General features: G+C 73.3%; 42 protein-coding genes (1 of these 42 running past the window's edge). 17 read left to right on the plus strand and 25 right to left on the minus strand.

The window, feature by feature from the left end:
• The 8 genes from SM452_RS05325 to SM452_RS05360 all read left to right on the plus strand — a co-directional run.
• The coding region (locus tag SM452_RS05325; protein ID WP_463839394.1) for a non-ribosomal peptide synthetase at positions 1 to 1369 on the plus strand (1369 nt) is incomplete at its 5' end.
• Positions 1366 to 9252, plus strand: a complete 7887-nt coding sequence (locus SM452_RS05330; RefSeq protein ID WP_463839395.1) for an amino acid adenylation domain-containing protein — start codon at positions 1366 to 1368, stop codon at positions 9250 to 9252. The genes SM452_RS05325 and SM452_RS05330, both read left to right, overlap by 4 nt.
• Positions 9249 to 16427: an amino acid adenylation domain-containing protein gene (locus SM452_RS05335; RefSeq protein WP_463839396.1), complete on the plus strand. Its 7179-nt coding sequence runs from the start codon at positions 9249 to 9251 to the stop codon at positions 16425 to 16427. The genes SM452_RS05330 and SM452_RS05335 overlap by 4 nt, the downstream gene beginning before the upstream one ends.
• On the plus strand, positions 16424 to 17647 hold the full coding sequence (locus SM452_RS05340; protein ID WP_355509906.1) for a cytochrome P450: 1224 nt from the start codon (positions 16424 to 16426) through the stop codon (positions 17645 to 17647). The genes SM452_RS05335 and SM452_RS05340 overlap by 4 nt, the downstream gene beginning before the upstream one ends.
• A gap of 93 nt (positions 17648 to 17740) precedes the next feature.
• Entirely contained in the window at positions 17741 to 17953 is a 213-nt protein-coding gene (locus tag SM452_RS05345) for an MbtH family protein (RefSeq protein ID WP_135240728.1), read from the plus strand.
• A 100-nt stretch (positions 17954 to 18053) separates the two neighbouring features.
• Entirely contained in the window at positions 18054 to 19319 is a 1266-nt protein-coding gene (locus SM452_RS05350; RefSeq protein WP_366625994.1) for a KamA family radical SAM protein, read from the plus strand.
• Positions 19316 to 20617 carry an MFS transporter gene (locus SM452_RS05355; protein WP_262011984.1) on the plus strand — a complete coding sequence of 434 codons (1302 nt, stop codon included), beginning with the start codon at positions 19316 to 19318 and terminating at the stop codon, positions 20615 to 20617. Before SM452_RS05350 ends, SM452_RS05355 begins: the two co-directional genes overlap by 4 nt.
• Positions 20618 to 20701: 84 nt before the next feature.
• Positions 20702 to 21280 carry a VanZ family protein gene (locus tag SM452_RS05360; RefSeq protein WP_355509901.1) on the plus strand — a complete coding sequence of 193 codons (579 nt, stop codon included), beginning with the start codon at positions 20702 to 20704 and terminating at the stop codon, positions 21278 to 21280.
• A 92-nt stretch (positions 21281 to 21372) separates the two neighbouring features.
• Here SM452_RS05360 and SM452_RS05365 read toward each other — a convergent pair whose 3' ends face one another.
• The gene (locus SM452_RS05365; protein ID WP_463839397.1) at positions 21373 to 24090 is read right to left on the minus strand and encodes a sugar-binding protein; all 2718 of its coding nucleotides are present in this window, start codon (positions 24088 to 24090) and stop codon (positions 21373 to 21375) included.
• Between the two features lie 524 nt (positions 24091 to 24614).
• On the opposite strand from SM452_RS05365, the gene SM452_RS05370 reads away from it, so the two are divergent.
• From SM452_RS05370 to SM452_RS05400, 7 genes are all read left to right on the plus strand, one after another.
• Positions 24615 to 25763, plus strand: coding sequence for an ROK family transcriptional regulator (locus SM452_RS05370; RefSeq protein WP_262011981.1), 1149 nt, complete (start codon positions 24615 to 24617; stop codon positions 25761 to 25763).
• Between the two features lie 206 nt (positions 25764 to 25969).
• A complete protein-coding gene (locus SM452_RS05375) occupies positions 25970 to 27022 on the plus strand; it encodes an extracellular solute-binding protein (RefSeq protein ID WP_262011980.1) in 1053 nt (350 codons plus the stop codon).
• A 61-nt stretch (positions 27023 to 27083) separates the two neighbouring features.
• A complete protein-coding gene (locus SM452_RS05380) occupies positions 27084 to 28157 on the plus strand; it encodes an ABC transporter ATP-binding protein (protein ID WP_135240724.1) in 1074 nt (357 codons plus the stop codon).
• A complete protein-coding gene (locus SM452_RS05385; RefSeq protein ID WP_318334551.1) occupies positions 28154 to 29902 on the plus strand; it encodes an ABC transporter permease in 1749 nt (582 codons plus the stop codon). Before SM452_RS05380 ends, SM452_RS05385 begins: the two co-directional genes overlap by 4 nt.
• Entirely contained in the window at positions 29890 to 30711 is an 822-nt protein-coding gene (locus tag SM452_RS05390; protein ID WP_262011977.1) for a creatininase family protein, read from the plus strand. The genes SM452_RS05385 and SM452_RS05390 overlap by 13 nt, the downstream gene beginning before the upstream one ends.
• Positions 30712 to 30752: 41 nt before the next feature.
• Positions 30753 to 32207 carry an argininosuccinate lyase gene (locus SM452_RS05395; RefSeq protein WP_262011976.1) on the plus strand — a complete coding sequence of 485 codons (1455 nt, stop codon included), beginning with the start codon at positions 30753 to 30755 and terminating at the stop codon, positions 32205 to 32207.
• Positions 32208 to 32302: 95 nt separating this feature from the next.
• Entirely contained in the window at positions 32303 to 33202 is a 900-nt protein-coding gene (locus SM452_RS05400) for an ROK family protein (protein ID WP_463839398.1), read from the plus strand.
• A 165-nt stretch (positions 33203 to 33367) separates the two neighbouring features.
• Here SM452_RS05400 and SM452_RS05405 read toward each other — a convergent pair whose 3' ends face one another.
• The 24 genes from SM452_RS05405 to SM452_RS05520 all read right to left on the minus strand — a co-directional run bounded on the left by SM452_RS05405 (position 33368) and on the right by SM452_RS05520 (position 55733).
• Positions 33368 to 34228 carry an HpcH/HpaI aldolase/citrate lyase family protein gene (locus SM452_RS05405; RefSeq protein ID WP_463839399.1) on the minus strand — a complete coding sequence of 287 codons (861 nt, stop codon included), beginning with the start codon at positions 34226 to 34228 and terminating at the stop codon, positions 33368 to 33370.
• 12 nt (positions 34229 to 34240) lie between these two features.
• The gene (locus tag SM452_RS05410; RefSeq protein ID WP_355509883.1) at positions 34241 to 35704 is read right to left on the minus strand and encodes a dihydroorotase; all 1464 of its coding nucleotides are present in this window, start codon (positions 35702 to 35704) and stop codon (positions 34241 to 34243) included.
• Between the two features lie 22 nt (positions 35705 to 35726).
• On the minus strand, positions 35727 to 37133 hold the full coding sequence (locus SM452_RS05415) for an MmgE/PrpD family protein (protein WP_262011970.1): 1407 nt from the start codon (positions 37131 to 37133) through the stop codon (positions 35727 to 35729).
• Positions 37126 to 37965: a cyclase family protein gene (locus SM452_RS05420; RefSeq protein ID WP_262011969.1), complete on the minus strand. Its 840-nt coding sequence runs from the start codon at positions 37963 to 37965 to the stop codon at positions 37126 to 37128. Before SM452_RS05420 ends, SM452_RS05415 begins: the two co-directional genes overlap by 8 nt.
• 31 nt (positions 37966 to 37996) lie before the next feature.
• Entirely contained in the window at positions 37997 to 39196 is a 1200-nt protein-coding gene (locus SM452_RS05425; RefSeq protein ID WP_463839400.1) for a CaiB/BaiF CoA transferase family protein, read from the minus strand.
• Positions 39189 to 40049, minus strand: coding sequence for an IclR family transcriptional regulator (locus tag SM452_RS05430; protein ID WP_043323194.1), 861 nt, complete (start codon positions 40047 to 40049; stop codon positions 39189 to 39191). The genes SM452_RS05425 and SM452_RS05430 overlap by 8 nt, the downstream gene beginning before the upstream one ends.
• Before the next feature lie 42 nt (positions 40050 to 40091).
• Positions 40092 to 41081, minus strand: a complete 990-nt coding sequence (locus SM452_RS05435) for an EamA family transporter (RefSeq protein ID WP_463839401.1) — start codon at positions 41079 to 41081, stop codon at positions 40092 to 40094.
• The gene (locus SM452_RS05440) at positions 41068 to 41532 is read right to left on the minus strand and encodes an Ohr family peroxiredoxin (protein WP_043323200.1); all 465 of its coding nucleotides are present in this window, start codon (positions 41530 to 41532) and stop codon (positions 41068 to 41070) included. Before SM452_RS05440 ends, SM452_RS05435 begins: the two co-directional genes overlap by 14 nt.
• Positions 41529 to 42356: an alpha/beta fold hydrolase gene (locus SM452_RS05445; protein WP_463839402.1), complete on the minus strand. Its 828-nt coding sequence runs from the start codon at positions 42354 to 42356 to the stop codon at positions 41529 to 41531. The genes SM452_RS05440 and SM452_RS05445 overlap by 4 nt, the downstream gene beginning before the upstream one ends.
• On the minus strand, positions 42353 to 43717 hold the full coding sequence (locus SM452_RS05450; RefSeq protein ID WP_013476397.1) for a M20/M25/M40 family metallo-hydrolase: 1365 nt from the start codon (positions 43715 to 43717) through the stop codon (positions 42353 to 42355). Before SM452_RS05450 ends, SM452_RS05445 begins: the two co-directional genes overlap by 4 nt.
• Before the next feature lie 35 nt (positions 43718 to 43752).
• A complete protein-coding gene (locus SM452_RS05455; protein ID WP_262011966.1) occupies positions 43753 to 44499 on the minus strand; it encodes an SDR family NAD(P)-dependent oxidoreductase in 747 nt (248 codons plus the stop codon).
• Between the two features lie 100 nt (positions 44500 to 44599).
• Complete coding sequence (locus SM452_RS05460) at positions 44600 to 45460, minus strand: ABC transporter permease (protein ID WP_262011965.1); 861 nt, start codon at positions 45458 to 45460, stop codon at positions 44600 to 44602.
• Between the two features lie 12 nt (positions 45461 to 45472).
• The gene (locus SM452_RS05465) at positions 45473 to 46252 is read right to left on the minus strand and encodes an ABC transporter ATP-binding protein (RefSeq protein ID WP_355509869.1); all 780 of its coding nucleotides are present in this window, start codon (positions 46250 to 46252) and stop codon (positions 45473 to 45475) included.
• A gap of 76 nt (positions 46253 to 46328) precedes the next feature.
• Positions 46329 to 47438 carry an ABC transporter substrate-binding protein gene (locus tag SM452_RS05470; RefSeq protein WP_463839403.1) on the minus strand — a complete coding sequence of 370 codons (1110 nt, stop codon included), beginning with the start codon at positions 47436 to 47438 and terminating at the stop codon, positions 46329 to 46331.
• A 99-nt stretch (positions 47439 to 47537) separates the two neighbouring features.
• Positions 47538 to 47924: a nuclear transport factor 2 family protein gene (locus SM452_RS05475; RefSeq protein WP_013286889.1), complete on the minus strand. Its 387-nt coding sequence runs from the start codon at positions 47922 to 47924 to the stop codon at positions 47538 to 47540.
• On the minus strand, positions 47924 to 48235 hold the full coding sequence (locus SM452_RS05480; protein ID WP_194799033.1) for a hypothetical protein: 312 nt from the start codon (positions 48233 to 48235) through the stop codon (positions 47924 to 47926). Before SM452_RS05480 ends, SM452_RS05475 begins: the two co-directional genes overlap by 1 nt.
• Positions 48235 to 49311 (minus strand): class I SAM-dependent methyltransferase, encoded by a 1077-nt coding sequence (locus tag SM452_RS05485; RefSeq protein ID WP_463839404.1) that lies wholly within the window; start codon positions 49309 to 49311, stop codon positions 48235 to 48237. Before SM452_RS05485 ends, SM452_RS05480 begins: the two co-directional genes overlap by 1 nt.
• 63 nt (positions 49312 to 49374) lie before the next feature.
• Positions 49375 to 51402, minus strand: coding sequence for an oxidoreductase (locus SM452_RS05490; RefSeq protein WP_463839405.1), 2028 nt, complete (start codon positions 51400 to 51402; stop codon positions 49375 to 49377).
• A 475-nt stretch (positions 51403 to 51877) separates the two neighbouring features.
• Complete coding sequence (locus SM452_RS05495; RefSeq protein WP_262011960.1) at positions 51878 to 52462, minus strand: TetR/AcrR family transcriptional regulator; 585 nt, start codon at positions 52460 to 52462, stop codon at positions 51878 to 51880.
• A gap of 62 nt (positions 52463 to 52524) precedes the next feature.
• The gene (locus SM452_RS05500; protein WP_262011959.1) at positions 52525 to 53250 is read right to left on the minus strand and encodes an ABC transporter ATP-binding protein; all 726 of its coding nucleotides are present in this window, start codon (positions 53248 to 53250) and stop codon (positions 52525 to 52527) included.
• Positions 53247 to 54377, minus strand: coding sequence for an ABC transporter permease (locus tag SM452_RS05505; RefSeq protein ID WP_262011958.1), 1131 nt, complete (start codon positions 54375 to 54377; stop codon positions 53247 to 53249). The genes SM452_RS05500 and SM452_RS05505 overlap by 4 nt, the downstream gene beginning before the upstream one ends.
• A 136-nt stretch (positions 54378 to 54513) precedes the next feature.
• Positions 54514 to 54939 carry a DUF6069 family protein gene (locus SM452_RS05510; protein ID WP_463839406.1) on the minus strand — a complete coding sequence of 142 codons (426 nt, stop codon included), beginning with the start codon at positions 54937 to 54939 and terminating at the stop codon, positions 54514 to 54516.
• Positions 54932 to 55399, minus strand: coding sequence for an SRPBCC family protein (locus SM452_RS05515; protein ID WP_262011956.1), 468 nt, complete (start codon positions 55397 to 55399; stop codon positions 54932 to 54934). Before SM452_RS05515 ends, SM452_RS05510 begins: the two co-directional genes overlap by 8 nt.
• Positions 55353 to 55733, minus strand: a complete 381-nt coding sequence (locus SM452_RS05520; protein ID WP_463839407.1) for an ArsR/SmtB family transcription factor — start codon at positions 55731 to 55733, stop codon at positions 55353 to 55355. Before SM452_RS05520 ends, SM452_RS05515 begins: the two co-directional genes overlap by 47 nt.
• A 368-nt stretch (positions 55734 to 56101) precedes the next feature.
• Here SM452_RS05520 and SM452_RS05525 point away from each other — a divergent pair, with 368 nt between their 5' ends.
• Positions 56102 to 57313, plus strand: coding sequence for a dipeptidase (locus tag SM452_RS05525; protein WP_463839408.1), 1212 nt, complete (start codon positions 56102 to 56104; stop codon positions 57311 to 57313).
• An 88-nt stretch (positions 57314 to 57401) separates the two neighbouring features.
• Positions 57402 to 57671, plus strand: partial view of a GntR family transcriptional regulator gene (locus SM452_RS05530; RefSeq protein WP_194799048.1) — the beginning only. Its footprint extends 486 nt past the window's final position; the window shows 270 of its 756 coding nt (coding positions 1–270); it begins with the start codon at positions 57402 to 57404; its stop codon lies off the right edge, out of view.

Genomic DNA, 57671 nt, shown 5'->3' on the forward strand with positions numbered 1-57671 from the left:
CTACACGTCGGGCTCGACCGGCCGGCCGAAGGGTGTCGGGGTGTCGCGGGCGGCGATGGCCGCGCACGTGTCCCGGATGCGACGCCGCTTCGGCCTCGGTCCGGCCGACCGGGTGCTCCAGTTCGCCGCGCTGGCCTTCGACGCCTCCGTCGAGCAGATCTTCCCGGCGCTGAGCTGCGGGGCGGCGCTGGTGCTGCCCGAGCACGGCCTGGTCGCCCCGGCCCAGCTCGTCGCCGACGTGGAACGGCACCGGGTGACGGTGATGGAGGTCGTCCCCGGCTACCTCACCGAGCTGATCGCCGAGGTCACCGCCGACGGCACCTCCGCGCCCACCTGGAGCCCGGCCGCGCTGCGGCTGCTGGTGCTCGGCGGGGACGAGGTACGCCCGGCCGACCTGGCCTGGTGGCGGCGGCACCACCCGGACGTCGCCGTGGTCAACACGTACGGCCCCACCGAGACCACGATCAGCGCCACCGTCTACGACGTGCCGTCCGCCGTGGACGGCGCGGTGCCGATCGGCCGGGCGGTGGGGGACCGGGCGTTGTACGTGCTGGACGGTTCGCTGGCCGAGGTGCCGGTGGGCGCGGTGGGTGAGCTGTTCGTCGGCGGTACGCAGTTGGCGCGGGGTTATCTGGGCCGGCCGGGTGCGACGGCGGAGCGCTTCGTGCCGGACCCGTTCGGTGGTGAGCCGGGTGGCCGGTTGTACCGGACCGGGGATCTGGTGCGGTGGCGGGCGGACGGGCAGCTGGAGTTCCGGGGTCGGGCCGACGGTCAGGTGAAGGTCCGTGGGTTCCGGGTCGAGGTGGGCGAGGTCGAGGCCCGCCTGCGGGAACACCCGGGCGTACGCGACGCCGTCGTCGTCGCCTGGCAGGACCGGCTCGTCGCCTACCTGGCCGCGGACGGCGTGACCGCCGACGAGGTACGGCGGTGGCTGGGCGAGCGGCTGCCCGAGTTCATGGTGCCGGCGGTGGTGATCGTCCTCGACGAGCTGCCGCGCACGGTCGGCGGCAAGGTCGACCGGGACCGGCTCCCGGACCCGGAGGGCCACCGTCCGGAGGTGAGCGTGGGCTTCGAGGGCCCGCGTAACCCGACCGAGGAGGCGATCGCGGACGTCTGGCGGCAGGTGCTGCGCGTCGACCGGATCGGCATCCACGACAACTTCTTCCACCTGGGCGGCCACTCCCTGCTCGCCACCCGGGTCGCCATCCGGCTGCGCGCGGTCTTCGGCTGCGAGGTGGCCGTCCGCACCCTCTTCGAACAGCCCACCGTGGCGCGACTCGCGGTGGCAGTCGAGGACCGGCTGATGGCCGAGATCGCCGCGATGAGCGACGAGGACGTCGAGCAGGCACTGAAGGAGCAGCAGGCATGAGCACCATCCACGGCTTGGTCGAGGCGCAGGTCCGGCGTACCCCGGACGCGGTCGCCCTGGAGTTCGAGGGCGCGGAGCTGACCTACCGCGAGCTGGACCGGCGGGCGAACCGGCTCGCCCACGCCCTGCGCCGCCGCGGCGCCGGGCCCGAGACGGTCGTCGCCGTCGGCGCCCAGCGGTCCCTGGACCTGCTGGTCGTCCTGCTCGGCGTCCTCAAGAGCGGCGCGGCGTACCTGCCGCTGGACCTGGAGCTGCCCACCGACCGGCTGACCTACATGGCCGGTCAGGCCGGCGCGGTGGCAGTGGTCCGCGGCCCCGGCATGGACGTCGACCTGGGCCTGCCCGGCCTGCCGGAACTGACTGTCGCCGACACGGCCGACGAGTCCGCCGAGCCGTGCGACGTCGCCGTGGACGAGCGCAACGCCTGCTACGTCATGTACACCTCCGGCTCGACCGGGCGGCCCAAGGGCGTCGTCGTCGAGCACCGGGGCGTGGTCAACCGGCTGCGCTGGGGCCAGCACGAGTACGGCATGACCTCCGACGAGCGGGTGCTCCAGAAGACCCCGTACGCCTTCGACGTGTCCGTGCACGAGCTGTTCTGGCCCCTGACCGTCGGCGCGCGGCTGATCCTCGCCCGGCCCGGCGGGCACCGGGACACCCGGTACCTGGTGGAGATCATCCGCAGCCGGGAGATCACCAGCGTGCACTTCATCCCCACCATGCTGGCGCTGTTCGCCGGCGAACCCGGCGTCGCCGGATGCCACAGCCTGCGTCGCATCCTCGCCAGCGGCGAGGCGCTCCCCACCGACCTGCAGAACCGGGTGCTGCGCGTCCTGCCCGACGTCGAACTGCACAACCTGTACGGCCCGACCGAGGCGTCCATCGAGGTCAGCGCCTGGGCCTGCCGGCCGGAGTGGACCGGGGCGAGCGTGCCGATCGGCGCGGCCGTCGACAACACCCAGCTGCACATCCTCGACCCCGAACTGCGTCCCGTGACCGGCGACGACCCGGGAGAGCTGTACCTGGCAGGTGTGCAGCTCGCACGCGGCTACGTCGGCCGGCCGGGCCTGACCGCCGAGCGTTTCCTGCCCGACCCGTACGGCGAGCCGGGCGGGCGGATGTACCGCAGCGGCGACCTGGCCGGCTGGCACCGCCCCGGCGTGGTCGACTACCTCGGCCGAGTCGACGAGCAGGTCAAGCTCGCCGGCAACCGGGTCGAACTGGGCGAGATCCAGGCGGTGCTCGACGACCAGCCCGGCGTACGCGCCTCAGTGGTGGTGGCCACCGGCGAGGCCGCCGAGAAGCGCCTCGTCGCCTACGTCGTCGGGGACCGTCTCGACGTCGGCGAGCTGCGGGACCGGCTGGCCGGACGGCTGCCCGGCTACATGGTGCCGTCGACGTTCGTGCCGCTGGCCGAGCTGCCGCTGACCCCGAGCGGCAAGCTGGACCGCAAGGCGCTGCCCGCACCGGACCGTCCGGAGATGGCCGTGGCGTACCGGGCCCCGGAGAACCCGGTCCAGGAACGCCTCGCCAAGGTCTGGACCGACGTGTTCGGCGTCGCCCGGGTCGGCGTCGACGACACGTTCTTCGCCCTCGGCGGGCACTCCCTGCTGGCCGTACGGCTGATCGCCCGCCTGCGCGAGGAACTGGGCGTGGAGGTGTCGCTGCGCGACCTGTTCGAAGGACTGACCGTGTCCGCCCTGGCCGAGACCGTCGCGGACGCGCCCGCCACCGACCCGGCGCCGGCACTGGTCGCCGGAGCCGACGACGCCCCGGCCGTGGCGTCGTTCGGCCAGGAGCGGCTGCTGTTCCTGCACCGCATCCACCCGGACAGCCCCAGCTACGTCATCCCGGTCGCCTGGCGGGTCGACGGGCACCTCGACGAGGACACGCTGCGCCGGGCCCTGCACCGGCTCGCCGCCCGGCACGACGCGCTGCGTACCCGCTTCGCCGGTGACACCCCGGTGGTGGACCCGGAGCCCACAGTCGCGCTGACCCGGCTCGACGCCGCCGCCTGGACCGACGAGGCGGCCGCCGCGCTGATCCGCGAGCCGTTCGACCTGGCGGCCGGGCCGCTGTGGCGCGCCACGCTGGTCCGCCTGCCCGGGCACGACGTGCTGCTGCTCGTGCTGCACCACCTGGTCGCCGACGGCTGGTCGCTCGGCGTCGTCGCGCGCGAGCTGGCCGAGTCGTACGCCGGCGCGACGCCGCCCGCGCCGCCGGTGCGCTACGCCGACTTCGCCCGCTGGCAGCGCGCCGACCTCCGCCCGGACCGCGTCGCCGCCGAACTGGACTGGTGGCGCGACACGCTCGACGGCGTACCCGCGCTGGAGCTGCCCACCGACCGGCCCCGGCCGGCGGTGCTCGGCGCGGACGGCGCCACCCACCGCTTCGCGCTGCCGCACGACGCGCTGCCCCGGCTCGCCGCGCTGGCCCGGGAGCAGCGGACCACAGTGCACACGGTCCTGCTGGCCGCGTTCCAGGCGCTGCTCGGACGGTGGAGCGGCCAGCACGACTTCGCCGTCGGCACCCCGGTCGCCGGCCGGACACGCGGCGAGCTGGAGAACGTCGTCGGCTTCTTCGTCAACACGCTCGCGGTCCGCGCCGACCTGACCGGCGACCCCACGCTGGCCGAGCTGGTCGGGCGGGTCCGCGCGGCCACCCTGGGCGCCTACGACCACCAGGACGTGCCGTTCGAGCAGGTGGTCGCGCAGCTGCGGCCCGAGCGGGACCTCAGCCGCACCCCGGTCTACCAGACCATGTTCGCGCTGCGGGACACCGCGGTGACCGCGCTGCGGCTGCCCGGGCGGACCGTGACCGAGCTGCCGCTGGGCTGGCGCACCGCCAAGTTCGACCTCACCCTCTTCGTCGACCAGGCACCCGACGGCACCCTCACCGGCCTGTTCGAGTACGCCACCGACCTGTTCACCCCGGCCACCGTGGAGCGTCTCGCCGGCGCGTACGCCCGGCTGCTCGACGCGCTGGCCGACGACCCCGGCGTCCGGCTCGGTGACTGGCCGGCCGTCGACCCCGCCGAGTGGGACGCGCTGCGCGCGGCGGGCACCGCCGCGACACCGGAGCTGCCCGCCCGGCCGCTGCACCACCTCGTCGCCGACCGGGTCGCCACCGGCGGCGACCGTCCCGCGGTGGTCGACGGCCCGGTCGTCTGGACGTACGCCGAACTGGACCGGCAGGCGAACCGGCTGGCCCACCACCTGATCGCCCTCGGCGTGGGCCCGGAGACCGTGGTGGCGGTCAGCCTGCCCCGCGGCGCCGGCCTGGTCCGCGCGCAGCTCGCCGTGCTCCGGGCCGGCGGCGCCTACCTGCCGCTGGACGCCGACCAGCCGGCCGGGCGCAGCCGGCACATGATCGCCGACACCGGCGCCACGGTGCTTGTCACCGCCGACGGGCACCACGACGGCGCGGGCCTGGGCTGCCGCGTCGTGGACCTGGTCCGCGACGCCGCCGAGGTGGACCGGCGGCCGGCGACCGACCCGGCGATCCCGGTCGACCCGGAGCAGCTCGGCTACGTCGTCTACACCTCCGGCTCCACCGGCCGCCCCAAGGGCATCGGGATCACCCACCGCGGTCTGGTCCGCACCGTCCACGACGGCGGGTACCTGACCCTCGGGCCGGACGACCGGGTGGCCTTCGCCGCCAACCCGGTCTTCGACGCGGCCACCTTCGAGGTGTGGGCCACCCTGGTCGCCGGTGCGACGCTCGTGGTCACCCCGCCCGACGTGGCGCTGTCCACAGCCGCCCTGGCCGCGCACCTGGCGCGGCACCGGGTCACCACGCTGTTCCTCACCACCGCGCTGTTCCACCAGGTCGCCCGGGAACGCCCGGACGTCCTGGGCGGCCTGCGGCACGTGCTGTTCGGCGGGGAGGCCGCCGACCCGGCCGCGGTGGACGGCCTGCTCGCCCACGGCGGCCCCGGCCGGCTGCTGCACATGTACGGCCCGGCCGAGTCCACCACCTTCGGCACCTGGCACCCGGTCACCGCGCCGGCCGGCGCGGGCAGCGTCCCGATCGGCCGGCCGATGCACCACACCACCGCGTACGTGGTGGACCCGGCGCTGCGGCCCGTCCCGGTCGGGGTGGTCGGTGAGCTGCTGCTCGGCGGCGCCGGGCTGGCCCGCGGGTACGTCGGCGCGCCCGCCCGCACCGCCGAGCGGTTCCTGCCGGACCCGTTCGGCGCGCCCGGTGGCCGGGTCTACCGCACCGGTGACCTGGTGCGCTGGACCGCCGACGGGGTGCTGGAGTTCGTCGGCCGGGCCGACGGCCAGGTGAAGGTCCGCGGATTCCGGGTCGAGCCCGGCGAGATCGAGACGGCGGTCCGCCGCCACCCGGCGGTCCACGACGCGGCGGTGCTCGCCCGCCCCGACCGGGCCGGCGTGCTCAGCCTGGTCGCGTACGTCGCCGCCGACCCGGCGGAACTGGGTGACCTGCGGGCCCACCTCGGACGGACGCTGCCGGCGTACCTGGTGCCGGCCGCCGTGGTGGTCCTCGACGAGCTGCCGCTGACCCGCAACGGCAAGGTCGACCGGGCCGCCCTGCCCGAACCGTCGTACGCCGCCGGCGCGGGCCGCCGCGAACCGGCCACGGAACTGGAGCGGCACCTCGCGGAGATCTTCACCGAGGTGCTGGGCGTCGCCGACCCGGGCATGGACGACGACTTCTTCGCCCTCGGCGGGCACTCGCTGCTGGCCATCAAGGTGGTCGGCGCGGTCGCCGCCCGCACCGGCCGGGAACTCACCTTCCGGGACCTGTTCACCGCCCGCAGCATCGCCGGGCTGGCCCGCCTGCTCGACGACGCCGAGCCGCTCGTCACCCCGATCGGCAGGGGCTCCGCCACCACCGGGCTGCCCGTCTCCTTCGGGCAGGAACGGCTGGTCTTCCTCGACCGGCTGGAGGGCGCCGGTCCGGCGTACACGATCCCGCTGGCCTGGCGGCTGACCGGACCGCTGGACGCCGGCCGGCTGGCCGCCGCGCTCGACGCGCTCGTCGACCGGCACGAGTCGCTGCGTACCCGGTTCACGCTCGCCGACGGCGTGGTCCGCCAGGACGTGGTGCCCGGCTGGGACGGCCTGGACCGGCGCGTCGCCGCCACCGAGGCCGAGGCGGCGGACGCGCTGGCCCGGGAGGCCCGGCGGCCGTTCACGCTGACCACCGGGCCGCTGTTCCGGGCCGTGCTGTGGCGCGCCGGTGACGTCCACCTGCTGCTGCTCGCCATGCACCACGCCGTCTCCGACGGCTGGTCGGCGGCGGTGCTGGTGCGAGAGCTGGAGGCCGGGTACGACGGGACCGCCGTGCCCCGGCCGCCGGTCCGCTACGCCGACTTCGCCGCCTGGCAGCGGCGGCGGCTCGCCGGTGACCGGCTGCGCGGGGAACTGTCCCACTGGCGGCAGCGGCTCGCCGGCCTGCCGACGCTGGAACTGCCCACCGACCGCCCTCGGCCTGCGGTGCGCGACGGCGCCGGCGCGAGCGTCGGCTTCCACGTCGCGCCGGACACCGTGGCCGCGCTGGAACGGCTCGGCGCCGCGCACGGCGCGACGCTGTTCATGACGCTGCTCGCCGCCTACCAGGTGCTGCTGGGCCGGTGGAGCGGCCAGACCGACTTCGCGGTCGGCACACCGGTGGCCGGGCGGGACCGGCCGGAGGTCCGCGACGTGGTCGGGTTCTTCCTCAACACGCTCGTGCTGCGGGCGGACCTGACCGGCTGCCCCACCTTCACCGAGCTGCTCGGCCGGGTCCGCGACGACGCGCTGGCCGCGTACGAGCACCAGGAGCTGCCGTTCGGGCGGCTCGTCGAGGAGCTGAGCCCGGACCGGGACCTGAGCCGTTCGCCGCTGTTCCAGGCGCTGTTCAGCTACAACGACTGGACGCTTGACACGCTGCGGCTCGGGTCCGCCGCCGGCGCCGACCACCCGGTCGACCGGGGCGCGGCGAAGCTCGACCTGACCCTGGAGCTGGTGCACGGCCCGGACGGGCTGACCGGCTCGCTGGACTACACCACGGACATCTTCGACGCGGACACGATCCGGCGGATGGCCGGGGCGTACCAGCTGGTGCTGCGGGCCGTGGCCGCCGACCCGGCGGCCGCGATCGGCGACCTGCCGCTGGCCGACCCGGTCGCGCCGACGGCGGTGACCAGGCCGGCCGCGCCGTTCCGGTCGCTGCCCGACCGCATCGCCGACCAGGTACGCGCCACCCCGGACGCCACCGCGCTGGTCGGCCCCGGCGGCGAGCTGACCTACGCGGAGCTGGACCGGCGCGCCGACCAGCTGGCCCACCACCTGCGCACGCGGGGCGTCGGCCCGGAGGACCGGGTCGGCCTGCGGCTGCCCCGCGGCGTCGACACGGTGGTCGCCGTGCTCGGCGTCTGGAAGGCCGGGGCGGCGTTCGTCGGACTCGACCCGGACCTGCCGCCGCGCCGCCTGGCGCAACTCGCCGACGACGCCGGCGTACGGCTGGTCCTCGACCCGGAGACGCTGGCCCGGAGCCGGGCCGACGTCCTGCCGGCCGACCCGCCGGCCGTCGCCGTCGACCCGGCCCGGCTCGCCTACCTGGTCTACACCTCCGGATCCACCGGACGACCCAAGGGCGTGCTGGCCGAGCACGGCGCGGTCACCGCGTACCTCGACACCATCCTGGCGCACTACCGGCTGGGCGCCGACGACGTCGTCCTGCAACGGGCCTCGCCCGCCTTCGACGCGTTCCTGCGCGACTGCGTCGGGCCGCTCACCGTCGGCGCGACGGTCCTGATCGCCGAACGGTCCGACCTGTCCACGATCGCCACCGACCTGCCCGGCCGGCCCGCGCCGACCGCGCTGCTGAGCATGGTCCCGTCGCTGCTGCACCAGCTCCTCGACACCGGTGACGTCGCCGCGGCGACGCTGCCCGCGCTGCGGCTGCTGGTGCTCAGCGGCGAGCCGTGCACCCCGGAGCTGCTCGCCAAGGTGCACACCGCGCTGCCCGCGCTGCGCCGGGTCGTCAACCAGTACGGCCCCACCGAGGCCACAGTCACCACCACTGTCGCCGACCTCGACCCGGGGACGCCGCACGAGTCGGTCACCATCGGCGTGCCGATGCCCGGCACGTACGTGCGGGTGCTCGACGAGGCGATGCGCCCGGTGCCGGTGGGCGTCTTCGGCGAGGTGCACATCGGCGGCACCGGGGTCAGCCGCGGCTACCGCAACCGGCCCGGCCTGACCGCGGCGGCGTACCTGCCGGACCCGGCCGGACCGCCCGGCGCGCGGATGTACCGCACCGGCGACGCGGCCCGCCTGCTGGCGGACGGGACGCTGGAGTTCCGGGGCCGGCTGGACCGGCAGGTCAAGGTACGCGGCGTCCGGGTCGAACCGGCCGAGGTGGAGGCCGCCCTGGCCGCTCACCCCGGGGTCGGCGCGGCGGCCGTGGTGGCCCGCCCGGACGGACCGGACGGCTGGCGGCTCGCCGGCTACGCCCAGCGGATCCCGGGCGGCGGCGTCACCGAGGCGGACCTGCGCCGCCACCTGGAGGACCGCCTGCCGTACGCGATGATCCCGGCCGAGCTGCTGGTCCTCGACGCCCTGCCGCTGCTCGGAAACGGCAAGGTCGACCGGGCGGCGCTGCCGGAGATCCGGGTCGAGCGGCCCGCCGTGGACCGGGTGGCCCCGCGCACCGACACCGAGCGGGTCGTCGCCGAGATCTGGGCCGAGCTGCTGGACCGGCCCGACATCGGCGTCGAGGACGACTTCTTCGCCCTCGGCGGCCACTCGCTCACCGCCCTGCGCGTCATCTCCCGGCTGCGCGACCGGCTGGCCGCCCCGATCACCCTGCGCGCCTTCTTCGAAGCCCGCACCATCGCCCGGCTCGCCCGGAAACTGGAGGAGACCCGATGACCGCCCTCACCCCCGCCCAGCACGAGCTGCTCCGCCGGCGGCTCGCCGGAGCGGCCCCCGCGACCGCCCCGGCCGGGATCACCCGGGGCAGCGGCACCCGTGACCTGCCGGTCTCCTTCGGACAGGAACGCCTGGTCTTCCTCGACCGGCTCGACGGCGCCGGCGCGGCGTACACCATCCCGGTCGCGTGGCGGCTCACCGGGCCGCTGGACCGGGAGCGGCTCGACGCGGCGTTCGCGGCCCTGGTCCGGCGGCACGAGTCCCTGCGCACCCGGTTCACCGTCGTCGACGGGGTGGTCCGGCAGGACATCGTGGACGGCTGGGCGGGCGTCGACTGGCGGGTCGCCACCGACGCCGCCGAGGTCGCCGCCGCGGCCCGGGCGACGGTGGGGGAGCCGTTCGACCTGGAGACCGGCCCGCTGTTCCGGGTCACCGGGTGGCGGCTCACGCCCACCGACCACGTGGTGCTGCTGACCCTGCACCACATCGTCGCCGACGGCTGGTCGATGGGCGTGCTGGTCCGCGACCTGGAGGCGTTCTACACCGGCGACCCGTCGCCCGAGCCACCGGTGCGGTACGCCGACTACGCGGCCTGGCAGCGCCGCACCGCCACCGAGCAGCGGGTGGAGCGGGACCTCGCGTACTGGGCCGACCGGCTGGCCGGGCTGCCGCCGCTGGCGCTGCCCACCGACGGCGACCGCCCGGCCGGACGCTCCACCGCCGGGGCCACCTGCGACTTCACCGTCGGGCCGGAGCTGGTGACCGCGCTGGAGCAACTCGCCAAGGAGCGCGGCGCCACCCTGTACATGGTCCTGCTGGCGGCGTTCGAGGTGCTGCTGTCCCGGCTCTGCGGGCAGGTCGACTTCGGTGTCGGCACCCCGGTCGCCGGCCGGACCCGGCCGGAGGTCGAACAGGTCGTCGGCTTCTTCGTGAACACGCTCGTGCTGCGGGCCGACCTGGCCGGGAACCCGTCCTTCGGTGACCTGCTCGACCGGGTCCGCGCCGACGCCCTCGGCGCGTACGACCACCAGGAGACGCCGTTCGAGCGGGTCGTCGACCGGGTCGGCGCGGACCGCAGCCTCGACCGCACACCCCTGTTCCAGGCCATGTTCAGCCTCGACGACGACGCCGACGACCGCCCGGTACGCCTCGGCGCGGTCAGCGGCGCGCGGTTCGACCTGGACCTCGACGCGGTCAAGTTCGACCTCATGCTGCAGACCGCGCGCCGCCCCGACGGGCTGGCCGCCGCCTTCTTCCACCGGGCGGACCTGTGGCGCCCGGAGACCACGCGGCGCTGGGCGGGGCAGTACCTGCGGCTGCTGGAACAGGCGGTCGCCCACCCGGACACCCCGCTGGCCGAGCTGGACCTGCTGCCCGCCGACGAGCGGCACCTGATCGCCGGCTGGACCGCCCCGGTCCGCGCGTACCCCTCGCCGGACCTGCTGCACGAGCGGTTCGCCCGCCACGTGGCCGCCGACCCGCACCGGGTCGCGGTGGTGGCGGGGGAGCAGCGGGTCGACTACGCCGGCCTGAACGCGCGGGCGAACCAGCTCGCGCACCGGCTCCGCGCGGCCGGCGTCGGGCCGGAGACGACTGTGGCGCTCTGCGTGCGCCGCGACGCCGACCTGGCCGTCGGCATCCTCGGCATCCTCAAGGCCGGCGGGACGTACGTGCCGCTGGACCCGGAGCACCCGCGGGACCGGCTCGCGTACGTGGTCGCCGACGCGGGCGTACGCCTGGCCGTCGTCTCACCGGAACTCGTCGACCGGGTGCCGGTGGCGCCGGCCGGGGTGCTGCGCCTGGACACGCTCGACGGTGAGCCGACGACGGATCCCGAGCCGGTCACCGACGCCGACCACCTCGCGTACGTCATCTACACCTCCGGCTCCACCGGCCGGCCCAAGGGCGTGGGCGTCGCGCACCGGCAGGTGGTCCGCCTCCTCGACTCCTGCATGGACGCGCTGGACCTGCCGCCGGGCGGGGTGTGGAGCCTGTTCCACTCGTACGCCTTCGACTTCTCGGTCTGGGAGCTGTGGGGCGCGCTGACCCGGGGCGGCACCGTCGTGCTGGTCGACCGGGACACCGCCCGCGACCCGGAGCGCTTCGCCGGCCTGCTGGCGCGGGAGCGCGTGACGATGCTCAGCCAGACCCCGGGAGCGTTCCGCAACCTGCGCGCGGCGCTCGGCGACCGGCCGCTGGCCGGCCTCGGCGTGCGGCACGTGGTGCTGGGCGGCGAGAAGCTCGACCTGCCCGAGCTGGACGGCTGGCTGGACGGCCCGGGCGCCGGGGTGCGGCTGGTGAACATGTACGGCATCACCGAGACCACAGTGCACGTCACCCACCGCCTGGTCACCGCCGCGGACCTGACCGGCGACGCCGTCTCCCCGATCGGGCGGGCGCTCGGCGACCTGACCGTGCACGTGCTGGACCGGCACCTGCGGCCGGTCCCGATCGGGGCCACCGGCGAGATGTACGTCGGCGGCGCCGGGCTGGCCCGCGGCTACCTGGGCCGGCCGGGGCTGACCGCGGAGCGGTTCGTGCCGGACCCGTTCTCCGCCGTCCCGGGGGCGCGGCTCTACCGCACCGGCGACCGGGCCCGCCACCTGCCCGGCGGTGAGCTGGAGTACCGGGGACGCGCCGACGATCAGGTGAAGATCCGGGGGCACCGGATCGAGCTGGGCGAGGTGGAGGCCGCGCTGCTGCGTCATCCCGCCGTCGCGCAGGCCGCCGTGGTGGCCCGGGGTGCCCGCAGCGGCGAGCACCGGCTGCACGCGTACCTGGTGGTCGGTGCCGGGCTGACCGGTGAGGAGCTGCGGCGCTGGCTGCGCGACCGGCTGCCCGAGGCGATGGTGCCCGCCACGTTCACCGTGCTGCCGGCGCTGCCGCTGACCGCGAACGGCAAGGTGGACCGGCGGGCGCTGCCCGACGCCGACGGTCCGGCGCTGGACGCCACCCGCGAGCACGTCCCGCCGGCCACCCCCACCGAGCGGGCGCTGGCCGAGGTGTGGTGCGCCGCCCTCGGGGTGGACCGGGTCGGCGTCACCGACCGCTTCTTCGACCTCGGCGGGGACTCGATCCTCGCGCTGCGGGTGGTGGGGCTCGCCGAGCGGCGCGGTCTCACCGTGGCGCTGCGCGACGTCTTCGCCCACCAGGCGCTCGGCGAGCTGGCCCGGGCGGTCGACGCCACCGCCGACGGCGACTCCGCCGTGGCCGGGCCGGTGGAGCCGTTCGCGATGGTCGCGCCGGCCGACCGGGACCGGCTGCCCGCCGGCCTGGCGGACGCGTACCCGCTGACCCGGATGCAGCAGGGCATGCTCTACGAGCTGCTCGCCGACGCCGGCAAGGGCGCGTACCACAACGTGACCAGCTTCCGGGTGCAGGAGCCGGCCGGGTTCGACGCCGCCGCCATGCAGGCCGCTGCGGACGCGGTGGTCGACCGGTACGAGATCCTGCGCACCGGCTTCGACTGGAGCTCCTACGAGGAGCCGCTGCAACTGGTGCACGAGCGGGCCGCGCTGCCGGTCGGGGTGGACGACCTGCGCGGCCTGACCGGTGCGGAGCAGGCCCGGCGGGTCCGGGAGTACCTGCACGCCGAGTCGGTGCGCTGGTTCGAACTGGCCGAGCCGCCGCTGATCCGGCTGCACGTGCACGTGCTGAACGACGCCGAGTACCGGCTCACCATCACCGACTGCCACGCCGTTCTGGACGGCTGGAGCCTGACCTCGCTCATCGCCGAGCTGGTCGACCGGCACCGCCGCGCGGTCACCGGCGCGGGCCCGGAGCCGGCGGCCGGTCCGGTGCCGCGCTTCGCCGAGTACGTGGCGCTGGAACGCGCCGCGGTGGACGACCCGGCGGCCCGGGCGTTCTGGGACGACATGGTGGAGCGGTTCCCGCCGGTACGGGTGCCCCGCTCGGTCGGCGCGGCGCCCGCCGACAAGTCGACGTGCGAGGTGGTACGCGACTACGCGCACCTGCGCGACGGCATCGACGCGCTGGCCGCCCGCGCCGGGGTGCCCCGCAAGACGGTCCTGTTCACCGCCTACTACCACCTGATGGGCCAGCTCGCCGACGGCGAGGCGTACTCGACCGGCTTCGCCACGAACGGGCGGCCCGAGCGGGCCGGCGCGGAGGGCATGCGCGGCCTGTTCCTCAACGTGGTGCCCTTCGGCGTCCGGTCGTCCGCGACGACCTGGCTGGGGCTGCTCCGGGACGTGTTCGCCGCCGAACGGGACCTGCTGCCGCACCGCCGGTTCCCGCTCGCCGAGGTGCAGCGTGGCCGGTGGGCCGGTGAGGTGCTCGTCGACACCGCCTTCAACTACGTGCACTTCCACGCGCTGGGCAGCGAGCACAAGCAGGAGATCGAGGAGATCGCCCGGACCAACTTCGGGCTGATGGTCACCACCGGCCCGCAGGGCGTGTCCGTCGAGGCCGACGCCGGGCGGATGGCACCGGGGGAGGTGGAGCGGATCGCCGACGCGTACTGCGCGCTGCTGGCCGCGATGGTCGCCGACCCGCAGGCGGCGCCGGGCGTACCGGCCGCCGACGGCGCGACCCGGACCCCGGCCGCGGCCGCCGGGGCGGACCCGCGCAGCGTGGTCGACGTGCTGGCCGCCCGGGTCGCCGCCGGGCCGGAGCGGGTCGCGCTGGCCCTCGACGGGACGACGCTCAGCTACGCCGAGCTGGATGCGCGCGCCAACCGCGTCGCGCACCACCTGCGGCGGCACGGCGCCGGTCCGGAGCGGGTCGTCGGGCTCTGCGCGGAACGCTCGGTGGACCTGATCGTCGGCATGCTCGGCATCCTCAAGTCCGGCGCGGCGTACCTGCCGCTGGACCCGCGCGACCCGCGCGCCCGGCTGGAGCTGCTCGCGGCGGACGCCGGGGTGGACCTGGTGCTGGCGCAGCCGGCCTGGCGGCACCTGGTGCCGGCCGGGGCCGTGGTCACGCTGGCCGAGGAGACGTTCGCCGGGGAGCCGGCCGGGCCGCCGGCGCCGGGGCCGGACGCCGACAACGTGGCCTGCGTGCTCTACACCTCCGGATCCACCGGACGGCCCAAGGGCATCGCGGTGACCCACCGGGCGATAGTGGACTCGTTGCTGGGGCAGGACTTCGCCCACCTCGGCCCGGACGAGACGGTGCTGCACCTGAGCAGCGTCAACTGGGACGCGGCGCTGTTCGAGATCTTCGGCCCGCTGCTGCACGGCGGCACCTGCGCGCTCTATCCGGCGCAACCGCTCACCCCGGCCGGCATCGTGGCCGCGATCCGCCGGCACGGCGTGACCACCGCGTTCCTCACCACCACCCTGTTCAACCTGGCGGTCGAGCAGGTGCCGGCGGAGCTCGGCGAGCTGCGGCAGATCGTCTTCGGCGGGGAGGCGGCGTCCGCGCCGCACTGCCGGGACCTGGCCGCGCGCTGGCCGCACCTGCGCCTGGTGAACGGGTACGGCCCGGTCGAGACGATCTTCGTCGTCACCGCGCACCAGGTCCGTGACCTGCCGGCGGACGCGGTCAGCGTGCCGATCGGCCGGCCGCTGGCCCGGACCACGGTGCTGGTGCTCGACGACGCGCTGCGCCCGGCGCCGGTCGGCGTGGCCGGCGAGATCTACCTGGGCGGCGACGCGCTGGCGCGCGGCTACCTCGGGCAGCCGGGGCTGACCGCCGACCGGTTCGTGCCGGACCCGGCCGGCGGCGGGCGGCGGCTCTACCGCACCGGCGACCGGGGACGCCTGCGGGCCGACGGCACGCTGGACTTCGGCGGGCGGGTCGACGGACAGGTCAAGATCCGCGGCCGGCGCATCGAGCTCGGCGAGATCGAGGCGGCGCTGTCGGCGCGTCCCGACGTGGCAATGGCGGCGGTGGCCGCCCGCGCCGACGAGCCCGGCGACGCCCGGCTCGTCGCGTACCTGGTGCCGGTTGCCGGGCTGGACCTGCCCGAGGCCGACGTGCTGCGCCGCTGGCTGCGCGAGCGGCTGCCCGCCTACCTGGTGCCGTCCGCGTTCGTCGCGCTGGACGCGCTGCCGGTGACCGGCAACGGCAAGCTCGACCGGGCCGCGCTGCCGGAGCCGACGGCGGCGCCGGAACGCCCGTACGTGGAGCCGCGCACCGAGGTCGAGGCGACGCTGGCGAAGCTGTGGGCGGAGACGCTGCGGCTGGACCGGGTCGGCGTGCACGACGACTTCTTCGACCTCGGCGGGCATTCGCTGGCCATCGTGCGGCTCGCCGCCCGCGCCTGCGACCTGGGCCTGCCGGTCGGGGTGGCGGACCTGGTCGAGCATCCGACCGTCGCGGCGCTGGCCACCGCGATCGCCGCCCGCGACCGCGGCCCGGAAGGAGCGGCGGTACGGCACGAGGGCGGCGTGGTGGTGACCCTGCGCGACGGCGACCCCGGCCTGCGTCCCCTGTGGTGCGTGCACCCCAGCGGCGGCAGCGTCGCCTGGTACCTGCCGCTGGCGCAGGCGCTGCCCGCCGGCCGGCCGGTGCGCGGCCTCCAGGCCCGGGGCATCGACGGCGGCGTCGACGCCGACACGATGACCGGTCTCGCCGACGACTACCTGCGCGAGCTGCGCGCGCACCAGCCGCACGGCCCGTACGCGCTGCTCGGCTGGTCGATGGGCGCCAACATCGCCCAGGAGATGGCGATCCGGCTGACCGCCGCCGGCGAGCGGGTGGACGTCCTCCTGCTGCTCGAACCGGCGGTGCCGGACGAGACCGGCATGTTCGCCGTCACCGAGGCGCTGGACCTGCTCGACCGGGCGGTCGCGATGCGCGCGGCGATCCGGGAGCTGACACCGGGCACCCCGGCCCGGCTCAGCCAGGAGCGCGAGCTGGTGGCCACCCTGCTGGCGGCGGGCGTCGACGAGTCCGAGGCGGCGCTGGGCGCCGACTGGCCGGTGGCGATGTGGACGGCGCTGCTGCGCGCCGCCGCCGGCTACCGCCCGCAGCCCTACCGCGGGCCCGCGCACCTGCTGGTCACCGCCGAGGCGGCCACCGCCGGACCGGGCCGCCCCTCGGTGGTCGCCGGGGAGAACGGGTCCGCCTACGAGCGGCGCTGCCGGGAGATGTTCCCGGACGCGCTCACCGTCCACCACCTGCCCGGCACCCACCGGAGCATGGTCACCGAACCGGGCGTGGCGGCCGTCGCCGCCCTCGCCGCCGAGCTGCTGGAGCGTACGGCATGAGCACCACGATCCTGACCGACCGTTACCTGCTGGACGACGACCTCGTCGCCGACCCGTACCCGTACCTGGCCGCGCTGCGGGCCGCCGAACCGGTGCACTGGAGCCCGGTGCACCGGGCCTGGCTGGTCACCGGCTACGAGCCCGCCGCCGCCTGCTACACGATGCCGGAGATCTCCGCGGACCGGATCAGCCCGATGCTGGCCCAGACGCCGCTGGAGCTGCTCAGCCCCGAGGCGGCCAGAGCGTTCTCCATCATGGCCGGCTGGATGGTCTTCGTGGACCCGCCCGAGCACCGCCGGCTGCGCAGCGTCTTCCGGGGCGCGTTCGGGGCCCGGCAGGTGCGCCGCAACCGCCCGATGGTGCAGGAGGCGGTGAGCCGGCTGGCCGCCCGGGCCGGAGGCGGCGAGGGTGCCATCGACCTGGTGGCCGACTTCGCCCGCCCGCTCCCGGCGACCGTCGCGGCGGCCTGGATGGGCGTGCCGGCCGAGGACACCGCGATGTTCCAGCGCTGGGCGATCGAGGTGGGCGACCTGGCCCTGGGCTCGGTGCAGTCGCCGGAGGAGCACGAGCGCTCGCAGCAGGCGCTGCTGGACCTGTTCGACTACCTGCGGGTGCTGGTGCGGGCCCGGCGGGCCGCGCCCCGCGAGGACCTGATCAGCGCGGCGCTCGCCAACGGCCTGGTGGGCGAGTCGGTGAGCGAGGACGAGTTCGTCGCCATGCTCACCCACGTGGCGTTCGCCGGTGGCGAGACCACCAGCAACCTGATCGCGGTGGGCACCTGGAACCTGCTGCGCCACCCCGGCCAGCTCGCCCTGCTGCGGGCCGAACCGGAGCTGGCCGCGCTGGCCGTGGAGGAGCTGCTGCGCTTCGACGGGCCGTCCAAGATGTCCATCCGGCACGTCAAGGACGACGTCGAGCTGGCCGGGCAGCGGCTGCGCGCCGGCCAGCGGCTCTACGTGGTCACCGCCGGGGCGAACCGGGATCCGGCCCGCTTCGACCGCCCGGACGAGCTGGACCTGCGCCGGCACCCGAACCCGCACCTGGGTTTCGGGCAGGGCGGGCACTTCTGCCTGGGCGCCCCGCTGGCCCGGCTGGTCGCCGGCGCCGCGCTGACCGACCTGCTGGCCGCGGCGCCCGGCCTGGCGCTCGCCGGCGCCGAGGTGCGGTGGCAGCCGTCGCTGCTCAACCGCAGCCTCGCCGCGCTGCCGGTCCGGCTCTGACACCGCGGGCCACCCGGGCCCGCGCCGCACACCCCCCGGCCGCCCGGCCGGGATCCGTCCCAACCGAGGAACCGAACGAGAAGGAGAACGGCGATGGCCGTCGACGACGATGACCGCACCTACCGCGTCGTGATGAACCACGAGGAGCAGTACTCGATCTGGTTCGCCGACCGCGAGCTGCCGGCGGGCTGGACCGCCACCGGCTTCGAGGGCAACCGCGCGGACTGCCTCGCCCACATCGACGAGGTGTGGACCGACATGCGTCCGAAGAGCCTGCGCGAGCGGATGGCCGCCGCGCAGGGCTGAACCGCCCACCGGCCGGGGCGGGTCCGCACGGATCCGTCCCGGCCCGGCCGCCGACCGGCGGCCACCCCTGTCCCATCCCGCTGACAACGAGGCGACGGTGATGAAGGTCTACTCCCACGAACGTCTGGCGCGGCTCGCCGGCGCGCGTGGCATGCCCGAGGAATACCTGCACGACCTGCGGGTCGTCTCCTCGGTGCTGCCGTTCAAGGTCAATCAGTACGTCGTGGACGAGCTCATCGACTGGTCCGCCGTCCCGGACGACCCCATCTTCCGGCTCACGTTCCCGCACCGGGACATGCTGCCGCCGGAGATCTTCGACCACCTGTCGGCGCTGCACCTGTCCGCCGCCGAGCCGGGTGTGATCCGCAAGGCGGCCCGCGACGCCCACGCCCGGCTCAACCCGAACCCGGGCGCCCAGCTCGAGGCGAACGTGCCGACGCACCGGGGACGCCGGCTGCTCGGCGTGCAGCACAAGTACGCCGAGACGGTGCTGGTCTTCCCGTCCCAGGGGCAGACCTGCCACTCCTACTGCGGCTACTGCTTCCGCTGGGCGCAGTTCGTCGGCAACGCCGAGATCCGGCAGGCCGCCTCGGACGTCGGCGACGTGGTCGCGTACCTGGAGGAGAGCCGGGGCGTCACCGACGTCCTGTTCACCGGCGGCGACCCGATGATCATGAGCGCCGCGGTGCTGGAGCGCTGGGTGTCGCCCCTGCTGGACCCGGCCCTCGACCACATCCGCACGCTGCGGTTCGGCACCAAGGCGCTGTCGTACTGGCCGGCCCGGTTCACCACCGACCCGGACGCCGACGACCTGCTGCGCCTCTTCGAGCGGATCACCGCCGCCGGCCGGCACGTCGCGGTGATGGCCCACTTCTCCCACCCCCGGGAACTGGCCACCGACGAGGTCCGCCGGGCGATCGCCCGGATCCGGGCCACCGGTGCGGTGATCCGGGCACAGGCGCCGCTGATCGCGCACGTCAACGACCGGGCGGGGGACTGGGCCACGATGTGGCAGCGCCTGGTGGAACTGGGCGTGATCCCGTACTACATGTTCGTGGAACGTGACACCGGCGCCCGCAGCTACTTCAGCCTGCCGCTGACCCGGGCCTGGCAGATCTACACCGACGCCGTACGGTCGGTGTCCGGCCTGGCGCGGACGGCCCGGGGGCCGGTCATGTCGGCCGCCCCGGGCAAGGTGCTCGTGGACGGCGTCGTGCGCGTCGGCGGGACCGAGATGTTCAGCCTGCGTATGCTCCAGGCCCGCGACGCGGCCCACGTCGGCCGGCAGTTCTTCGCCCGGCACGACCCGGCGGCCGAGTGGTTCGACGACCTGCGTCCCGCCCCCGGCTCCTGGTGGCCGGCATGACCGCCGCCGCCGAACCGGCCCTGACCGCGACCGACGAGGAACAGATGCCGACCGTCACCGATCCGCCGGTGACCGGGCCGGACCGCCCGGTCAGCCTCTGGCGCAACCGCGACTTCAACCTGCTCTGGATCAGCCAGTGCCTGTCCGACCTGGGCACGGCGATGTCGAACCTGGCGATGCCGCTGCTGGTGCTCTTCCTCACCGGCTCGGCCGCGCAGGCCGGTCTGGTCGGCAGCCTGGGGCTGCTCACCACGCTGGCCTGCCGGCTGCCCGCCGGCGTCGTGGCCGACAGGTTCTCCCGCCGTACGCTGCTCATCGTCTGCGACGTGGTCCGGCTGGTGGCGTACCTGGGGCTGGCCGGCGCGGTGCTCGCCGGGGTGGCCGGGCTGCCGATGATCATCGTGGTCACCGTTGTCGGCGCCGCGGCCAACGCGGTCTTCGGCACCGCGGAACACGCGGCGGTCCGCAACCTGGTGCCCGCCGAGCAGCTCACCACCGCTGTCGCGCGCAACGAGGCCCGCTCCTACGGAACCCAGCTCGCCGGGCCGCCGCTCGGTGGCCTGCTCTACGGGCTCGGCCGGTCCCTGCCGTTCGTCGGTAACGCCGTGTCCTATCTGCTCTCGCTGCTGGCGGTGCTGCTCATCCGCCGGCCGATGGAGCAGCCCCGCACCGAGCAGGCGCCGCAGTCCGGCGGCGCGGCGATGGCCGAGGGCATCCGGTTCGTGCTGGCCAACCCGTTCCTGCGGGCGCTGCTGGTGATCGCGGCGCCGCTGAACATGGCCTTCACCGGCATGATCTTCACGATCATCGTGGCCCTGGAGCGGGCCGGCACCGCCTCGGTGGTGGTCGGCCTGGCCAGCACGATCTTCGGTCTGGGCGGGTTCCTCGGCGCGCTGGCCGCGCCGGCGGTCCAGCGCTGGCTGCGGCTGCCGACCCTGGTGATCGTGCTGTGCTGGGCCACCACCGTCCTGATGGCGGCGAGCGCCCTGGTGCCGTCGAGCGTGCTCGCCGCGGTGCCGCTGGCGGCGGCGGTGTTCCTCGCGCCGACCGCCAACGCGGTGCTCTTCGGCTACCAGGCGGCGATCACGCCGGACCGGTTGCAGGGCCGGGTGGTCAGCGTCATCTTCCTGGCCGCCACCTCGGCCGCCGCCCTCGCCCCGGGGCTGGCCGGGCTGCTGCTGGCCCGGTTCCCGGTGGCCGTGACCATGCTGGTCTTCGCCGGGCTCGTCGCGGTCTCGGCGGTGACCGCGACGCTGAGCAGCGGGATCCGGTCGATGAACACGCAGGAGTCGCCGTAACCGCACGGGCGCCCGCGGCCGGCGGCCCGCCGGGAGGCAGGATGGCCTCGGGCCGGCCGTCGGCCGGACGGAGGTGGGGGCGGCGTGATCGAGGGGTGGCACGGCTGGTTCGGCACGATCAACGGGGTCGTGCTGCTCACGGTGGCCGCGTGGCCGGCGGCGGCGCTGGTGGTGTGGGTGCTGGCCCGCCGGCGTGGCGGCGGCGGTCCGGCGTGGCGGCGGTCGCTGGCCGAGGTGGGCATCGCCTACGGGACCGTGCCGTGGGTCTGGATGATCATGCTGCCGGGCGACGGCGCCGGTGTGGTCCCCGGCCGGGTGAGCCTGGTGCCGCTGCGGGACCTGCTCACCGTCCTCGCGGGCGGGCCGCTGACGGTGACGGTCCAGATCGTCGGCAACCTGCTGGTGTTCGCGGCGCTCGGGTTCTTCGGCCCGCTGCGGTTCGCGGCGCTGGCGTCGGTGCCGCGGATCCTGGTGCTCGCGGCCGGCTGCTCGGTCCTGGTCGAGGTCGCGCAGTACGCCCTGCGGCTGGACCGGGTGTCCTCGGTGGACGACGTCCTGCTCAACACCGCCGGCGCCGGCCTGGCCGCGCTGGCGTCGCGCCGCTGGTGGCGTGCACCGGCCGAGTCGTCACCGGTCGCGACCGGCCCGGCGCCGGTTCGCTGAGCGGGCGCGGCCCGGACGGGCGGGACGCACGACGGGCCGGACCCGCAGGCCCGGCCCGTCGCGTGCGTCAGGTCGACGCGGTCATCGTCCGCTCAGCAGATCTTCTTGGCCGCAGCGGTGGTGGCGCCGCCGTGCTCGTACGAGACGAGCAGCGAGGTGCCGGCCGGGAGCGCCCCGGTCAGCGGCAGGACGAGGGTGCCGTCCTTCCGCAGCTCGGCCTTGGCCTCCGCCACGACCCGGGTGCCGTCCCAGAGGAAGGCCCGGGCGGTGCCGGCCTTCTTCACCTGGAGCTGCACGGACACCTTGCTCGCGGTGCGGGTGACCTTCTTGATCTTCACCGTGTTGTCCGCCAGCTTGGCGTAACCACCCGGCGCCACCCCGTCCGAGACGGACTGCAGGAGGGTCTGCGGCGAGTCCACGCTCTGCGCCGCGGTGTCCGGCATGATCGGAGCCTTCGGCGCCGACGGCTTCGCCGCCAGGGCCGGCAGCGTCGCGTTGCCCCAGCGCCACGGGTCGGCCCGTACGCCGCTCCAGGTCGACCAGCCGACCCGGGTCTGCGCGGTCAGATCCTGCGTGTCCGAGTCGTTGACCAGGATGTTCAGGCCCATCCGGTTCGGGTCGATGGTGTCCGGCAGCACGCTGAACGGGATCTTGACCTCGATCCGGTAACCCGTGTACGGGTTGCTGGTCACCACGGAGGCGATCTCCACACCCGGTGCGGTCTCCGGGCCGCCCTGGTGGTTGTCCCGCTCCCGGGCGAAGCACGGCGGGTTTCCGTTGGCCGGGTCGTTCGTGGCCGGGAAGAGCGCCATGTTGAACACCGTGGAGGTGTTCGCCGAGTTGCCGCGCGGGTCGATGCCGAACTCGATGTTGTCGTTACGCCGCGGACGCTTGCAGTCCTCCGGCGGCAGGACGGTGCCGAGCACGTCATCGGTGATGGTGAAGATGGCGTACAGGGCGTCGTCGGTGTGGGTGAGCTGGGCGGTGCCGGAGATGTCCGACGCCGGGGCGGCGGTGCCCTCCCAGCGGGTGGAGATGTCGATGACCTCGCCGGTGTACTCGTGGTCGTGACCGTGGCCGTCCACCGTCGGCGCGGTGGCGGCCTTCGGGATCGTGGTGACCGGGACCAGGTTGAACGCACCCGGCTCGCTCGCGCTGCCACCGGTGTAGCTGGTCTCGATCTGCACCCGGTAGGCGCCGTTGTCCGGGGCCCGGTTGGCCGTCGGCAGCGACGTGTCGGTGTTGGTGACGGTGAACGTCACCGAGGTGCTGGCGCCAGGCCGGAGCCCGCTGTACGGCACCTGCTGCTCGGCCACCGAGAAGCCGGCGGGGACGTTCAGCTTGACCGCGCCGGACTCGACCCGGGTGCCGTGGTTGGTCAGGTTGACCTTGACGCTGCGGGTGCCGCCGCTGGGGATGTTCAGCAGGGACTCGATGAGCGCGTCGAGCTGCTGGGTCTTGTTCCGCACGGTCCAGGCGCGGAAGTCGGCGATCTCCTCCAGCGGCTCCAGGGTGCCGCGCACCGGCGCGGTGCCCTGAACCCGGGCGCTGGTGGTGCCGCTGCCGTCCTTCTTGCTGGTCAGTGTGGCGTCGATCTTGAAGCGGGTGCCCACCTCGACCTGCGCGGGCGGGGTGACCGTGAAGGTCTTCACGACCTCCTTACGCGGGGTCAGCGTGCCCACGTCGCCGTTGCCGCTGACGGTCCAGCCGGCCGGCACGCTCAGGGTGACCTTGGCGCCCGGAACGGCCTTCTCGGCGTACAGGACGGTGTCCACCTTGATGGGCTGGCCGCCGACGGCCTCCCAGGTGCGCGGACGCACGTGGACCTCGGTGCCCAGCGGCAGGCCGCCCGTGGCCCGCAGGGTGGCACCCTGGAGCGCACCGGTGCCGGCGCCCACGTTCGGGTCCGGGTACGGGGTGCGGGTGTCGATCAGCGTCAGCCGGTTGCAGCCGATGGCGTCGGGGTTGGTCGTCGGGAAGGAGCTGTTGCCCCAGCCCTGCGACACGTACTCCCGGCGGGCCCAGGTCTGGACCGTGTTCCACCGGTTGCCGTCGTGGCGCGCCGACTCGTAGCCCTGCCAGGTGCCGAAGACGACGTTGCTGGCCTCGGCCGGCGTGAACGTGGTCTCGCAGGCGGGGCCGTTGCTGGAGGTGCCGCTGCCGCCGGTCTGGAAGATGCGGGAGACCCGCCAGGGCTTGAGCCCCTCGTTCTTGATCTGCTCCGGGAACGCCTTCGGGTCGGCAGCCGCGTAGAAGGCCTCCACGGCCAGCATGGCCGCCTTCTGGTGGTTGCCGTGGTTGCCCTGCGTCGCCGAGGGGTTCATCGTGAGGATGACCTCGGGCTTGGTGGTCCGCAGGACCCGCACGATCCGGGACAGCGTCTCCTGGTGGCCCCAGACCTCCTCGGTCAGGGGAGCGCTGGCGGTGTACCAGAAGTCCAGCGCGTCCAGGTTGTAGATGTGCTCGACGCCGGCCCAGCCGACGGCCTTGCGCTCCTCGGCCTCCCGCAGGATGCCGAGCTCCGGGCCCTCCTCGAGACCGGTGGCGTTGCCGCCGCCCTCGCCGCGGGTGGTGGTGATGACGCCGGCCTTCATGCCGTGATACTCGTTCCAGTATCCGAGCATGCCGAGCTGGCCGGCCTCGTCGTCCGGGTGGGCGCCGATGAACATGATGTCCAGGTCGACCGGCTTGTCGGACTTCTTGGCCTGGGGCTTCGGTGTTGCTTGCTGGGGGTTGGCCTGGGCCGGAGTGGCCAGGCCCAACGACAGCAGACCGCACATGGCGATCGCCGCGCTGGTGCGCCATCTCATGGGCATACCTCTTCGTCTCGAAGCGAGAGTGCTGCGGCTGGGGACGGTCGGCCCGGCACGGGCCGGCTGACACGGTGGCTCGTGCCGGGCCGTGTTGCAGACAGCTGTCCACAGAGGACCGTGAGGTCCTCGGGGGTCGTGGTGCTCGACAACGGGATGGTGGTACTCGCGCACCGTCACGGCGTGAGCGGTACGCACGGTGGCGACGTCGGTCCACCGGAAGGCCTTCGGGCCGTAACCTAGGGATCTTGCGGAGGCGTCGTCAATAGCCCCGGACGACTTTCTTCCTTATCCGAATAAACGATCGTGCCTGCTCAGGGCGATCGCTGGGAGGCCGGCCATGGCCTGTGGACAGGCTATGTCCGGTTTTGGGACCCCAATGTGGACCGTAGGGCTCGGTTTTGCGCGTCATGTCGGGCTGGCCCCGGCCCGACCGGCTTGTCGGCCGCAGAATTTTCCCTGGTCGGCGGACCGAGATCATCTCGTTACTTGACGGCAGAATTTTTTCTCACTAGGAAGAAAGTGTGTCTGACAAAGCCCCGACCAGCCCGGTCAGCCGTGAGCGGTCCCGTGAGATCAAGCGTCTCTCGGTGATCTTGGCCGCCCGGCAGGCCCGGCGGCTGTCCCGAGTGGACCTGGCCGAGATGACCGGCCTCTCGGCGGCCACGGTGACCGCGCTCGTGCGGGAACTCGTCGCCGAGGGCTACCTCATCGAACGCGGGCCCGGCGCACCCACCACCGGCCGGCCACGGGAGATGCTCGAGTTCAACCCCCGCGCCGAGCTCGTCGCGGCGGTGTCACTGGAGCCACCCCGGATCAGCTGCGAGATCGCCGACAGCGAGGGCGCGGTCATCGCGCACCGCGTCGCACGGCTCGGCGCGAACGTGGTGGAGACCGTCTGCGAGTTCGTCCTCGACCTGGTCGGCGACAACCTGCCCTCGCTCCGCGGCGTCGCCATCGCGGTGCCCGGCGTGTCCAGCAACGGCGCGGTACGCCTCGCGCCGTCGGTCGGACTGGTCGAGGCGTGGCCGATCGGCGAATCCGTGCAACGGCGGCTCGGCGTACCCGTGGTCGTCGACAACGACGTGAACCTCATGGCCGCCGGCGAGTGCGTGGCCGGCGCCGGCGCGGACGTGGCGAACCTGCTGCTGATCCACGTGGCCGACGGCATCGGCGCCGGCCTCGTGCTCGACGGCAAGGTCCGCCGCGGCGCCAGCGGAGCCGCCGGCGAGGTCGGCTTCCTGCCGCTGGGCGGCGCGACCGAGCGCCCCTACAGCGGCGTCGGCGAGTTCGAGGCCCGGTGGTCGGTGAACGCCATCGCGGAGCGGGTCGTCGCGCTCAACCCGGGCCGCCGGCCCGAGTCACCGGTACGGGAGCTGAGCGGGCTCGCCGCGACCTCGGCGCCCGCCCGCGAGTACCTCGACGAGGTCCTCGGCGCCTGGGCCGGGCTCATCCTCTCCTGCGCCTGCGTCGTCGATCCGGGGCTGGTGCTGCTCAGCGGCGCCGCGGCGGAACTCGACGACGCGGCCCTCGGCCAGCTCCAGACCCTCGTCTCCGCCCGGACCCCGGCTCCCACCGAGGTACGCCGGGCCACCCTCGGCGACCAGGCCGTGCTGCACGGAGCGATCAGCTACGCGCTCTCGGCAGCGGTGCCCCGCCCCTCGCTTCCCTGACCGAACCCGGCCCCCGACGACCCCCGACCCCGACCCCGCACCCACCACCCCGACCCACCACCCACGTCACCGAACGCCGTCGCGGCGACCCTCGTCCGTACCCACTGACGACAGGTCGCGGCGCGATGCGTCGCGCCCCGGTACGGCGCGACGCGCTGATCTTCCTTCCCCGCTTCCGATAGATCCCCCGCACAATGGAGGTACCAATGAAACGTCGTTTGGCCCTGGCCGTCGCGTTCAGCGCGCTGCTGGCCGTGAGCGCGTGCGGCAGCAGCGACGACGACAAGGACACCGGCTCCTCCGGCTCCGCGCCGGCTGAGAAGGTCGTCATCTACAGCGCCCGCGACAAGTCGGTCACCGACTACGTCGTCGAGCAGTTCACGGCCAAGAACCCCGAGTACAAGGGCAAGGTCGAGGTGCTCAACATGGGCGCCCAGGAGGTGCTCGAGCGGGTCCGCGCCGAGAAGGCCAACCCGCAGGCGTCGGTCTGGTGGGGCGGCACCCAGCAGGGCCTCGCCGCCGGCGCGTCCGAGGGCCTGCTGGAGTCCTGGCAGCCGTCGTTCGCCTCGAAGATCGACGCGCGGTACAAGGACGCCGAGGGCCGCTGGTTCGGCGAGATCCTGCTGCCCGAGGTCATCATGTACAACAACAAGGCGCTCACCCCGGAGACCGCGCCGAAGGACTGGGACGACCTGGTCGACCCGAAGTGGAAAGACAAGATCATCATCCGGGACGTGGCCGCCTCCGGCACCATGCGCTCGATCTACGCCTCGATGATCCAGCGCTTCACGGCCGACGGGTCCAACCCGCAGCCCGGCTACGACTGGCTGCGCAAGCTCGACGCCAACACCGTCGAGTACGCCGCCAACCCCAGCGACCTCTACCTGAAGATGTCGCGTGAGCAGGGCGTGGTCAGCGCCTGGAACCTCCAGGACATCCTGCTGCAGGCCAACGAGAAGATGCCGTTCGGCTACGTGATGCCGGCCTCCGGTGCGCCGGTCCTCGTCGACGGCGTGGCCGCCGTCAAGGGCGGCAACAGCGAGGGCGCGAAGAAGTTCCTCGAGTTCCTGTTCGACGACTCGCTGCGGGCCAGCCTCGCGAAGGACTACTTCCAGATCCCCGCTGTCGAGATCGCCGAGAAGCCCGAGTGGCTGACCAAGCTCGACCTCAAGCCGATGGACGTCGACTGGAACGTGATCGGCAAGAACGAGACCGCCTGGATCACCCACTGGAACGCCCAGATCAAGGGCAAGGGCTAAGACGCTCGGAACCGGGCCGTGCTCCGGCACGGCCCGGCTTCGTCCTGGAAGGACCCACGAAATGATCGATGTCCGACTGACGGCGGTCAGTAAGCGCTTCGCCAAGTCGAGCGACTCCGCGGCGGTCGATGACGTCACCGTCACCATCGGGGCCGGCGAGTTCTTCACGCTGCTCGGGCCGAGCGGTTGTGGCAAGACGACGACGCTGCGCATGGTGGCCGGCTTCTACTTCCCGACCTCCGGTCACATCCACTTCGGCGACGACGACGTCACCCACTGGACGCCGAACAAGCGGGACACCGGCATGGTGTTCCAGAACTACGCCCTGTTCCCGCACATGACGGTGGCGCAGAACGTCGCGTACGGGCTCAAGGTCCGCCGGGTCTCGCGCGCCGAGCAGGCCCGCCGGGTCACCGAGGCGCTCGAGCAGGTGCACCTCGCCGGGTACGGCGACCGGCGCATCGACGCGCTCTCCGGCGGCCAGCAGCAGCGCGTCGCGCTGGCGCGGGCCCTGGTGATCCGTCCCCGCACCATGCTGCTCGACGAGCCGCTGTCGAACCTCGACGCGAAGCTGCGCGAGGAGACCCGCGCCGAGATCCGGCGCATCCAGCGGGAGAGCGGCACCACCTCGATCTACGTCACGCACGACCAGGCCGAGGCGATGGCGATGTCGGACCGGATCGCCGTGATGGAGTCCGGCCGGGTCCAGCAGGTCGGTACCCCGCACGAGGTCTACTACCAGCCCGCGAACGCGTTCGTGGCCCGGTTCATCGGACGCAGCAACGTGCTGAGCCTGCCGGTGACCGGCGCGGCGGAGCAGCGCGTCCACGTGCGCCTGCCCGGCGGCGCCACCATCGAGATCGGCGCACCCGCCGGACACGGGCTCACCGAGGGCGACACCGCACTGGTCTCCGCGCGCCCCGAGCACATCGCGCTCGGCGGCGACGACGACACCGCGGCCATGCGCGGCCGGGTCAGCCACGTCGAGTTCACCGGCATGGCCACCCACGTCACCGTCGACGTCGACGGCGACGAGGTGATGGCCGCCCTGGTCGACGCGCCCGCCGGCATACAGCTCGGCGACGTCGTGGGCCTGCGGCTCACACCCGAGCGGCTCTGGGTGGTCAAGCCGTGACCGCGGCGACCCCGACCGCCCCCGGCTGGGCGGCGGCCCTCGGCCGGCGCCTGGCCGGCGGGGCGAACTCCCGATGGTTCCCCTACCTGCTGGTGCTGCCGCTGGTCCTGGTGCTGTGGGGCTTCGTCGTCCAGCCGATGTTCGCCACCTTCCGGGAGAGCGTCAGCGCCAACGGCACCGACAACTACCTCCAGTTCCTCTCGTCCTCCGGGGTGGCCCGCGAGTCGCTGTTCACCTCGCTGTTCATCTCGGCCGCGAGCGTGCTGCTCTGCGGCGTCGTCGGCGTGGCGATGGCGTTCCTGCTCAAGCGGTTCCACTTCCGCGGCCGGCGGCTCATCGAGGCGTTCATCCTGGTGCCGGCGGCCCTGCCGCCGCTGATCGGCGCCGTGTCGTTCCAGCTGCTCTACAGCAACATCGGCATCGTGCCGCGTGGTCTCCAGGCGCTGCTCGGCACCGACAAGCCGATCCTGGCCTTCGACGGCATCGCCGGCGTGCTGGTGGTGCACACGTTCACCATGTACCCGTTCTTCTACCTGGCCGCCTCCGCGGCGCTGGCCGGGATGGACCCGTCGGTCGAGGAGGCGGCGTACAACCTCGGCGCGGGCCGGGTACGCGTGTGGCGCACCGTCCTGCTGCCGATGCTCACCCCCGCGCTCATCTCGGCGTCGCTGCTGGTCTTCATGACGTCGCTGGCGTCCTACACCGCGCCACTGCTGTTCAACGTCAGCCAGACCATGACGATGCAGATCTACATCAACCGCACCAACGGCGACCTGCCGATGGCCTCGGCTTACGCCTCGGTGCTCGGCATCGTCTCGATCATCTTCCTGCTCGGCATGCGCTGGTACGAGGGACGGCGCAACTACCAGTCGCAGTCCAAGGGCGTCTCGGCGGTCCGGCGGGAGATCACCAACCCGATCGGCCGCTGGCTCGCCCCGCTGGCCTCGGTGCTGGCCACCCTGGTCCTGCTCGCCCCGGTCGGCGCGATCGCGCTCGTCGCGTTCTCCGAGGACCGGTCCTGGACCACCGAGGTGCTGCCGCCGACGTACACGTTCGAGAACTTCGTCACCATCTTCACCGACCCCAAGGCGTTCCAGCCGATCCTCAACTCGGTGCAGATGAGCCTCCTCGCGGTCGTCGGCTGCGTGGTGATCGGCGTGCTCATCGCGTACGCGGTGCGGCGTCTGACGTTCGTCGGCCGCGGCCTGCTCGACGTGGCCGTGATGATCGCCTGGGCGCTGCCCGGCACGGTCGTGGCGATCAACCTGATCTCTGCGTTCAGCACCGGCAACGCGTTCAGCTTCGGGCAGGTGCTGGTCGGCACGTTCTGGATCCTGCCGCTCGCCTACTTCGTGCGGTTCCTGCCGATCGTGTTCCGGTCCAGCTCGGCGACGCTGGCGCTGATCGACCCGTCGCTGGAGGACGCCGCCCGCAACCTCGGCGCCTCCTGGCTGCGCGCCTTCTACACGATCACCGTCCGGTTGATGCTGCCCGGTGTGCTCGCCGGCGCGCTGCTGGCGTTCGTGCACGGCGTCGGCGAGTTCGTCGCCTCGGTGCTCATCTACACCTCGTCGACGGTGCCGATCTCGGTCGCCATCAACAACCGCATGTACAGCTTCGAGCTGGGCACCGCGGCCGCGTACGGCATGCTCCAGGTGCTGCTCATCTTCGTGGTGATGTGGTTCTCCGGGCGGCTGGAGAGCAGCCGCACCGCGACCCGGAGGGCCGAGCAGTGGACGAACTGATCGAACGGTGGCGGACCGGGGGAGGTCTGCTCCCGGTCACCCGGGTTCCCGGGCACGCGTTCGCCGCCGTGACCGAGGCGGCCGACCTGGCGGTGCTGCCGGTCGGCGCGGTCGAGTGGCACGGTCCGCACCTGCCGATCGGAACCGACCTGATCCTGGCCGAGGGCTTCGCCGGGGAACTGGCCACCGGGTCCGCCCGGGCGGTGCTGTTCCCGGCCACGCCGTACGCCGCCTGCCCGGGCCAGACCCGGCAGTGGCCGGGCACCGTGGCGCTGCGGCCGGAGATCGCCGTCGGCTACCTCGCCGACGTGCTCGCCGGCATCGTCGAGGCGGGCTTCACCCGGGTGCTCGTGGTCAACGGGCACGACGCCAACATGTCCACCGTCCGCGCGGCGATGGAGTGGGTGTCCGGCCGGCACCGGGCCAGCATGATGCTGGTGAACTGGTTCCAGCTCGTCGGCCCGGACGAGACCACCGAGATGTTCGGTGAGCTGCCGGCCCGGGGACACGGCGGCGCGTACGAGAGTTCCGCGGTGCTCGGCTTCGACCCGGCCGCGGTACGCCTGGACGCGGCGCCGGACCTGCCGCCCAAGCCGAAACTGCCCACCCCGTACCCGTACGTGCTGGTGGAGTCGCGCCCCGACCCCTGGCAGGGCTGGTCGGGCCACGTCTCGCTGGCAGGTGAGGAGGCCGGCGGCCGGATCCGCGCCACCGCCGGCGCCCGCCTGCGCGAGCTGGTCGGGGCGTGGCTCGCCGCGCCGCTGCCGGGGCCGCCCGGCGCCGACCGGCCCGACCAGCCGACCGGATGACAGTCACGCCCCAGGACCACGCACCACCTCGGGAGGCCTCCATGAGCCCGTCACTGACCGTCTACCAACAGCACCACCTGCGCGTCGTGTTCGACCACCACGTCGCCAACCTCTACCCGGCGATGGTCACGGCCAGCAAGGCCCACGTCGTCATGCTCGCCGAGCAAGGGCTGATCTCCGACGAGGCCGCCGCGACGATGCTGCGCGGCCTGGTCGCCCTCGCCACGGACCGGCCCGGGGAACTGGAGTACGACGGCAGCGTCGAGGACGTCTACTACACGCTGGAGAAGCGCCTCGCCGCCGCGGCCGGCATCGAGGTGTCGCAGTTGAGCGTGCAGCTCGCGCGCAGCCGCAACGACCTCGACGCCGGCGTCTTCCGGATGGTGCTGCGCGACCAGCTGCTCCAGGTGCTCGACGCGCTGCTGGCGACCGGCCGTACCGTGCTGGACCGCGCGGACCGGCACGCCGACGTGGTGATCACCGGTTACACGCACCGCCGCCCGGCCCAGCCGACCAGCATCGGGCACGTCTTCGCCGGCTACGCCGAGGCGCTCGCCGGCGAGGCCGCCGCGTACGCCGGCCTGCTGGACGAGATGAACCGCTCGCCGCTGGGCTCCTGCGCCTTCGCCGGCACCGACCTGGACATCTCGCCCCGCCGGCTGGCCGACCTGCTCGGCTTCGACCAGCTCATCGTCAACTCGTACGAGGCGGTGGCCGGCGCCGACCACCTGGTCCGGGTCGCCACGCTCAACGCGCAGGCGCTCGCCACCGGCGCCCGGCTCGCCCGCACCCTGATGGACTGGCTGAGCTGGGGCTGGGTGGTCACGCCCGGCGAGTTCACCCAGGGCAGCAGCATCATGCCGCAGAAGCGCAACCCGGTGGTGCTGGAACACCTCGTCTCGATGGCCGGCGCCGCCGCCGCCGACGCGGCGAGCGTACTGAACAACGTCGGCGCCGCCTGGTGGGAGGACTCGAACAACGCCACCACCGACGTGCAGTCCCGCCTCTGGGAGGGCGACGACCGGGCGTACCGGTTCTTCTCGCTGCTCGGCGGCCTGATCGAGAAGCTCGATCCGCAGCGCCCGCCGTCCGGAGAGGAGATCGTCGCCTCCGGCGCCACCACCACCGCGGCGGCCGACGCGCTGGCCCGCCGCGGCGTGCCGTTCCGGGGCGCCCACTCGCTGCTCGGCCGGCTGGTGCGCGGCGGCGCGCCGGCGACCTGGACCGAGGAGCTGGTCCGGTCCACCGCGGCCGACCTCGGCCTGGCGCTCGACGACGCCGCGGTACGGGACCTGCTGGCCGCCGCGGTCCGCCCCGAACTCGTGCTGCGCCGCGCCCAGGCCGACGGCCCCGGCGAGGCGGCCGTCCGGGACCAGGTCGGACGACTGTCTACAATGCTCGACGCGGTGCAGGAGCGGGCGCAGGCGTTGCGCGAGCGGCTGACCCGTGCCGACGCGGCTCTCGCCGAGGCGGTCGCGGCGAGGGTAGGCCCGTGACGGGGCGGCAGACGCAGCTGGCCGTGGTCGCGGACGTCGTGTCGCGGCGACCACGTGATCTGGACCGACGGGCCGAAGGGCGATCTGACATCACCATGGAACGACCGGCAAATCCGCGCCTGCTCGGCATCGACTTCGGCGGCACCAAGATGGCCATCGGCGTGGGCGACACCGACGGCCGGCTGCTCGTCTCCGAGCGCCTGCCCACGATCGCCGAGCAGGGCGCGCAGCAGGCCCTCTCCCGGGCCCTGGACCGGGCGTGCGAACTCGCCGAGCAGACCGGCGGCACGATCGTCGCGGCCGGCATCGCCTCGCCCGGCGTCGTCCACGACGACGGCATCGAACTGGCACCGAACGTGCCCGGCTGGGAGCAGTTGCGGCTGGCCGAGGCGGTCCGCGCCCGCCTGAACCTGGCGCACGTGCGGGTGACGAACGACCTGAAGGCGGCGGCCCACGCCGAGTTGCGGCTCGGTGCGCTGCGCGATGCCGATCCGGGACTCGTCGTCGGGCTCGGCACCGGGGTGGCCGCGGCGGTGACGGTGAACGGCGAGGTGCTCCCGGGCCGCCACGGCGCGGCCGGCGAGATCGCCTACGGACTCACCGACCTCAGCTGGCCGCCCCGGCTGGAACCGATGCTGGAGGCGACGTTCTCCGGCCGGGCCCTCGACGAGCTGGCGCAGCGCCTCGGCGTCGACGGCCGGGCGGCCGGCCTGTGCGCGGCCGCGGAGCAGCCCGGCCCGGTACGCGAGCAGCTCCGCCTGCGCGTCGACGAACTGGCCCGCCAGCTGGTCACCTGCTGCCTGCTGCTCGACCCGCAGCGGATCGTGCTGGTCGGCAGCGTCGCCGGCAACGACCTGGTCCGGGAGCTGCTGACCGAACGGCTCACGCACACGCTGCCGTACCCGCCGGAGGTCGTGCTGTCGGACTTCGCGCAGGACGCCGCGCTGCTCGGCGCGCTCGCCATGGCCTGCGAGGCCCAGCCCGCTGTGGTCTGAGCGGGCCGGGCGCCGGGAACGGACCGGGCGGGGCGCGGTGGGGCGCCCCGCCCGGTCCGTTCCCGTTCGCCGGGCGGAACCGGCGGCGTACCTGTGCCGGACGCGCGCCGGGCCGGGGACCGGCGGCTTCGCACCTGCCGAAGGTCCCCGGCCCGGACGTGCGGTTCAGGCGGTGGACGCCTCGGCGCGGCGTACCACCTCGGTGGCGGCGCGCACCACCGCCCGGTCCAGCAGCCGCCCATCGGCGTCGGTGGCCACCCCGGAGCCGCCGCGTTCGGCCTGCTCCAGCGCCGCCAGCACGGCCCGGGCGGAGGCCACCTCGGCTTCGGTGGGGGTGAACACCTCGTTGATCGTCGCGATCTGCCCGGGGTGGATGGCGCTGCGGGCCCGGAAGCCCTGCCGCAGCAGCGCCCGGGTGGTCCGCTCCAGCCGTTCCGGGTCGCGCAGCGTCGTCTCCACCGGCCCGACCGCGGGGGCGATGCCGGCGGCCGCCGACGCGACGACGACCTGGGAGCGGATCGGTGCGAACTCCGCCCGGTCCGGCCCCGGCTGCAACCCCAGCTCACCGGCGAGGTCCGCCTCGCCGAGGCCGAGCCGCAGCACCCGTGGCGCTTCGGCCACCCGCGGCGCGGTGAGCACGCCCCGGGCGGTCTCGATCAGCGCCACCACCCGGAACGCCGGGGCGTCCGGGCCGAGCCGCCGCTGTACCCGGGTCAGCGCGGCGTCGACCTCGGCGAGCAGGTCCGGCTCGGCCTTCGGCACCCAGACCCCGGCCGCGGCGGGGGAGAGCACCTCGACGTCCGCCTCGACCTGGTCGCTGTTGATCCGCACCCACAGCCTGGGCCCGGCCGGCGCGGCGGCGCCCAGGTACCCGGCGACCGTCTCCCGGGCCTGCGCCTTGCGGGCCGGCGTGACCGCGTCCTCCAGGTCGAGCACGAGCGCGTCCGCGCCCCGCCCGGCCGCCTTGTCCAGCAGGTCCGCCCGGTCGCCCGGCACGTACAGGTAGCTGCGCGCCACCGCCGCCATCAGTCGTTCCCCCTACCGCTGCGGGCGGGCGAGGTAGCGGCCGGTCGGCTCGCCGGTCACCTTGCCGTCGACGAGCACGTGCTGCCCGCGGACGAAGGTGTCGGTGACCCGGGCGGTCAGCTCGAAGCCCTCGAACGGCGTGTACTCCTGCGTCGACTCGGAGTCCTCGGCGCGCACCGTCCAGGTCGAGTTCGGGTCGACCAGGCAGATGTCGGCGTCGTACCCCTGCGCGATGGCGCCCTTGTTGCGCAGGCCGAAGCGCTGGGCCGGGTTCCACGAGGTCAGCTCCGCCACCCGCTGGTACGACAGGCCGCGCCGGTTGCCCTCGGTGACCAGGCCGGGCAGCAGGTACTCGGCGCCGCCGAAGCCGGACTTGGCGACGAAGATGTCGTCGCGCGGCTCACCGAACTTGACCTCGTCCTTGCAGCAGGCGTGGTCGCTGACCACCCAGTCGATCTTGCCGTCCAGGACGTACCCCCAGAGCGCCTCGACGTCGGCGCGCGGGCGCAGCGGCGGGTTGACCTTGCCGCCCAGGCCGTGCGCGGTGTCGATGTCGGCGACCAGGTGGCCGATGGTGACCTCGCGGCGGAAGTCGATGTGCGGGAACGCCCGCGCCATCCGCAGCGCCGCGTCGACAGCCTTCTCCGACGTCAGGTGCAGCAGGTTGATCTTCGGCAGCCCGGTCTCGTGCGCCAGGTACGACGCGATCGACACGGCCAGCCCCTCGGAGTGCGGCGGCCGCGACGCGTGGTACGCCTCCAGCCCGCGCAGCGTGCCGTCCTGCTCGACCTGCTTGGTGTACGCGCTCATGATCTCGGCGGTCTCGCAGTGCAGCGACAGCGAGATCTCGTCGGCCAGCTCGGGGAAACGCTCCCGGGCCGCCTGGACGCCCCGCATCACGAACTCGAAGTGGGCGTAGTCGTACCGCTCGCCCTCCGGGATCATCAGGAACGAGTTCTGGTCGGCGGATCGGCCGTGCAGGCCGTGGCTGCCGTAGAACATGAAGATCTTGAACGAGGTGACGCCGTGCTCCTCGACCAGCGACGGCACCTCGCCGATGTGCTCCCGCGACATCGGCGCCAGGTGGAAGCCGTAGTCGATGTAGGAGCGGCCCTCGGTCGCGGACAGCACCTCGGGGAAGAAGTCGGCGTACCGGCCGCCCCGGTTGAGGTAGTACTGCCCGGTGCGCATGTAGTTCAGCGCCGTGGTGACGCCGCCCTGCACCGAGGCGCGGCTCTCCGAGACGGCGTCCTCGCTCAGCGGGTTGTAGATGCCCCAGTGCTGGTGCGCGTCCACCACGCCGGGGAAGGCGAGCCGGCCGCCGCCGTCGACGACCTGGGCGGCCTCCGCCTGGTCGATCTGCGGGGCGACGCGGCTGATCCGCCCGTCGGTGACGCCGATGTCCATCTGCTCGGGTTCGGGCCGGTCGTGCCGGACCACGCGGACGTTCGTCAGCAGCAGGTCGTAGGTGCTCATGGTGTTGCTCCTCGTGCTCGGTTCAGCGGCGGTTGATCAGGCCCATCAGGCCGTGGACGTCGGGGGCCCGGTCCAGCCGGTGGACCTCCTCGGTGATGCGGTCGGCGGTCGCCTCCGGCAGGGCGGCGGCGTTGGTGCGGAACTTGACCGCCAGTTCGGCGTCGCTGAGCGGACGCTGCGGCCCACCCCGGTTGGCGAGCACCTCCTGCACCCACTCCCGCCCGTCGCGGGTGACCACCCGCAGCACGGCCGGGAACTGGTGCGGGAAGATCGCGTCGCACCGCTCGTCGCCCACCACGTCGACGAGCGCCATCAGCGCCCGCCGCTGCGGGTCGTGCGCGAGGGCGTCGGTGAAATCGGCGAGGTCCACGCCCAGACCGCCGCCGCCGATCAGGCCGGCGACCACCGCGTACGGGCCGCTGAACTGCGCCTCGTAGCCGGTCTGCGGCGCCCGCTTGCGCTCGATGGGCTGGCCGATGGTGCGCACCGTCGGCGTCGGCACGCCGAGGGTGATCGACTCGATCTGGTCCAGCGGCAGCCCACGCTCGCGCAGCGCGATCGCCGCGTCGATGGCGGCGTGGGTGAAGTGGTTCGCCGGGTACGGCTTGAAGAAGATGCCCGGTACCGCCCAGTCGGTGCCGAGCCCGCGGACGATCTCGTCGCCGTCGAACTCGCCGCGCAGGAACGCCTGGAAGAAGCCGAAGCGTCCCTCCAGCACGGTCGGCGGCCCGGTCACGCCGTGCCGGGCCAGCTGCGCGGCGCTCACCGCCGCGTGCGCCGCCCAGCCGCAGTGGATCCGCTTGACGGTGCCGCCGTTGCGGTTGGACTCGATCAGACCGGCCGCCATCGAGGCGGACACGCCGAGCGCGTCGAGCGCGCCGTCGGCGTCCAGCTTCAGCAGCCGGGCTGCCGCCACCGCGCCGCCGAGCGTGCCGCAGATCGAGGTGGCGTGCTGCCCGTGCTCGAAGAAGACGGAGTTGCCGGCGGCCGGGTCGTACCCGGCCATGCCGAGCCGGACGCACACCTCCAGGCCCACCGCGATGGCCGCGACCGTCTCCCGCCCGGACGCCCCGGACGCCTCGGCGGCGGCCAGCGCGGCCGGCACCACCGACGCGCTGGGGTGCAGCACCGACGGCAGGTGCGTGTCGTCGTAGTCGAGCGAGTGCGCCAGCACGCCGTTGGCGAACGCGGCCAGCGCCGCGGGCGCCTTCTCGTCCAGGCCGACGACGGTGGCCTGGCCGCGGCCACCCTGCTCCTCGACGTAGGCGAGGGCCGCCTGGCTGGTCGGCAGCGGCCGGGCCGCCACGCAGAGGCCGAGCACGTCCAGGACGCGGGCCCGGACGCTGGCGACCACCTCGTCGGGCAGCGTCTCGGCGGCGGTGTCGGCGGCGAAGGTGGCCAGGTGGCGGCCCAGGGTCGGCTCAGCCACGGCTGATCACCGCCAGCGGGCGCACCGGGGAGCCGGTGGCGCCGTACAGCGGCAGCGGCGCCATCACGAAGGTGAACTCGTGCACCCCGTCGCGGGCCAGCTCCTCCAGTGCCATCGTCTCGATCAGGTAGATGCCGTGCTCCACCAGCAGGATGCGGTGCGCCGGCAGCGAGCTGTGGCCCTTGCCCGGGTGCAGGCACTCGAAGGCGATGGTGTCGGCGCCGGCCGCGTGTACGCCGCGCTGCGCCAGCCAGGTGGCGCCGTCCGCGCCGACCCCGGGTACGCCGGAGTCCTTGCCGATGTACTGGTTGCGGTCCTCGTGGTCGAACAGCCGGCCCCACCCGCTGCGGATGAGCACGACGTCACCGGCGCCCACCGGCGTGCCCTGCCGGGACACCGCGGCATCCAGGTCGGCGGGCGTGATCTCGTAGCCGGGCTCGCAGGCCTCCACGCCCAGCGCGGCGGGCACGTCCAGCAGCACGCCGCGGCGGACCATCGGCGCGACGGTGTGCACGCCCAGCTCGTCGAACCGGCCACCGACCTGCGCGTCGGCGGCGTCGGCGCCGCCGTGCAGCCGGCCGTCCTGGGAGACGTGCGCGAGCGCGTCGACGTGCGTGCCGACGTGCGTGCCCATCACCAGCAGGTCGTTGGCGGCTGAGCCGCCGTCGGCGCGCACCATGTCGCCGTGGCGGCGCGGCAGGGTGAGCCCGAACGCCGGGTGGTTCGGTGACTGCGGCATGCCGACGGTCAGCCGCCGGCCCAGGTCGTAGATCGTGACACCGGCCTGCACGGCGTCGAGCAGGCGGTCGGCGGTTCTGGCTGTGGTGCCCACGGGGTTCCTCGCGTTTCGGCTGTCGGCGTCGTCAGGCGACGACGCCACGGGCTTTCAGGTCGGCGATCTCGGCCGGGTCGCAGCCGAGTTCCTCGACGAGCAGGGCGTCGGTGTCGGCGCCGGGGGAGCGTCCGGTGAACCGGATCCGGCCCGGCGTCTCCGACATCCGCCACATGACGTTGTGCATCCGCATCGGGCCGAGGTCGGGATCGTCGACCGTGGTGATCATCTCGGTGGCCTGCACGTGCGGGTCCTCGACGATGTCCTTGGCGCTGTAGACCGGTGCGACGGCGGCGCCGGCCTCGGCGAACGCCGCGGCCACCTCGTCGCGGGTGCGCTCGGCGATCCACGAGCCCACGTACTCGTCGAGCAGGTCCGCGTGCGCCACCCGCCCGACGCCGGTACGGAACCACGGCTCGTCGATCACCTCGGGGTGGCCCACCAGCCGCAGCACCCGCTCGGCGATGGCCTGGGCGCTGGTGGAGATCGCCACCCACGACCCGTCCTTGGTCTGGTACGTGTTGCGCGGCGCGTTGTTCGTCGAGCGGTTGCCCTGCCGCTGCTCCACCACGCCGAGCTGGTCGTAGACGGTGGGGCCGGGACCGACAGCGGTCATGATCGGCTCCAGCAGGCTCATGTCGACGACCTGGCCCCGGCCGCCGGAGCGCTCCCGGTGCCACAGCGCCATCATCACCGCCGACGAGGTGGCGATGCCGCAGATGCTGTCGGCCAGCCCGAACGCGGGCAGCGTCGGCGGGCCGTCGGCCGTGCCGGTCAGGTGGGCGAAGCCGCTCATCGCCTCGGCCAGCGTGCCGAACCCGGCGCGGGAGGCGTACGGGCCGGTCTGCCCGAAGCCGGTGATCCGGGCGATCACCAGGCCGGGGTTGACCCGGTGCAGCTCCTCCGGGCCGATGCCCCAGCGCTCCAGCGTGCCCGGGCGGAAGTTCTCCACCAGCACGTCGGCCCGCTCGGCCAGCCGCAGCAGCAGCGCCGCGCCGTCCGGCGCGGACAGGTTCAGCCCGATCAGCCGCTTGTTGCGGGAGATCTCCTTCCACCACAGGGGATGGCCGTCCTTGGTCTTGCCGTGGCCGCGCATGCTGTCACCCATGGTCGGGTGCTCGATCTTCACCACGTCGGCGCCGTAGTCGCCGAGGATCTGACAGCACAGCGGTCCGGCGAGGATCGTCGAGACGTCCAGCACGCGCAGGCCCGTCAGCGGTCCGTCACTCACCTGTTCCACCTCCCCAGTTCTGTTCCTGACCCGTCCGTCCGGCGGCACGTTGCGCCGGCGGCCGGAAACCCAGTTCGGCGGATATCTCCGCCGCCGCCGCGGCGACCAGCGCGCCGTGCGCGGCGCAGACCTCCGGGGTGAACCGGTTCTGCGGCCCGCACAGCGAGATCGAGCCGAACACCTGCCCGGTCGCGTAGCGCACCGGCGCGGCCACGCTGCCCGCGCCGTTCTGCCGCTCGCCCATGCTCACCGCGTACCCCTGGCGGCGGACCCGGCCCAGCTCGGACCGCAGCTTCGCGGTGGAGGTGATGGTGGCCGAGGTGACCGCGTCCAGCGGGTGGTGGTCGAGGTAGTCCTCGATCTCCGCGTCCGGCAGCGCCGCGAGGATCGCCTTCGACGACGACCCGGAGTGCAGCGCGTGGCTGGTGCCCAGGGACACCGACATGCGTACCTCGTGCGGCGAGAGCACCTGGTCGATGTAGACGCGGGTCCAGCCCTGCCGCACCGACAGCGTCGCGGTCTCGCCGCTGTCGCGCACCAGCCGGACCAGGTACCGGCGGGCGATGTCCGGCACGTCCAGCGCGCGCAGCGCGGCCAGTCCCACCGCCAGCGCGCCGCTGCCCAGCCGGTACCGCTTGGTCTCCTCGTTGAAGGTGAGGAAGCTGTCGGCCACCAGTTCCTTGAGGATCCGGTGCGCGACCGCCTTGGGCAGTCCCAGCTCCCGCGCGATCGTCGACACGCCGAGGGTCTCCGGCGCCCGTTCGGCGATGATGTTGACGATGTCGAGGGCGCGTCCGAGGCCGGAACGGGTCCGGCCGGCGGTGGCGCTCTCGACAACCGCTGTGGTGATCATCTTCTCTCCTCCACTGTCGACGTAGGGCGGGATCGCCGGGCCTCAGGCGGGCGCGACCGGAGTCTTCCCGGGCGGCAGGCCGTCCGGCTGCCGGGGTCGCTCCCGCGCGATCACCAGTGCCACCGAGGCGAGCACCACGGCGCCGGCGAGCACCTGACGTCCGGACAACGACTCATCCAGCACCATCATGCCGAGCAGGACCGCCACCACCGGGTTGACGTACGCGTAGGTGGACGCGAGCTGGATCGGCGCGTTGCGCAGCAGCCACGTGTAGACGCTGAAGCCGACCACTGTGCACACCAGCATCAGGTAGGTCCACGCCAGCCAGGACCGGCCGGTCACGCCGGCCGGGTCGAACCGTCCCAGCTCACCGCTGACCACGCTCGCCACCGCCACCGCGACGCCGCCGACGAGCATCTGCCAGCCGGTGCCGACCAGGTGGTCGGCCGGCATGTGCAGCCGCTGCGACAGCGTCGAGCCCAGCGCCCACACCATCGTGGAGACCACCAGCAGCAGCATCCCGCCGAGGTGCCATCCCTTCGTCGGCACCGAGAACAGCAGCGCCAGCCCGGCCACCCCGCCCAGTACGCCCACCGCCGCGAGCGCCGACGGCCGCGGACCGACCGCCAGCCGCAGCACCAGCACCCACAGCGGCATGCCGGCCACCACCAGCGACGTCAGCCCGGTAGGCACGTACTGCTGGCCCAGGGCGAGCAGCGCGCTGCCCGCACCGACCATCAGCAGCCCGCTGGCGCCCACCCCGCCCCACTGCCGCCGGGGCAGCAGCAGCCCGGCCGGTCCCCGGCGCAGCGCCGCCACCGCGAACAGCAGCAGCGCCGCGGCCAGGAACCGGGCCGAGGTGGCCACCAGCGGCGGAATGCTGTCCAGGGCCACCCGGTTGCCCAGGTAGGTCGAGCCCCAGATCAGGTAGACCGCGCCGAGCCCGACGGCCAGGGCCATCGGGCCGGCGGGCCGCGGCGGATCCGCCGGGTGGCGGGCCGCCGCGGGCCGGGTCAGATCAGCGGTGTCCATTTACCCGGATCGCCACCGCGGTGTTGCCCCGAAGGGCGTTCGAGTACGGACACATCCGGTCGGCCAGCTCCACCGCGCGCTCCAGGTCGGCCTGCGGGCACTGCGGCGCGGACACGTCCAGCACCACGGCGATCGCGTACCGGCCGTCGTCGGTCTGCCCGAGGGAGACCGAGGCGGTGACAGTCGTCGGGCCGGGCTTGACGCCGGCCTGGCGGGCGGCGACGGCGAGCGCGCTGTCGAAGCACGCGGCGTAGCCGGCGGCGAACAGCTCCTCCGGGTCGGTGCCGGGCGCGTCCGGGCCCCGCTGGGCGGGACGGGTCAGGTCGACCCGCAGCGACCCGGTCAGCGACCGGGCGCTTCCGCCCCGGCCGCCGGACACCTCCACCTTCGCGGTGTAGACGGTGTTCGCCGGTACGACCTTCGCCTCGGACGCCGGGGTGCCGACGTTCATGCCGGCACCTCCGTTCCCAGGTCCGCGTGCACCTGCGCGGCGACCGCGTCGGCGAACGCCTCCGGCTGCTCGTCGGCCACGAAGTCGGTGCCGCCGGGGATGGTGACCAGCTCGGCGCTGGGCAGCGCGGCCCGCACCTGGGGCGTCATCCGGTCCAGCAGGTCGTCGGCGCCGTGCAGCAGCACGATGGGCAGCGCGTCCAGGGCGGCCGTGTCGACGTGGTGGTCGAACACCGCCCGGTACGCGGTGGCGTAGTCCGGACCGGTCAGCAGGTACTCGGTGACCTGGCGGTTCGCCTCCTCCGGGGTCAGCGCCGGGTACAGGCCGTACACCCGGTCCCAGATCACCTTCAGGTGCCCGCCGTCGCGGTCCGGGGAGTAGCCGGGCGCGTACGACCGCTTCTTCTCCGCCCGCTCCTGCTCGTCGTAGAGCGGGATGCCCTGCAGGATCAGCCGGTGCACCCGCTCCGGCGCCGACATCATCGCCTGCGCGCCGACGATCGCGCCGGTGTGCTGCCCGAGCAGGTGCACCTTGGACAGCCCGAGGGCGTCGGCGAACTGCCACACGCCGGCCGCGTACTCGGGGATGGACCACGGGCGCGGCGGGGCGTCGGACATCCCGAAGCCCGGCGTGTCCGGGGCGATCACCCGCAGGCCGCGGCGGGCCAGCGGCTCGATCACCGCGTCGTAGGTGGCCGAGGAGAGCGGGGACTGGTGCAGGACCAGCAGCACCGGGGCGTCGGCGTCGCCGCCGTGCCGGTAGTGCACCTGACCCCACGGCACGTCGACGTAGGCGCGGCGGGCCACGCCGCGGGCCCGGGTCACTCGGCCACCGCCAGCGCCGCCATGACCTCGATGACGTGCTTGATGCCGGCCTTGTAGTCGTCCAGCCGGATGTTCTCGTTCGGGCCGTCCACACCGGAGTCGGCGCGGGACACGCCGACGCCGACGATCGGCCGGTCGGCGATCACGCCCTGGTTGCCGATCCACTGCGTGTACGGCTCGATCACCGGTTCGGTCCCGTACACCCGGCGGGCCGCGTCGGCGACCAGCGCGACGAACGGGTCGCGGTGATCGGTGAGGTTGGGCCGGCTGGTCGCCATCACCTCGATGCGCAGGTCACCGAAGCCGGTCGCGGCCAGGTGGTCGCGGATGCAGCCGAGCACGCGGTCCGGATCCTGGCCCGGCACCAGCCGGATCTCCAGCTTCGCCGAGGCGGTGGACGGGATGCCGAGCGTCACGTCGTCGCGCATGTCGCCGCCGGCGAAACCGGCGACGGTGAGCGTCGGCACGGTCCGGATGGCGACCGCGGCGCCCTGGTCGTCCAGGTCACCGGTGAACCGGTCGACCTGGGCCCGCTTGCGCAGGAAGTCCCCGTCGAACGCCACCTTCTCCAGCAGTGCCCGCTCCTCGTCCGTCGGCGGTCGGGCGTCGTCGGCGAAACCGGGGATCGTCACGGTGCCGTCGGGCCGCTGCAACTGCGCCAGGGCGGCGGCCAGCCGGGCCGTGGCAGCCGGCAGCAGCGCGGTGTTCTGGCTGGTCAGGTCGCGCGGCAGGGTCTGTGCGGTGAGCCGCAGGTAGAGCACGCCCTTCTCGGCGAGCTTGAGCAGCAGCCGGTCCTCGCCGTCGAGCCAGGAGTTCTCCCACAGCGCGGCGTCGCTGGCGAGCCGGTCGGCGTGCGCCTCGACGAACGAGCCCAGACCCGGGCTGTGCAGCCACTTCTTGCCCTCGAAGATGATCCGGTTGGTCACCGGCGGGGTCAGCCCGGCCAGCTTCCAGGCCGCCGCCGCGTGGATGCGGGACATGACGACGCCCTTGTCGTCGGCCACGCCCCGGGCGTACAGCCGGCCGTCGTGGATCTCCGCCGCGTACGGCGGGCTGATCCAGTCGGCGTCGTCACCGGCCGGCTCGACCTCCACGTCGTAGTGGGTGAAGTGCAGCAGCGCCTTGTCACCCTCGCCCGGCACCTCGGCCAGCACGTACGGGTACGACTGCTCCCACGGGATGATCTCGGCTTCGCCGCCCCAGCGGCGGACCGACCCGGCGATGAACTCGGCGGTGGCCTCCATCTGCTCCGGCTCCTGGCGGCGGCTGCGGATGCGGCACAGCTGCTGGAGCTCCTCGACGAACTCGTCGAAGTGCGCGTCGACGGCCGCGAGAGCGGCTGCGGTATCCGGTTTGGGCATGGTGGTCCTCACAGAAGGGGTCGGAGAGGGGGAAGTCAGTGGATGGTGACGCCGCCGTCGACGAAGATCGTCTGCCCGGTGGTCATGGCGGCGGCGTCACTGAGCAGGTAGGCGACCGCGTTCGCGACGTCCTGCGGCAGCGCCATCCGGCCCAGCGGGATGGAGGCCATCTTGTCGGCCAGGTACGCGTCGTCGCCGCGGACGTCGGCGGTCATGTCGGTGGGCACGATCGTGGGTCCGACGGCGTTGACCCGGATCCGGTCCGGTGCCCACTCCAGCGCCAGCACGCGTGCCATGTGCATCACGCCGGCCTTGCTGACGCAGTATCCGAGCGTGTTCAGCACCGCGACGTGCCCGTTCGTGGAGCCGATGTTCACCACCGCGCCGCGGGTCTGCCGCAGCGCCGGGTACGCGGCCTGGCTCATCCGGAACGTGCCGGTCAGGTTGACGTCCAGGACGGTGGTGAAGTCCTCCTCGGACATCGTCGCGGCGGGCCCGCGCCGGACGATCCCGGCGTTGTTGACGAGCAGGTCGAGGCGCCCGTGGGCGTCCACGACCTCGGCCACCAGGCCGGCGCAGGAGGCGGCCGACCGGACGTCCACCCGGTGCCGGGTGTGGGCGCCGCCGGTCAGCTCGGCCTCCGCCCAGTCGTCGAGCAGGTCGGCCTGCGCCACCGTCGCGCCGCGCTGTGCGAGGGTCGCGGCGATGCGGGCGCCGATGCCGCGGGCCGCGCCGGTGACCAGTGCCACCCGCCCGTCGAACCGGTTCGGATCGGTGTTCATGTCTCGTGTCCTGCCTTTCCCGTTCGGCCACCGGCCGGGCGGGCGTGAACCACGCCCGGCCGGTGCTCCGCACGCGTGACGGCGGTCCCGTCAGCTGCCGTCACGCGCCGATCACCTTCGTGTCCTCGGCCCAGAAGGCCAGCCGCTTCTGCAGCAGCCGGATCACGAAGTGCGCCACCAAACCCATCACCGACAGCACCACCAGGACGGCGAACATGCCGGCGATGTCGAAGTTGTAGTTGGTCTGCAGCAGCAGGTAGCCCAGGCCCTCCTTGGCGCCGATGAACTCGCCGACGACCGCGCCGAGGATGGCGAAGACGATGCCGATGTCCAGGCCGGCGAAGATGAACGGCAGCGCACTGGGCAGCCGGACCATCCGGAAGATCTGGGTCTTGCTCGCGCCGAACACCGTCAGCATCTGGATCTTGTCGGCGTCGGCCGCCCGCAGGCCCTCGATGACGTTCACCAGCATCGGGAAGAACGAGATCACCGCGGCCATGACCACCTTGCTGGTCAGGCCGAAACCGAACCAGACCACGAACAGCGGGGCCAGGGCGACCTTCGGCACGGTCTGGAAGGCCACGATGTACGGCATCAGGGTGGCTTCGACGATCTTGATCTGGGAGATGAACGTGCCGAGGACCAGCGCGGCCCCGACGCCGATCACGAACCCGAGCAGCGCCTCCTGGGTGGTCACCCAGAAGTGACCCCAGAACTGGTCGTCGCCGAGCTGCTGCCACAGCGACTCGACCACGCTCGACGGCAGCGGCAGGACGTACTCGTCGACGCCGATGAGCTGGACGCCGTACTCCCAGGCCAGCACGACCACGACGAAGACCGTCGGGACCAGCCAGAGCTGGGGCTTCTCGCGGAGGTCGAACTTGCGCCGGGCGGGCTTGGTGGGCCGGGCGGACGGCGCCGGTGGCTGGGCCGGCTCGCGGACCAGGTTGCTTGTTGCCATGGCTGTCCCTCGTCAGTCGATAACGCCGGCGGCGTTGAAGTGTCGGCGGATCCGCTCCACGTAGACCCCGGCCCGGTCGGACGACATGACGCCGAGGTCACGCGGCCGCTCCAGGTCGATGTCCATGACCTCCGCGATCCGGCCCGGCCGGGGGCTGAGCACGACCACCCGGTCGGAGAGGAAGACCGCCTCCGGGATGGAGTGCGTGACCAGCACGATCGTCTGGTTGCTCTCCTGCCAGATGCGCAGCAGCTCCACGTTCATGTACTCGCGCGTCATCGCGTCGAGCGCGCCGAACGGCTCGTCCATCAGCAGTACCGCCGGGTCGTGCACCAGGGCCCGGCAGATGCCGGCCCGCTGCTGCATGCCGCCGCTGAGCTCGTGCGGGTACTTCTGCTCGAAGCCGTTGAGACCGACCATGTCGAGCAGTTGCTGGGCGCGTTCCCGGTGCCGGCGGGGATCCAGTCGCTGGATCTCCGCCGGCACCATCACGTTGTCGAAGATGGTGCGCCACGGCAGCAGCGTCGGTGCCTGGAACACCATCCCGACCTCGGGAAGGGGCTTCGTCACGTCCCGCCCGGCGATCCGTACCGCGCCGCCGGACTTCGGGCTGAGCCCGGCGAGGATCTTCAGCAAAGTGGTCTTGCCGCACCCGGACGGTCCCACGACCGAGATGAACTCGCCGCGACGTACCGTCAGGTTGATGTCGCTCAACGCCTGGGTCGGTGCCGACTTCCGGGGCCGGTACTCCTTGTCCAGCCCGTCGATCTCGATCCAGGAGTCTTCCGACACCGATGCCGGAGCCTGCGTCTGCGCCCGGCGGGCCGTCGCCTTGATGGCCATCGAAATCCCTTCCGCTGTCCGCTGCCTAGGCGGTGTAGTTCGCGGCCTTGCTCAGCACCGCGGCCTTGTCGAAGTTGTTGGCGCCGGAGAGCAGGCTCGGGTCCCACAGCTTCTTGAGGTCGACCTCGCCGGTGATCTGCCCGGCCTCCTTGGTGTACGCCTGGGTCTTCGCCCACTCCTCGTCGCTGATCGCGCCCCAGTCGCCGAACTGCTCCGGGTCGCCGCTGGCCGGGGTGGCCGTCTTCAGCCAGGCGGTCAGGCTCTCGGTGTCCGCCTTGAGGCGCTCGTCGGCGGACTTGCCGGCGAGGATCTGCGGGAACACCTTGTAGCCGATCTTCATGGCGGCCTCGGGGTTCTTGGCCGAGAAGAGCATCGCCTTGTACGCCGCGCGCAGGAACCGCTCGTAGGAGTCCTTCTTGGCGTCGAAGTCACGGGCGCCGACGCTGAAGGTGAGCGACCGGATGCCGGAGAACACGTCCGGGTTGGTCAGGTACTTCAGCTCGGTGCCGGCGTTCTCGATGACCGCGTACGCCTGGGTGTAGAGCGCCAGCATGTCGACCTTGCCGTCGTTGAGCGCGGCGGCGGCCTGCGCGCCGACGCCCACCGGCAGCAGCTCGACGTCCTCGGCCGGGTCCAGGCCGGCGGCCTTGACGTAGGCGCGGGCGTACGGGGCCGAGCCGGAGGCCAGGCTGATCACGCCGATCTTCTTGCCGCGCAGGTCCGCGCCGCCGGTGATCGGGGAGTCCGGCTTCACCGCCATCACCCACGGCCAGTTCTGCACCAGGCCGCCGACAGCCTTGATCGGCACGTTCTTCTCCACGGCGCCGAGCGCCGAGCCGGCGTCGGCGGGGGTGATGTCGCCGCTGCCGGACGCGACCGCCTGGAGGGCGGCGACCGAGCCGTCGGCGTTGATCGTCTCGACGGTCAGCTTCTCCTCGGCGAAGTAGCCGAGTTCCTTGGCGACCGCGTAGACGGCCACCTCCTCCTTCGGGCCGATCACGGCGGAGGCGATGGCCATGGTCAGCTTCGCCTCCTTGCCCTCGCCGCCGGCCTCGTCGTCGGAGCCGCCGCCGCACGCGGCCAGGACCAGCGCGGTGGCCAACGCCGCCGGGAGCAGGGCCCACTTTCGTTTCATATGCACACACCTCGTCATGAGTCGGGGGAGACCACCTCCGCCGCCGGAGCGGCGGAGGTGGGGGAATCAGCTGTCGCGCTACCGCGCGACCGTTGTCCGTCAGGCGTCGCGCTGCTGCGCGACGAGTGCCAGATCGTTGTAGACGTGCTGCTCGACGATCAGTCCGCCGTCGAGCACGAAGACGTCCGCGTAGCGGATGTCCTCGAACGGAGTGCCGTCGAGCCATTCCCCGTACAGCCGCCCGAGCGAGGTCACAGTGACCCGCCCGTCGGCCTCGCCCACCAGGTAGCGGTCCCGGTGCTTGCGCACCCACCGGTAGGTTCCGGTCGACGCGGCCGCCATCTCCCGCAGCGACGAGTACTCCCGGCCGCCCGGGAAGACCAACCGCGCCCGCTCCGCGAGAAAGCGCCCCGCTTCGTCGAGTTCGCGGTCCTCGCACAGCTGCAGGTAGCTGTCGATCAGACCGGGCGCGTCCGGTGTGCTCATCAGCCGGTCTTCTCGCTCAGCGCCGCCTCCCACTGGTCCCGCAGCGGGTGCTCCGCGGGGCCGTGCTCGGTGAGGATGCGCATCAGGCGGGCCAGCAGTGCGTCCCGCTCCCGGTCGAGGACCTGCTGCTCCTCCTCGGTGGAGACGAACTCGTCGACGGCGCCCGCGGTGAGCGCGCCGGAGCGGGTCAGCAGCGCCTCGACGACGCGTACTCGCTGGCGGGTCACGTGCAGCTCCGTGGACAGCTGCAGCACCAGGTCGAGCAGCTTGCCGACCTTGGGGTCTCCGAAGTAGTCGAACTCGTTGCTCATCACGCCTCCGGCTTGGTCGCGGCCAGTACGGCCCAGGGGAAGTGCCACTCGGGACGGTCGCCCCAGCCCTGCGGCTGGACGCCGTTGCGGCGCTCGTCGAACGGGGTCCACGACACGTCGGTCAGACCGGCCTCGGTGCAGACCTCGATCAGGTCGGAGCCGAACAGGTCGTGGAAGAACGGCTCGTTGTTGCGCTCGGCGTGCTCGTAGACGGTGGCGTCGCGCAGCGGGTCGCCGGTGAGCATGAACTCCAGGAAGCGCAGCGAGCCGCCCGGCTTGAGCAGGCGCGCGGCCTCCAGGATCGTCTCCCGGATCGCGGCGGCCGGCATCTCGTGCAGCACCATCGTGCCGGTGACCACGTCGCAGCTGTCCGGCTCGATGCCGGTGGTCCGGCCGTCGGCCTGCCGGTAGTCGATCGCGAGTCCGGTCGCCTCGGCCTCGGCGTGGGCCAGGCGCAGACCCGGCGCGGCCAGGTCCACGCCGATCACCTGCGCGGTCGGGTACTTGGCCGGCAGCGGGCGGGTGCTCTTGCCGAAACCGCACCCGATGTCGACGATCCGGGTCGCCGCCGGCAGTTCGGGCAGCGCGGTCTTGGCGAACAGCGTGTGGAACTTGTAGCCGTCGTTGTCGCGCAGCATGACGATGCGCGCGCCGAACTCGTACACGTAGGCCGACATGTCGTCGGAGAAGAAGCTGCCGGGCTGGATGTGGATGTCGTAGTCGGTGTACCAGTCGGGCAGCTCCAGGTCGGGGTTCAGCTCCAGCGAGCCCTTCGGCTGCTCGGGCAGCGAGGTGAGCTGGTCGGTCAGCTCCTCGCGGCGGCTGAGCACCGCGTCGCCGGCGACCTTCCAGAGCATCTTCTGCTGCACCCGCTCCAGGTGGCTGAACCACGGGTAGAGCGGAAGACCACGCAGCACCTGGCCGGCGTCGGCGACGGTGGCGGCGGACGCCCCGGTGGCGCCGTACTCCTCGCGCAGCGCCGGGTAGACGGTGTCCGCCCAGCGCTTGCGCAGGCCGAGGACGAAGTCCACGGCGGAACGCTCATCCAGGGTGAGGCGCTCCTCGATGTCCAGCATGCTTGTCTCCTCTACAGGTGGGGGAGGTCCGGTCCGCGGTGCACCGCGACCGGGGTGGACGGGTCAGTGGGCGTACCGCACGCGCTGGGCGGACGCGGTGTCGAAGGCGCCGAGGAACGCGCCGGCCATCCGTCCCTCGTAGACGGCCTCGAAGGCGGTGCGGGGGGCGTTCGCGTCGCCGACGACGTGGATGCGGGGGCCGTCGGGCAACGCGTCGAGCTGCCGGTACAACTCGTCCGCGGCCTGCGCCGAACCGCCGTCGACGACCGTGGTGACGTCCTCGACGAGCGTGTCGCCGCCGGCGAGCGGGCCGCCGAGGGCCACCGTGGTGGCGCCCGCGGCGCGGGCGGTCCGCATCGGGTGGACCGCGATCCCCAGGTCCGCGAAGCGCTTGAGCAGCGCGAGCCGCGAGTACGTGGTGATCTTGGCGCTCACCGTGGCGGTGGGGGAGACGAGGTGGACGCGGGCGCCCCGCCGGGCGAACGCCTCCGCCACCGACGCCGCCGACCAGGTGCCCTCGTCGTCGAGCAAGACGACGGTGCCGGCCGGCCGGTAGCCGGGGTCGGCCAGGTGGTCGACGGCCTGCCAAATGTCGATCACCGGCGGGCCGCCGGGCAGGTCGCGGCGGGCGGGCCGGGAGCCGGTGGCGAGGACGACGTCCTGGTAGCCGCCGGACAGCACGTCCTCGACGCCGGCGCGGTGGCCGAGCCGGACCGGGATGCCGGCGGCCGCCACGTCGCGGGCCAGGTCGCGGGTGAGCAGGCCGAGCCGCTCCCGGCCGGGTACGCGCGCGGCCACCTCGACCTGCCCGCCGAGCCGGTCGCGTGCCTCGACCACTGTCACCCGGTGCCCGGCCCGGTGCGCGGAGAGGGCTGCCTCCAAGCCGGCCGGACCGCCGCCGACGACCAGGACGTCCCGCGCGCCGGACGGTCCGGGCAGTTCCGGCCAGGCGTCGGCCCACTCCCGCTCGGCGCCGACCTCGGGGTTCACCACGCAGGAGATGGGCAGGCTGCTCTCCAGCCGGCCGATGCAGCCCTGGTTGCAGGCCAGGCAGGCGCGTACCTCGTGCTGGCGGCCCTGCTCGGCCTTGCGGACCAGGTGCGGGTCGGCGATGTGCGGGCGGGCCAGGCCGACCAGGTCGGCCTCACCGGCGGCGACGAGTTCGGCCGCCTCCGGCAGGCTGTCCAGCCGGCACACCGCGAGCACCGGCAGGTCCGGGAACTCCCGCTTGAACAGCGCCGCGTGGTGCCGGAACGGGGCGTGGCCGAAGCTCATGTCCGCCATCTGCGTCGCGAGCGAGAAGCTGCCGTGGTAGGCGGAGTGGCTGACGTGCACGTAGGCGAGGGGGAACTCGGCGCGCAGCTTCCCGACGATCTCCAGCACGGCGGCCGGGTCGAGGCCGCCGGGCAGGAACTCGTCGGCGCTGACCCGCAGCCCGACGGGCAGGTCGGGGGCGGCAGCGAGAACCGCCGTGAGCACCTCGCGGGTCAGGCGCATCCGGTTGTCGAGGCTGCCGCCGTACGCGTCGTCGCGGGTGTTCGTGTGCGGCGAGAGGAACTGCTGGAGAAGGTGGCCGTGGCCGGCGTGCACCTCCAGGCCGTCGAAGCCGGCCTCGCGCATGCGCCGCGCGGCGGCGGCGAACGCCTCGACGACGACGGCGATGTCCCGGCGTCCCATCGCGTGCGGCACGTGCGAGCCGGCCGCCCACGGCACCGGCGACGAGGACCAGGCGGCGGTACGCGTCGCGTCGCCGTTGGCCTGCCGTCCGGCGTGCATGATCTGGGCGAACATGCGGGCCCCGTGCTCGTGCACGGCCTCGGTCACCGCCGCGTACGCCGGGATCGACGAGTCGTCGAAGCTGCCGAGGCTGATGCTGCGGCCCGCGCTCGTGGGGTGCACGCGGATGGCCTCGGTGATGATCAGGCCGGCGCCGCCGCGCGCCCGCTCCGCGTGGTAGGCGACGTGGCGGGCGGTGGGCACATTGTTCAGTCCGAAGTTGGTGGTGTGGCCGGGGACGAAGACCCGGTTCCGCAATGTGAGACGACCGAGCCGGGTGGGGGAGAGAAGAGCGAGAAGCTTGTCGTCGAGCATGCCTCGGACTTCCTGTTTCGGGCCGCACTCGGCGAGGCCGAGAGCGTTCGGATGAACCGTACGCCGTTCGATTGAGTGGAACGGTAGGGCCGGGTTCACATGCCGTCAACGGGCTACTGAGCAGTAACTTAGTTCGCCGCACCGCCCCTGAGCTGCTGTTCCACTAGGCGGAACGCTGACCGACGATGACCGTCGATGCGGCGGTCGATCGTTCGGTTCCTCCTGATCGGACGACGGTGCCGGCCGCCGCTCGCCGGTCGGCGGCCCGCGCCGATCGTTCGGCCGGCCGCACCCGGCCCCGTCGGCGGCCCGCCGCCGGGACCGCCGGCCCGCCTCCCGGCGCGGCCCCGGACACGCGCCGGCCCGGGCCGCCGCCCGGCCGCACCGGTGGGTGCGGCCGTTGCGACGACCCGGGCCGTCGTCCGTCAGCGGATGTGGTGGAGGCGCGGTCGCCGGCCGTCCCGGAGGGGGGCGGTCAGCCGGCGTCCGGACGCAGGTACGGCGTGAGCAACTCGCGGGCGAGGCTGGTGGCCGCCGGAAGGTCGAGACCGTTCTCGATCATCCGGCTCAGGGCGTAGACGACCGACTGGACGAGTTCCGCCATCCGGTCCGGGTCGCTCGCCCCGTGCTCGGTGAGCGCGGCGCGCAACGGCGCCTCGAGGCTGTCGTGCAGCAGCCGGCTGGAGGTCGCCAGCACCTCGCTGTTGCCCGCCGACGCCAACGCCCGGGCCAGCGCGTGGTCGCCCCGCGCGACCAGCTGCAGGTTGGCCTCGACGTACGCCAGGATCCTCGCGCCCGGCGTGCGGGCCTCGGCCATCCGCTTCTCGACGAAGGCCGACCACCGGGGGAACGTGTCGGCGACCAGCACGTCGAACATGTCGGTGCGGGACTTGAAATACGAGTACGCGCTGGACCGGGCCAGCCCGGCGTGCCGGGCCACGTCGGCCAGGCTCGGGATCTGCTCCGGGTGCTCGGAGAGCAGGGTGCGGGCGGCGTCGAGCAACGCCGCCCGCTGCGCGGCCCGGTGTTCCGCGACGGTCGAGGCTTGGATCTTCGGCACCGCGACCTCCCCGTGTCTCCCGCCGCCCGTGTCCGGTCCGCGTCGCTCCCTGCTCGTCGCGGTCAGCTGCTCGTGGCGAGCTTGCCGTCGATCATCTCGTAGATGGTGTCACAGTATTGCAGCACGTCGTGATCGTGAGTGACCATCACGACGGCCACCGAACGCTCCCGCGCCTCCTGGGCGAGCAGCTGCACGATGTCGTGGCTGCGGGCCCGGTCCAGCGCCGCCGTCGGCTCGTCCACCAGCAGCACCGACGGCTCGGTCATCAGCGCCCGGGCGATGCCGACGCGCTGGCGCTCGCCGCCGGAGAGCTGGTGCGGCCGCCGGTCGGCCTTACCGGCCAGGCCGACGTGCGCGAGCATCTCCAGCGGGTCGCGTCCGGTCCGCTCCCGTCGCCCGCCCAGCCGCAGCGGCAGGCGCAGCTGGTCGGCGGCGGTCAGCGCGGGCAGCAGGTTGCCCGACTGGAACACGAACCCCACGTGCCGGCGGCGCAGCTCGGTGCGCGCCCGGCGGCTGGACACGGTCATGTCGTGCCCGGCCACGGTGACGGTGCCCTCGTCGGGGCGGGCCAGCCCGCCGGCCACGGCGAGCAGGCTGGACTTGCCCGCGCCGGACGGCCCGACGATCGCGGCCAGCTCACCCGGCGCGACGGTCAGATCCACGTCGTCGAGCGCGTGCACGGTCTCCGCGCCGTCGCCGTGCCGCAGGTGGACGCCGCGCATGACCAGGCCGAGGTCGGCCGGGGCGGTGCCCGCCGTCGAGGGGGACGCTGTGGGCCGGCTGCTCATCGGTTGCCTCCCAGGGCGGTCGCCGGGTCGATGGAGGTGAGGCGGACGACGGCGGCTGCCGCGCCGACCAGGCCGAGCACGAGCAGGCCGGCCGCGGCGGCGGCGATGCTCTGCGGGTGCAGCGCGAACGGGACGTTGCCGCCCGAGATCAGCGCGCCGAGACCGAGGCCGATCCCCATGCCGACCGCGATGGCGACTGCCAGCAGGATGAGTGCCTGGGTGAGCGCGTCGCGCAGCACCCAGCCGGTCGATGCACCAAGTGCCCGCAGCACCGCGACCTCCTGCCTGCGCTGGATCGCCCAGACCGCGAAGAACGCGCCGGCCACGAGCGCCGAGATCGCGTAGAGGAAGCCCTGGATCAGCTGGAGCGTGGTGGTCTCGGCGGTGTAGCCGGGCGAGGCGCCGTACGACTCGTCGAGCGTCAGGCTCTCCGTGCCCGCCGCCTTGTCGCCGGCGGCCAGGTCCACCGAGGCGCCGTCGGCCGCGCGGACCGCGACGGCGGTGATCTCCTGGGCGGCCTGGGCCGGCACCTGTGCGCCGGCCGGGGTGCCGGACTTGACCTCCTGCCACGTCGCCAGCGGCACGTACGCCACGTCGACGTGGCCGAACGTGTCCTGCTGCTCGGTGACGCCGACGACGCGCAGCCGCGTGCCCAGCCGGTCCACCGTCACGGTGTCGCCGACCCGCAGGCCCGCGTCGATAGCGGTGGGGCTCACCACGATCCCGTCCGCCGGGCCGAGCCGGTCGCCCTCGCTGACGGCGGGCGACAGGAACGATCCGGTCTCGACGCCGAACAGCGCCAGGTCGACCTCGGTGCCCCCGTCGGTACGTCCGTTGATGAGCGTGTTGCCGAACGGGGTCGCCTCGGCCACGCCCGGCTGGTCGCGCCAGGTGTCCACCGCCGAGGCGTCCACCACGCTGCGCGAGAACGCCGAGTCGTGCTGCACGCCGTGGGCGAAGGCGAACGAGGTGACCGGCAGGTTCTGCAGGCCGGAGACGCCGTCACGGACCAGCCCGACGGACAGGCCGGACAACATCACCATCAGCACCGAGATCAGCGCGATCACGGCCCCCATCAGGGCGAACCGCAGCCGCGCGAACCCCAGCTCGCGAATGGCCAGGAACATCAGCCGCCACCTCTCAATCTTGTCGACACCATGTCGCCATGTTAGCAACACGGTGTCGGCAAGATGGTGGTGGTGGTTGTCTAGCCGGCCACACTCCGTGACGGGACCGGCGATGCGCGGCCTGCCGCGCCCGGCGTCAGGCGGTTACCGGGCCCGCGGTGGCGCGGCGCGCGCGCCGTCCGAGGACGGTCACCGCGACCACGATGATCGGCGCGAGCGTGAGGTGACACGCGGCCAGCGTGATCTTGCTGGTGGCGTCCAGGTCGGCGGGCAGCGTCATGGTGGCGATCGTGAGCACCGCGAGCGCCGGGCCGACGATCAGCGCCGCCCGGACCACCCAGGCGAACCGGGGCGCCAGCACGGCGACGGCGGTGAGGCCGAGCGCCAGCGGCAGTGCGCTGAAGCCCGCGACGGTCACCGCGTCGGCCTCGACCCGCCGGTCGTCGGCGGTGAACAGGAAGCTGCCGCCGGCCGCCCGGCCGATCGCGTACACGATCAGGTTGACGACCACCGCGACGGCGGTGGCGAGGGCGACGACGGCGGTGCGGGGCAGGTCAGCCACGGGAGGTCTCCTCTGCGTGCTCTCGGGTCAGGTACGCCTCGATGCGGGCGAACGCCCCCGTCCAGACCTCGCCGACGAAGAAGTCGCGCAGCTGCGGGGTGGGGAAGCCGCTCTGCACCACGGTCATCAGCGTGCCGCCGTCGCGCGCCTCGAAGGTCACCTCGATGCGCGTGGTCATGGTCGTGCCGTCCGGGCCGGTGCCCGTCGACTCGGTGACCAGCCGGTGCGGGCGGTCGATCTCCAGGAACGTCTGCGTCTCGCGGAACAGCATGTCGGGGGAGGGGCCCCAGACCGCGGTCTGCCTCCCACCGACCCGCAGGTCGACGTCGATCTCCACGATGCCGGGCTCCTCGTCGAGGATGCCGAACCAGATCTTCTGTTTGCCGGCGTCGGTGTAGGCGTCGAACGCCTCGTCAGGGGTGCCCGGAAGGTGTCGTGTCACTCGCATGTGGAGCGTCATGGTCGCGGTCCTCCGTGGTGAGTGTCAGGTAGGCGTCGAGGCCGTCGAGGCGACGCGCCCAGAGCCGTCGGTAGAAGGCGATCCAGGCCATCGCCGAGTCCAGCGGCGCCTCACTGAGCCGGCACTGCCGGGACCGGCCGACCTTGCGCGTCACCACGAGGCCCGCGTCCTCCAGCGCGCGGACGTGCTTGCGCATGCCGGTGAGGGTCATCCCGGTGGGCTCGGTGAGCTCGGTGATGGTGGCCGGGCCCGCGCCGAGCCGGATCAGGATGTCGCGTCGGGTCGGGTCGGCCAGGCTGGCGAACACCCGGTCGAGCGTCTCTTGCTGAACCACGAGGTTCACCGTACGACACTGAACCGATCGGTTCAACGTTTTTGCCGGAGGTGGGGCGTACGGCCCCGGTTGCGGGCCTCTGCGGATCTGGGTGCCACCCATTGCTCAGTGGTCTGACCACCTGGAGGCTTGTGGGTGGTGGTGGGGTGGATTGCGGTCGCTCACCCGTTCGGCGCGACGGCCTCGGGCGTTCGGTCCGGCCTGGCTCCGTTGTCCGGCCCTGCGCGCGATACCCGTCCCGACCTGCGGGAATGTTCCCCGATTCGGGTAACGGAAAGGTCACGAGGTATTCCTGCGACGCGGTCGCGCTCGGTACGTTCCACGAGGCATGAGGTCAGACCTCGATCCTCATGCCTCTAGCTGACGAGGTGAGCAGACCAGTGCAGGAACCCGCCCCCCGCTACGCCGGATACCGGTCCTTCGACTACCTGGTGCCGCATGTGGACTACAAGGTCTTCGAGCTCGCGCCGCAGATCGGCCGGGTGCCGGAACACGACCTCGGCCTGAGCGACGAGCAGCGAGCCCGGGTCTCCCGGCTGCTGCGTGAGCACATGGCCATCTCGCTCCACGAACACCCGAAGATCCTGCCGGCCGACGTGACGCAGTTGCGCGACTACAACCGGACCGGCCGTAACGCCTTCGGGTTCGAGGGCCTGGCCCGCTCCGGCATGACCGCGGTCTTCGACAACTTCATGAACGGCACCGGCTGCGTGACCAGCGAGCACGCCTGGAAGTGGGACGACGTCATCTACGACATCGGCCTGCGCTTCGCCGACGTCGCCAAGCAGGACCACGTGGTGGTGGCGACCACGCTCGAACAGATCTTCGAGGCCAAGCGCAACGGGCAGATCGCCCTGGTGGCCGGCCTGGAAGCAGCCACGATGATCGAGAACGAGCTGGACCGGATCGACATCCTCTACGGCTTCGGCGTACGCCAGATGGGCATCGCGTACAGCCAGGCGAACATGCTCGGTTCCGGCCTCTCCGAGGACCGCGACGGCGGGCTGACGCACTTCGGCCGACGTGCGGTGGACCGGATGAACAAGCTCGGCATCGCCATCGACATCTCGCACTCCGGCGACCAGACGTCGCTGGATGTGATCGAGGCCAGCCGGGTGCCGGTGTTCATCACCCACGCCGGTGCCCGCTCGGTCTGGAACACCTCCCGCATGAAGCCGGACGAGGTGATCCGGGCCTGTGCCGAGCGAGGTGGCGTGATCGGCATCGAGGCCGCCCCGCACACCACGCTCTCGCAGGCGCACCAGCACCATTCGATCGAGTCGGTGATGGACCACTTCACCTACTGCGTCGACCTGGTCGGCATCGACCACGTCACGTTCGGCCCGGACACCATGTTCGGCGACCACGTGGGGGTGCACGACACCTACGCCGGCAACTACGCCCACGACGCCGGCAACCGTCCGCAGCACCCGCGGGTGGAGTACGTGTCCGGGCTGGAGAATCCGGGCGAGGCGTTCGGCAACATCGTGGGCTGGCTGGTGGCGCACGACTACTCCGACGACGAGATCGCCAAGGTGATCGGCGGCAACACGATCCGGGTGCTGGAGCAGGTCTGGTGACGCCGTCCCGGGTGATCGGCTGAGCGCACGCGGACGAACTACACTCCGTACGCCGACGCGGCGGCGGGCAGTGATGAGGTGAGGGCGGATGGCTCGGCGGGAGACCGCGCTACAGGCGGCGCACGGCCGGCTACGGCAGCTGATCGGCAGCGAGTTCCGGTCGGGGGAGAAGCTGCCCAACGAGCGGGACCTGGCCGAGCGTCTGGAGGTCAGTCGCGCGACCGTGCGCGAGGTGCTGGGGCAGCTCGTCGCCGAGGGGGTGGTCACCCGGACCTGGGGGATCGGCACCTTCGTGCACGACGACGCCGAACGGGTGCCGGTGTCCATCGGGGACGTCACCGCGCTGCGGGACCGGATC

It is taken from the genome of Micromonospora sp. SYSU B005, assembly GCF_055362685.1.

Coding starts and splice junctions, on each gene's coding strand:
- SM452_RS05330 (WP_463839395.1), top strand. CDS start 1,366: ATGAGCACCATCCACGGCTTGGTCGAGGCGCAGGTCCGGCGTACCCCG.
- SM452_RS05335 (WP_463839396.1), top strand. CDS start 9,249: ATGACCGCCCTCACCCCCGCCCAGCACGAGCTGCTCCGCCGGCGGCTC.
- SM452_RS05340 (WP_355509906.1), top strand. CDS start 16,424: ATGAGCACCACGATCCTGACCGACCGTTACCTGCTGGACGACGACCTC.
- SM452_RS05345 (WP_135240728.1), top strand. CDS start 17,741: ATGGCCGTCGACGACGATGACCGCACCTACCGCGTCGTGATGAACCAC.
- SM452_RS05350 (WP_366625994.1), top strand. CDS start 18,054: ATGAAGGTCTACTCCCACGAACGTCTGGCGCGGCTCGCCGGCGCGCGT.
- SM452_RS05355 (WP_262011984.1), top strand. CDS start 19,316: ATGACCGCCGCCGCCGAACCGGCCCTGACCGCGACCGACGAGGAACAG.
- SM452_RS05365 (WP_463839397.1), bottom strand. CDS start 24,090: ATGAGATGGCGCACCAGCGCGGCGATCGCCATGTGCGGTCTGCTGTCG.
- SM452_RS05375 (WP_262011980.1), top strand. CDS start 25,970: ATGAAACGTCGTTTGGCCCTGGCCGTCGCGTTCAGCGCGCTGCTGGCC.
- SM452_RS05380 (WP_135240724.1), top strand. CDS start 27,084: ATGATCGATGTCCGACTGACGGCGGTCAGTAAGCGCTTCGCCAAGTCG.
- SM452_RS05395 (WP_262011976.1), top strand. CDS start 30,753: ATGAGCCCGTCACTGACCGTCTACCAACAGCACCACCTGCGCGTCGTG.
- SM452_RS05400 (WP_463839398.1), top strand. CDS start 32,303: ATGGAACGACCGGCAAATCCGCGCCTGCTCGGCATCGACTTCGGCGGC.
- SM452_RS05405 (WP_463839399.1), bottom strand. CDS start 34,228: ATGGCGGCGGTGGCGCGCAGCTACCTGTACGTGCCGGGCGACCGGGCG.
- SM452_RS05410 (WP_355509883.1), bottom strand. CDS start 35,704: ATGAGCACCTACGACCTGCTGCTGACGAACGTCCGCGTGGTCCGGCAC.
- SM452_RS05430 (WP_043323194.1), bottom strand. CDS start 40,049: ATGATCACCACAGCGGTTGTCGAGAGCGCCACCGCCGGCCGGACCCGT.
- SM452_RS05435 (WP_463839401.1), bottom strand. CDS start 41,081: ATGGACACCGCTGATCTGACCCGGCCCGCGGCGGCCCGCCACCCGGCG.
- SM452_RS05440 (WP_043323200.1), bottom strand. CDS start 41,532: ATGAACGTCGGCACCCCGGCGTCCGAGGCGAAGGTCGTACCGGCGAAC.
- SM452_RS05450 (WP_013476397.1), bottom strand. CDS start 43,717: ATGCCCAAACCGGATACCGCAGCCGCTCTCGCGGCCGTCGACGCGCAC.
- SM452_RS05455 (WP_262011966.1), bottom strand. CDS start 44,499: ATGAACACCGATCCGAACCGGTTCGACGGGCGGGTGGCACTGGTCACC.
- SM452_RS05460 (WP_262011965.1), bottom strand. CDS start 45,460: ATGGCAACAAGCAACCTGGTCCGCGAGCCGGCCCAGCCACCGGCGCCG.
- SM452_RS05470 (WP_463839403.1), bottom strand. CDS start 47,438: ATGAAACGAAAGTGGGCCCTGCTCCCGGCGGCGTTGGCCACCGCGCTG.
- SM452_RS05475 (WP_013286889.1), bottom strand. CDS start 47,924: ATGAGCACACCGGACGCGCCCGGTCTGATCGACAGCTACCTGCAGCTG.
- SM452_RS05480 (WP_194799033.1), bottom strand. CDS start 48,235: ATGAGCAACGAGTTCGACTACTTCGGAGACCCCAAGGTCGGCAAGCTG.
- SM452_RS05485 (WP_463839404.1), bottom strand. CDS start 49,311: ATGCTGGACATCGAGGAGCGCCTCACCCTGGATGAGCGTTCCGCCGTG.
- SM452_RS05490 (WP_463839405.1), bottom strand. CDS start 51,402: ATGCTCGACGACAAGCTTCTCGCTCTTCTCTCCCCCACCCGGCTCGGT.
- SM452_RS05500 (WP_262011959.1), bottom strand. CDS start 53,250: ATGAGCAGCCGGCCCACAGCGTCCCCCTCGACGGCGGGCACCGCCCCG.
- SM452_RS05505 (WP_262011958.1), bottom strand. CDS start 54,377: ATGTTCCTGGCCATTCGCGAGCTGGGGTTCGCGCGGCTGCGGTTCGCC.
- SM452_RS05515 (WP_262011956.1), bottom strand. CDS start 55,399: ATGACGCTCCACATGCGAGTGACACGACACCTTCCGGGCACCCCTGAC.